We start from the raw sequence: 41,570 nt of genomic DNA on the forward strand, positions 1-41,570 counted from the left end.
GCGGGGCATCGTGAAGACGGAATATTTTTCGAGGACACGGAGACGTGAGCCGCAACAGCGTCGCGTCGCCGCTCCTGCGCGCGTTGTACGCCAGAAAAATGGGGTATTTTCTTAGGCTTTCGTGGCTGATATTTCCCGGAAATCGCGTGGCGAAATTCCATAAGCACGCCGAAACGCACGCGTGAAGTCAGAGGGACTGGCGAAGCCGAGACCGTACGCGATCTCTGTGAGCGTGCGATGCCGGTGATGGGCAATCTCGTCGGCCGCCTGCTTCAGTCTGAGGTGCCGGATATAGGTGCGCAGACCGCCTTCGTGCTGGAACAGCCGATACACGCTCGGCCGCGCGGCCTGTAGCGCTTGCACGACGCTTTCAGGGGAAAGGTCGGCTTCGTGAAGGTTCGCCTGAATGTACCGGCGGGCCTGTCCAAACATTGCCGCACGCGCTGCCGAGCGCGCATTGCCAATCAGGCCGGCCTGCTGGCCAAACGCCGCTACCAGAAGATCGGCGCCCGTGCGTATCGCATCGTTTGCCGCCCCCGCGTCCATGAACGGGATCTCGCGACTCAGCGCCGTTGCATGGTCGACGATCAGCCTGGTGAGGGGCGTTTCGTTGCGCATCATCCGGCCGTGCAGGGCCTCGGGATCGGGAAACACCTGCGCCGCGACGGCGCCAGGCACGAAGAAGCTGAGCACGCGGCAGGTGTTGCGCCGCATCCGCACCGGCTGGCCAAGATCGAGCGCGAGCAATGTCGCCGCACCAGAACTGCCCGACCGCGCGGACGACCGAACCGACACGCAATCGGCGTCGCCCTCAACGAAGACATGGAAATAGAAGCTGCGAGCGTTGTCGGTCGAGATGCGAGCGAGCGAGCGCTCGAGCACCATGGTCTCCGAGCGGCAATCGGTGAAGGAGAGGTCGCCAATGCCATAGCGCTCGATCTCCGCCCGAAACGGTCTTGCAACATCCGCCCGGGACGGCAGCACGTCGATGACGTGACCGACACGCTCCCGCCAGGCCAGAAATTGCCTGTCCGGTGCAAAGGACTTTACGTCGAAATGGCTATATGCCACTTCGCTTGTCGGCGATGGTTCAGCGCTGGCCCGGTTTGCGTGAGGGGGCATTCTGTTGTCTGCGTGTGCGCGTGCGTGTGCGTGTGCGTGTGCGCGTGCGTGTGCGTGTGCGTGTGCGTGTGCGTGTGTGCGGCGGCGGCAATTGTACCGGATAGCCGATCAGGCAAAGCTTTCACTATGTAATGGGTATCCGTGCTTGTCTCCTTGTGCCAGCGAGTTTTTTTCACGGCGTCGATGTGGCTCGAATCACACAAAAACTGAGACGCATGGTTAAGACATTTCCTTGATGGCACGGCAGACTTTGCCTCGCCGAAAAGTCCATCGCTCGGGCAGAAGCAGCGGCCGCGCCACGGCAAGTTCGGTAGCGCGACGCAGCACATGACGATGGACTGGGCCTAATGCAACATCGGTTGCTCTGCAGAACATAACGACCGCGGCGGACGAAGATCGCGGGCGTAGTCGCACGCAGTGGCTGCGACTACGCCATTGAACTGTTGTTCAGCGCCTGGCAGACCATTTCCGGCCGTCAACTCCACCTCCCGCCTGTGTCGTCGTGCGGGGATGACGTGCTGGTGCCTGCAGCGTTTGAGCAAAAATGATTCGGGGAAGAAACCTGATAACTACTGTGCTGCTGGCCACTTTTCAGAATAACGATGGCCGCTCAGGCGAGACGCAATCCTGTCTCCCACCGACCGGGCTCGCCCATCAACCCACTAACGTGCATCGCGCGTTCTGACCATGTTCAAATTCGTCCGCCGGGCCGTGCGCCCCTTTGCCGTCACGGCCCTTTGCATTTTCCTCGCTGCCTGCGGCGGCAAGAGTCCAGTGACGGACCCGTCTTCGCCAGGCTATACCATCGGGGGCATCGTTACCGGGCTGGCCACGGGCCAGCAGGTCAAGCTGGAGAACAACGGTGGGGATACGCTCACGCTAACGGCCAACGGCGGCTTTACCTTCGCCACCCCGATCGCGTTCGACGGCGCCTATGCGGTAACGGTGGGCACGCAGCCAGCTGGAGAAGTCTGTACCGTGACCGGCGGCACGGGTACCGGCGTCACGGCCAACGTGACCGGCGTCAAGGTCCGTTGCTCGACGAGCACCTACAGCGTTGGTGGCACGGTGAGCGGGCTGGCAGCGGGCCAGCAGGTGACGCTGGAGAACAACGGTGGGGACATGGTCACGGTAACGGCCAATGGCGGCTTTACCTTCGCCACCCCGATTGCCTTCGACGGCGGCTATGCGGTAACTGTGGGCACGCAGCCCGCCGGAGAAGTCTGTACCGTGACCAGCGGAACGGGCATGGGCGTCACGGCAAACGTGGCAGGCGTCAAGGTCAGTTGCTCGACGACAACCTACAGCGTTGGTGGCATGGTGAGCGGGCTGGCCACTGGCCAGCAGGTGACGCTGGAGAACAACGGTGGGGATGCGCTCACGGTAACGGCCAACGGTGGCTTTGCCTTCGCCACCCCGGTCGCTTTCGACAGCGGCTATGCGGTAACGGTGGGCACGCAGCCCGCCGGACAGGTCTGCACCGTGACCGGCGGCACGGGCACTGGCGTCACGGCAAACGTGACCGGTGTCAATGTCAATTGCTCGACGACAACCTACAGCGTTGGCGGGACGGTGAGCGGGCTGGCCACGGGCCAGCAGGTGACGCTGAAGAACAACGGTGGAGACGCGCTCACGGTAACGGCCAATGGTGGCTTTACCTTCGCCACCCCGATCGCCTTCGACGGCGGCTATGCGGTGACGGTGGGTTCGCAGCCCACGGGGCAGATCTGTATCGTGACCGGCGGTACGGGCACCGGTATCACCGCCAACGTGACAGGCGTGATCGTAGCGTGCCGCGCGCTCGCGGCTTATGTCGCGAACCACAGCGGCAACACCGTATCGGAGTACAGCATCGGCACGGGCGGCACGCTCACGTCACTGGCGACGATCTCCACGGGCGCCACTCCCAACTCGGTCACCGGCGACCCGACGGGCCGGTATGTCTACGTGGCGAACAGTGGCGGCAACACTGTATCGGAGTACAGCATCGGCACGGGCGGCGCGCTCACGTCATTGGGGACGATCTCCACCGGCAATTCGCCCATCTCGGTCACCGTCGACCCGACGGGCCGGTATGTCTACGTGGCGAACGCTGACGGCAACACCGTGTCGGAGTACAGCATCGGCACGGGCGGCGCGCTCACGTCATTGGGGACGATCTCCACCGGCAATACGCCCGTCTCGGTCACCGTCGACCCGACGGGCCGGTATGTCTATGTGGCAAACGAGAACGACGGCACCGTATCGGAGTACAGCATCGGCACGGGCGGCGCGCTCACGTCACTGGCGACGATCCCCGCGGGCGCTGCGCCCATCTCGGTCACCGTCGACCCGACGGGCCGGTACGTCTATGTGGCAAACTCGGGCGACAGCACCGTATCGGAGTACAGCATCGGCACGGGCGGCATGCTCACGTCACTGACGACGATCACCACGGGCAATGAGCCCCTCTCGGTCGCCGTCGACCCGACGGGCCGGTATGTCTATGTGGCAAACGAGAACGACGGCACCGTATCGGAGTACGGCATCGGCACGGGCGGCGCGCTCACGTCACTGACGACGATCACCACGGGCAGTGTGCCCTACTCAGTCACCGTCGACCCGACGGGCCGGTATGTCTATGTGGCAAACCTGGCCAGCAGCACCGTATCCGAGTACAGCATCGGTACGGGCGGCGCGCTCACGTCACTGGCGACGATCAACGCGGGCAATATGCCCGTCTCAGTCACCGTGCATTGACGGGGATGAACGACTGGCCCCGACCCCGTGCCCGGGGCCAGCAAGAATTCATGGATCCCAGCTGCCCCTATGGCCCGGGCCTGTTCGGGCAATGAGAATGCCTCTCTGCGGCCCGTCATGTTCGGCGCGATCGCGAGCGGGATCTACGCGCTCGCGCAATGGCCGAAGGATTTTGCGTCCGTCACACCGGGCACTGCGCGCTGAAGGCCGCCGCACCGGCTGCAACCTCGTCTGACGAAGTATTGATGTCTCGCCAGCGCGAAGGCCGCCGGGAGGCTGGTGGACAGATCGACAACCGGTTCGTCCAACGCGGATGACCTGTGATCCTTCGTGAGCGTGAGCCGGAGCGAACGGGAATCGATGGCATCCGGAGACGCCCGACCGGGCAGCGCGGCAGGACCGGCCGCTCTGAAGCGCGTCTCGGACATCCGCACAAACTTGCCGAGGGGCGGAAACGGGTCGGCATCCGCCGGATGACCCGCTGTTGCCAAAAACGCCCGATTTCCGCAACGCAGCGTGTATGGCGAACGTCTACCGCTGAATCCGAGTACCCCGTAAAACCTGCCGCTGCCCCTACCGCAGCCTTCTGTTTCTTTGGGCCGCCGCGCCCGCGCCAGGCTATACGGACTGGACAGATCCCTTCACGGGGGTGACGCGGGCCGCATGTCCGCTCCCACCCGTCATCCGTATCGTGGTAAACGCGCGTTGGCGCCAAATCGTCAAAGATTGGCATGAAAGCCCAAAAGCATCGCGCCGGTTTGGCGTATCGTCTGCGCACTACTCCCCCTTGCTTCACTGCCAGAAGGACACGCCATGAACTTTCTCGACGGCCACCTCTACACCGAGAACCAGCAACCCCTGATCATCACGGCCGCGCCCTATGCGCCGTCGTGGGTACCCTCCGACTTTCCGGAAGACATCCCCGTTACGATGGAACAGCAGATCCAGAAGGCGGTGGACTGCTACAACGCCGGCGCGACCGTGCTGCATCTGCATGTGCGCGAACTCGACGGCAAGGGCAGCAAGCGTCTTTCCAAGTTCAACGAACTGATCGCCGGCGTGCGCAACGCAGTGCCGGAAATGATCATCCAGGTGGGCGGCTCGATCAGCTTCGCACCCGAGACCGAAGGCGCCGCGGCTAAATGGCTGAGCGACGACACGCGTCACATGCTGGCCGAACTCGATCCGAAGCCGGACCAGGTGACGGTCACGATCAACACCTCGCAGATGAATGTTGTCGAGCACTGGGAGGACGCGGACGTCAAGGGCACGTCCATGGAAGACCCCGCGGTCTACCACGCCTACAAGGAGATGACGGTGCCGGCGCAGCCCGGCTGGGCCGAGGAACACATTCGCCGCCTGTCCGCCGCGGGGATCCAGAGCGCGTTCCAGTGCTACAACATCAACAGCTTCGAGTCGGTGGAGCGCCTCATCCGTCGCGGCATCTACAAGGGCCCGCTCGTCATGAACTGGGTGGCCATCGGCGGCGGCATGGATGCCCCGAACATCTACAACCTGTCGAACTTTTTGCGCGCCACGCCCGACGGCGCGGTCCTCACGGTCGAGAGCTCGATGCGCAACGTGCTCCCAGTCAACATGATGGGCATCGCGATGGGCCTGCATGTGCGCTGCGGCATTGAGGACAACCTCTGGAACCAGTCGCGCACGAAGCGCATGAGCACGGTCGAGCAGATCGAGCAGCTGGTGCGCATGTCGCGCGAATTCGGCCGCGCGGTGGCGACCGCCCAGGAGGCCCGCGAGATCAGCAAGATCGGCGTGTTCTACGACACCGTGGAAGAAACGCTGGCGGCCAACGGCTTCGCGCCGAACCGCAATGGCGCCACCCAGGGCTTCCTGCGCAAGGCAGTCTGACCCGGCACCACGCTGAACATGCTGTCGACGCCGACCGAATCTTCGCCCACAGGGCAATTTTTGGTCGGCATCCGCTGACGACAGAACGTGGTGTCATGGCGCTTGACGACGCGACGGTTTGCTTCGCCGTCGATCACGTCTTCAAACGATTCAACCGTCAGGTTAATTGATGCGCAAACCAAGCAGAGACGGACGACACGCGTTGCTGCGGCGTTTGCTTTCCTGATTTCGAAGATAACTAGCCCCGAAAGATTCGAGATATCCCATACATCCCGAAGACGCCGACACCAATGGCCACAGCCATGCTGATCACGATCAGGACAGGGTCTTTCGTGGTAAACAACCAGAAAGCAGGAAACGCCCAAAGGCAGGTGAACAGCGCAACGAGCCGATACATCAGCCGTCGGCCGAAGCGGTCGGACAGCCAGCCCATCATCGGAATGGTGAATACCGCGAGCGCCGCAGCGATCGTGAGACCGATCGTGCCGATCGACTTGTCGACCAGCAACGTGCCACGTGCCTCCGATATCAGATCGCGCACTGACCGCTTGCTCGCGTGCCCCGTCCTTTTGATCTCTTCGAACACCGGACTCTCCTTCACGCGCATCCGGATCACGATGCCGGCAACAATGACGAACAAAAGCCACGTCGAGCAGGGTCCAGTCCGGGAAAGAACAGAACCGAAAAGAGGAGTGCTGAAGCGGTCCCATAGATGCTGAAGTCATACCACTCCATTGCGCTACCGGCGATGCTCGCCGCGATCCCTGTGCTGTCATGCTTCGTCTCCGATCGGGGCGCGCGATGCGCGAACCGGTTTTCAGTTATCGATCCCCGCAGCAAGACTCCTACTCGTACTCGTCATGCGTCCGATGGGGCCCGATGTCGATACCATTGGCGTCGACAACAGCTACGGATTTGCGCTGGCTACCGAGCATCTGATCGCGCAGGGAAATACGCGCATTGCTTTCGCTGGCAACCGGAAGGGCTATGCAGTCGCCAATCAACGCAGACAGGGCTATCTGTCGGCAATGGCGAAGCACTCACTGCCTGTCGACGACGACTGGATCATCGATGTCCCTCTGACGCCCGAGGGTGGGCGCAACGCCGTGCGCGCGATCTTCGACATGAAGCCGCGGCCGACAGCGGTGGTTTGCTACAACGATCAGGTCGCAATCGGCGTGCTGCACGAACTCGACAGAATGGGCAAGCGCGCGGGCAAGCTTTGGCGGTCGTGGGTTGTGACAACGTCGTTGCGGCTGAGCATACCAATCCGCCCTTGACAACGCTGTTCGCGGGGGCGGGCAAACTCGGCACCATTGCGAGCGAGACACTGCTTGCCCGGCTGAGCGAAACCGCGGAAGACGAGAAACCGCCCGTGCAATACTTTGCAGTACCTGAACTCGTGGTTAGGGAATCGAGCGTCGGCGCGGGGCACCTCGCGCCGACACGGGTATAAAAGCTCCGCGAAACCATGTGGCCGTTGTTCCGCCAGGGCACGCAATGCGGCCGTGCGATGACAACCATCGTTAAGAGCCAGATGTTCGACCGGGCTGATCCCATCGAACCACCGAATCCCCGAACCCATCTCGCAGGCGTCGGTTGCAAATCAGGTGCGGACGACCTGCTCGTTCCTTCACCCTTTCTCGCACGAACTCCACGAAGGCGCTCGTGAAGCGCGAAGGCGGCATCCTGGCGGAACCCTTCTGTCAACCAATCGAGGGACACCCGATCAGTGATCAACACACCGGCACACGAGCGCTTCGGCTATGGCGAAGTGCTCTCCGTCCGCGACTCTGCGCCCGCGATCCCTTTTGAGCATGGTGTCGTTACAAACGATGAGATTGACCCGGCTCGACGCGGCGGAGAATTGTATCGTCAAGGATGACTGTGGCTATCTTCGCGTTGCGCGATGCATGCACACGCGGCCGGACGTATGGCACTGCTACTCCGTCGCCTTCGCGTCTGCCTTCACGTACATCGATTTGCGCGGCTGACTGAAAACACGCCGCACCATCGGTTCGAAAAACGACAGCGGCAGCGTGTCGTAGTCCGGGTTAAAGGCGGGAGCGTCGTACTTCGCGCAAAATTCGGCGGTTCGCTCGAATAGTTCGGGCTGGTCGCGGAACTGTTCACGCATGTCCGGATCGAGGCCGAGATTGTGGAAAAAATAGTAACCCTGGAAGATGCCGTGATGCTGCACCATCCACAGGTTTTCCACGCTCACGAAAGGCTTCAGCACGGCGGCGGCAATATCCGCATGGTTGTACGTCCCGAGTGTATCGCCGATATCGTGGAGCAGCGCGCACACCACGTATTCTTCATCGCGTCCGTCGCGGTGCGCGAGCGTCGCGGTCTGCAGGCAGTGCGTCAGGCGATCGACCGGGAAGCCTCCGCAGTCCGCCTCGAGCATGCGAAGATGGTCAAGCAAGCGCTCGGGCAGCGCCGCCGCATACGGCCTGAATTCCGCCGTGATGGCGGCCCAGTCTTCGGGCGTGCCTTCGCCAATATGAACGAATGTAGCTTGCCGGGTCATTGTCTACGCTCCTTTTTGAATGGTGGTTGTGGGGGGGGCAGTCACTGCCTGTGGCAACTGCCTCAGGTTGCCGTAACGGTCTCGCCCATCAGTGCATGCTTCGATCGCGCAGGATAGAGCCAGCGCAGGCCCACGAACGAAGCCGTAACCAGAAGCACCGCGCCACACACGAAGCCTGCTTCGTAGCCCTGGACGTCCGTGCTGCCGTAAGCCTGCACGAGACGACCCATGATCGCTGGTGCGATGGCGCCGGCTACATTGCCCACTGCCGTAAAAATCGAAACTACGGCGCGATATTGATTCGCAGGCACCATTTCCCCCAGCATCACTGGACTCATCGTCGTGGCAACGGGCGACAGCGCGCTCGCGAGAGCGAACAGAATGATCTTTTGCCCAGCCGGAAGACCAGTCAAAGCAAGTACCATGAACAACATGCCGCTAAGCATGACGCTCAGGCAGATCAGTTGTGCCCGCGCCTGACGCGTCGTCGCACCGTGCGCTAGCATGCGTTGCGACAGCCAGCTGATGCCGATCGTGACAGGCATGACAGAGACCACGACGACGCCGAACCAGCGCCCTGCATTGACGCTGCTGAAGCCCAGTCCTTTTTCGAGATACGCGGGCAGCCAGGTCAGTGCCACACCGATCATCCAGTACGCCGCAAACCCCAATAGAAGAAGCGCCAGCACCGACGGGTCGCGCAATATTTTTCGGTACGGCAGCCGCACGGGCGCGCGGGCCGGGGCGACCCCGACGGAACTGCGCTGCAAGCTTCGCTCGTCGAGCCTGCCCTCACGGCCAAAACATGCCCACATCACACTCCAGAGCGCGCCGGCGGCACCAAGGATGATGAAATTCATGCGCCAGCCCCAGCGCTGACTGACAAGCGGAATCAACAGGCCCGCCATCAATAGCCCAAGGCAGGCGCCCTGACCGATCACCCCGATCGGCAGGCTGCGCTTTTCATCAGGAAACCACTTGTACAGTGCGTGGACTGAAACCGGAAATGCCGGCCCCTCCGCTGCACCGAGCAACATGCGGCAAAGCAGGATCGTGAACGCCCCGCCGGCCAGCGCGATGGGCAACTGCAGGACCGCCCAACTGATGCCCATCGCCAACAGCAGCCAGCGCGCGGCAATGCGATCAAACACAAAGCCCACAACGACTGCAGAGATAGAAAATAACCAGTAGAAGCCGCCTGCGATAAGACCGAATTCAGCGGGCGACATATGAAGCTCAGCCATCATTGGAACGGCCACCATGCCCAGCACAACCTTATCGAGGAAGTTGACCAGCATGAGTAGGAGCAACATCGCCGTCATGGCCCAGGCGGCGCGCGGTCGATAGCAGAAGAGATCGTTCACCGGTGCATCCATCATGTCGACCTCGCGGGGGCGCGTAAGTCAGGCATCGCCGTTCTTCGCATCAATACGCGGCATGAAGTTCGTGACAGGCAAGGCCGCAATCTTGCCCACTTGCCCTCCGCGGCCAATACGGCCCGGCAGGTAATTTCTGCACTGTCTGTCATCTTGTCTCCAAAGAACTTTTTGCCGCGCTCGAGGCACGATCTTTCGGCATCCCGCCATCGCTCTCTGCACGCCATAACCGCAGAGGCAAGGACTACCGTCACTTAGACCCGGACCATGATTCGGGTCTGGCCGGGAACGCCACATGGGCTTTTACAGCAGCGGCTATGCTTAATCCGCATAGCCTGGGTTCATGCGACCAAGACGGCGAAGCAGCCCTGGCCATGCCATCTGGCCGCCGCCCACACCTCTGGTGACCGTTCTCGTTTGCCCCCTGATCCCATCCCGGATGAGTCGCGGAACATGGATCAGATTGCCGCCGCCAGCCTGCGCGCGAAGCTGGATCATGCATGCTGCCTCGAACAGATACATGGCCACAAACGCATCCGCGCACGTGGCGCCCACCGTAAGCAGGCCATGGTTGCGTAGCATCAGGAACGTGTTGGCCCCAAGGTCGCGAACCAGTCGGGGCTTCTCTTCCTCATTGAGCACCACGCCTTCATAATCGTGGTACCCAAGAGCAGCTAGCACCGCGAGCGACTGCTGGGAAATCGGCAGCAGACCTTTTTCCTGTGCCGATACGGCAACACCGTTGACCGAATGCGTATGCATCACGCAATGCGAATCCTCGCGAGCCGCGTGAATCGCGCTATGAATCGTGAAGCCTGCCGGGTTAATGTCGTAAGGCGACTCAGAAAGCTTGCGACCGTCGAGGTCTACTTTCACCAGCGACGATGCGGTGATCTCATCAAACATCAACCCGAAAGGGTTAATGAGAAAGTGACGATCGGGACCAGGTATGCGCGCTGAAATATGCGTGAAAACCAGATCGTCCCAGCCAAACATAGCGGTGAGCCGGTAGGCGGCTGCAAGATTCACGCGGGCCTCCCACTCAGCAGGCGATACACGGCTTTTCACGTCATCATCGATTGCTGTCACACTTGTACTCCTCATTTGGCCCGATCCTCGTTTAGCCCACTACGGTCTTGTACTCAAGGAACTCCGCCAGACCATACTCTCCGAATTCGCGGCCGTTGCCCGACGTCTTGTATCCGCCGAATGGAGCGGAAAAATCCATGCGCGCCCCGTTGATCTGCACCGTACCGGCACGCAAGCTCCCCGCCACCCGCTGAGCACGCGCCCGATCGGCTGACCAGACGTAGGCGGCCAAGCCGTATGGGGTGTCGTTTGCCAGTTCGATCGCCTCGGCCTCGCTGTCATACGGGATCATGACCAGCACCGGCCCGAAGACTTCCTCCCGCGCGATGGTCATGCCGTTGTGCACGTCGGCAAATATGGTGGGGCGTGCATAGAAGCCGCACGTCAGCCCATCGGGGCGTCCCGGACCGCCTGCGGCGACACGCGCACCTTCGGCAATGCCGGTTTCGATCATCGACTGCACCCGCTCGTATTGGGCGCGATTCGAAATCGGACCCAGCTTGGTGTCCGCCTGCAGCGGGTCGCCCACTTTCAATGCATCGGCCGTGGCAGCCGCGATCTGGACGGCCTGTTCGTAAAGGTGCCGCGGGACCAGCATGCGGGTAGGCGCGTTGCAGCTTTGCCCCGAATTCACCATGCATTGCATCACGCCGGCCGGGATGGCTTTCTTCAGGTCAGCGTCATCGAGAATCAGGTTGGGCGATTTGCCGCCCAGTTCCTGCATCACCCGCTTGACGGTAGGCGCGGCATTGATCGCGACGTCAACGCCCGCTCGGGTCGAGCCGGTGATCGAGACCATGTCCACGTCTGCGTGACGAGACAAGGCTCCGCCCACGATCTTGCCATCGCCATAGATCATGTTGAAAACACCGGCGGGTACGCCTGCCTCATGCACGATCTCCGCGAAGATACGCGCATCGAGCGGCGACACTTCCGACGGCTTGAGCACCATCGTGCAGCCCGCCGCCAACGCGGGCGCCACCTTGGCGGCGATCTGATTGAGCGGCCAGTTCCATGGCGTGATCAGCGCCACCACACCGATCGGTTCCCTGACCACTTGGGCAGCGCCACGCGTAGTGGAAAAAGGAAACGCCTCCAGCGCGGCGATCGTCGCCTGAATCTGCCCAAGGCCAGCCGTCGCCTGCAGTTCGCGACTAAGCCACGACGGCGCACCAATCTCCTCGGTGACAGCAGCGGCAATATCAACGATGCGCGCCTTGTACAGCTCCGCGATCCGGTTCAGACGAATCAGGCGATCGGTGCGACTGGTTTGCGACCAGGCGGGGAATGCGGCGCGGGCTGCGTCGACGGCGCGATCGACATCGTTCGTTCCGCCCATCGCCAGCTTGCCGGTGACCGCCTCGGATGCCGGATTGACGATATCGACAAAACTAGCCCCAGCGGCTGGCTCGACCCATTGGCCGTTGATGTAGAAGGTGTTGATCTGGTGCATTGAAAGTCTCATGAAAATGGCAGGAGCCGGCCTGCCGCCAGTCACCGCGCACAGGTGCCCAGAGGCGTCGCCGGGCTCGAGGCCCCGGCGTACCGGGCCAGGAGTCGGCTAGAAGGGCTTGTCACCAATAATGGTTGCCCGCATCATGCGGCGCACCGCCGGGAAGTAGTCCTGAATGGCATAGTGCTGCGTAGAGCGGTTGTCCCAGAACGCAATCGTGTTCGGCTCCCACTTCAAACGCACCTGAAATTCTGGCGCAGCGGCCTGGAGGAACAGATACTGCAACACGTTCATCCCTTCGACTAGAAAGTCGAAGCCGAATCGCACCTTATGAGTCGCGCCGAAATTAGCGATATGAGTCGTAAACGCTGAGTTCACGTAGAGAATCTTCTCTCCGCTTTCCGGATGAGTTCGCACGACCGGGTGGCTCACCGGCGGAAACCGATTGCGGTTTTCGTCACGCTCCTGTTGCGTCATTCGACCGCCGAACCCCGGCATGATGTCGTGGACTCCATACAACCCTTCCAGCAGGGCCTTCATATGATCGGGAAGGCTGGCATAGGCTGCCGCCATGTTGACCCAGATAGTGTCACCGCCTACCGGCGGGCATTCAACACAGCGCAGTATCGAGCCCATCGACGGTATTGCGCGCCACGAAACGTCTGTGTGGAAGACGTTTTCAGTCGCCTTGGTATCTTTCGTTCGTTCGAGCATCACCAGTTCGGGGTGATTGGGATGCTGCGGAAACACAGGATGAACCTCCAGCTCTCCGAAGCGACGTGCCAGCTGCACGTGCTGCGCGGGGGTAATGTCCTGATCGCGGAAAAACAGAACCTTGTGCTGCACCAACGCACGACGCAGCGCCAGGTAGGTCGGCTCGTCGAGCGGTTCGCGCAGATCCAGATCACCAATCTCCGCGCCGATACTAGGCGTGAGTTGCCTGACTGAAAACGGAACCTCGTATTCAGAATGCAGCCGGTCGCCCTCTGCGACGTGGACTGCAGCAACTTCGCTATGGGTTGTCATCACATCTCCTTGGTATCAATAGTTGTGGCTTTTCGACTGCGGCTTCCTGTGTGGATGCTTGCCGCCCCGTTGACGAACCGGGACTCACGACTAACAGCCGACTCTGCAAACGCCTTTTCACGATCGACGCTGCGGCCCACCTGCACGGATCACACAGCTCGCTCAGGAGTCGACAACGGGGCAATGCTAAGCTTGAAAAGCAGCGAACGTTATGTCATATTCGGACGATTAGTTAACATTTTCGGACAGCCTGTTGTATGCCTTCCCGCACCACCCCCAAGGCTGCAATCCCGCGACGCAATACGCCGGGCGTGCAATTGCTTCTTCAGTTCGGGATGGACCACGGCGTGTCTGGGGACCGCTGCCTGGATGGCACGGGCCTGAGCTGGCAGCAGCTCGCCGACTCCAGCACCGTGGTGGAAGCCGAGCAGGAGCTACGCCTGATCCGGAACCTTGTCGGGGCACTTGGCCACATCCCTGGGATTGGCCTGCGTGCGGGTTTGCGCTACCGGCTCGCCACGTTCGGCATCTGGGGGTTCGCCATGCTGAACAGCGCGACACTGCGCAGCGCCGGGCGGATTGCCGTGCACTATCTCGACCTGTGCTATCCCATCCTGGGCATCGTATCTACGGTGCAAGACGAAAAACTGGTGACCATCCTCGATGATCATCGTCTTCCCAGCGACGTGCGCGGGTTCATGGTCGACCGTGCTTGCGCCAGCATCGTGAGCATCGAACGCGACCTCATACACACAGCGCTTCCCGTGTTGAGCGCGAGCTTCAGACGGCCGAAGCCCGTGGACGTGCGCCCGTATGAAGAATTGTTTGGCATCACGCCAGTCTTCGACGCGGCGGAGAATCGCATCGTCAAGGACGCCAGCGGCTATCTCGACCTCCCGCTGCCTGGAGGCAACCCAGAGGTCGCCAGGCAATGCGAGGAGCAATGCCAGGCACTCCTATCGATGCGGCGGCTCCGCACAGGGTTCACCGGGCAACTGCGCGACCGAATGGTGACGGTATCGGGGAGTTCGCCCAACATTGAGGTATTGGCGCGGGAGCTTCATATGACTTCACGCACCTTGCGCCGTCGTCTGGAGGCTGAAGGCACCAGTTTCCGGCAATTGCAGGAAGAGGTTCGGGAAACGTTGGCGGAGGAACTACTCGCCACCCGCCTCACTCTGGAACAGATGGCCGAGCGCCTCGGCTATGGCGACGTGTCCAGCTTCATTCGCGCCTTCAAGCGCTGGAAGCGTGTGACGCCGCACCAGTACCGTAGCGGACTCCGTCAGTAAAAGCGCGCACTGGCCTACCCTTATCGTTGACGCGACTTCGAGCGCAAGGCCAACGGCGCACGCCCCGAACAACGTGGGTGATCCCGCGCGCACAGGGATGGTTGCCGTACGTCTCCATTCTTGATATCCACAGCAAGCGTTTTCCGGTCACGGCTCGTAAGCGACCGCCGAGGGTCGTCGCAGCGACGCATGGGTATCCATCGCCGCGTCCATCACGGGACTGCATGGCGCAGGCGGGAAAACGCACCACGAACCATCGTCGTGGCGGAAGAACACGATAGCCGGCTTGCCCCGTTCCCGAGTGGCTTCTACGACACGTAACGCCATCGCTTCCTGCGCGTATGGCTAAAACGCGTCACGCGAATATGCCCGGCGAACCATGGCAGAAAAAAGTCGGCGAGCGAGTTATGACTCGCTCGCCGCACGCATCTCCACGCCGAAGTCCTGCAGGACCCGGCGGCCCGCTATCAGAACCGGTGCGTCATGCCGACGACAGCCAGCGTTTGCGACGTGCCGCGAGACGCAACCGAGACTCCTGGCCAACTCACGGCAGCGTCGCCATGGTTCTTCATGTAGCCGGCGCGCAGATACAGGCTCGTGCGCTTCGACAACGAATGGTCATAACCGGCCTGGAGGCCCCAAGTGCTGTCGTCAGCGCCACGTACATTGCGATCGATGCCCGCAATCTCAATCACATCGGCAGACGTCGCCTGGATCGTCGCGCCTACTTCGACGAGGCTTAACGCATGCGTCGTGCCGAGCACCGCTGCCAGCGAATGCGCGGGCACGTCCTTCGGGCGGTTATACGAGTAGTTCGCCTGCAGGTTGACAATGCCGATACGGTACGCAAGCGCTGCCGCGAAGTGCTCTGTATTGGCGAGCGTCAGCGGCGCGGGGAGGCCTGGCACGGTCTCCAAACCGGAATGCTGATATTGATACGCCAGGCCAGCGTAGAGCCCATAGCCGCTATAGGACGCAGAGAGATCGAGAATGTTGCCGAGCGTCGCAACTGCAGGCTGCGTAATGCTCGTCGCGAACGCATACATCGCGTTTACCTGAAAGCCCGCGAGTACTGGCGACTGATACAGGATCGAATTGCTCGCCCGCCCCGCTTCGTATTGTGTCGACAGCGTGTTGCGGTCGACTGCCAGCACGCCCGCCGAGAGCGGCGACAAGATTTCATTGGCCCGGAATGGATCGGTCGGGTAAATCATCCGGAAACTCGGCTCGTATTGGCGGCCGAACGTCAGCGAACCATAGGTGCTGTGCGAGAGACCCACCCATGCCTGCCGGTAAAACATCGCCGTGGTATCGACGAAGCTCGAACCGTTATTGATGTTGTAGCCGTTCTCCAGAACGAACTGGGTCTGAAGACCGCCGCCCAGGTCTTCGTTGCCACGCAAACCGAACATGGACCCGGAATTGCCACCGCTGCGCAACGCCACCGAACTATTCCCTCCGTTGTTCAGATACTGAATGAAGGTATCGGCCACCCCATAGAGTGTCACGCTCGACGAGTCGGCCATCGCCGTTCCTGCAGCAAGGGCCATTGCCATTCCTCCAATCCCACGGCTCATCGGGCTCAAACGCATGCATGTCTCCTTTCTCTTTTGTCTCCGCTCGACGGCGGATCTGGTTGTGCTACGGGTACTGCAGTTGAAGCATTTGAAGCCTGATCTGCGACGCCCGCTCAACACCATCATGCAAGGGCACGCGTCTATCCGTTGATGCACGTCGGACGCAACCACGCGAAGCCCGCGGCGCCTGCGGCGACGAGCAGCGCGCCGGTCACACAGACGCCGGTCTCGAAGGCGCGCGCGCCGGTGGCCGCGTTGACGAAGTTCCCGAGGAGGACCGGTAAGACGATGCCGGCGCGCGTGGCGAACGCACGCACCCACGAGAGCGTCGCCGCGCGGTGCGTGCCGGGGACAACCTCGGCAACCAGTTGCGGACCGAAGGTGAAGAATCGCGTCAGCAGCACCTTGGCGAGCGGCGCGATCACGGCGAGTAGCAGGCGGCCGCCCGCCACGCTGCAACCGTTCACCGGCATGCCGCGGGCAAGACGCGATGCGCAAATGCCTGATACACCTTGAGCTCGCCTAATCGGCGCGCAAGCGCGACGCGCTGCGCCGGAGTGATGTCCTGATCGCGGAAGAACGGAACCTTGTGCTTCACGAGCGCGGCGCGCAGCGTGGACGGCGTGAGCGAAGAGGACGCGGACAATACCACCGGCTCCATCACCGGGACGGGGCCTTCTGAAGCTTCCTTCATGGGTTGTCTCCTGTGCCCGGTGGCCTCGTTGGGTCAGCCAGATTCGTTTCTTTCAATCTGCTCGCGCAACTGACGACGCGCGAGAATATGAGGCTAGCGTCGGCGTACAAGCGGTCGATGTTGTGACGTGGTGCAGTGGTAAGTTACGCAAGTGAACGATGCGCGTCGTGGTTCGAACGTAGGAACTTGGCGCCGGCCGTGGCGTGCTTCTTATGAACCAGGGGTTTTCCCGTCGCGGCGTGCGGTTCATTTCGCGGCGAAGGGCGGCCAGCTGAAACGCGCTGGCTCTTTACGGATGAAGCGCGCCGCCGACTCCATCACGTACGCAGACGTGAACGCGACGGCCTGAGCCCCCGCCTCCGCATCGAGCAACGAGGTGAGGCTGCGCTCGAAGCTGTGCGCGAGCAGCCGCTTGGTGAGCGCAAAGCCTACCGCCGATTGCGAGGCGAGCGCACGCGCCAGTTCGAGTGCCCGCGCCCGCAGCTCGGCGGGGGGACACACGTCGAGCACCAGACCGAGCGCCTGTGCCTCGGCGGCCGGCAGCTCGCGCGCCGAATAGATGAGTTCGCGCGCGCGTTGAATGCCGATCATGCGCGGCAGCATGTGCACCATGCCGAGATCAGGAACGAGTCCGATCCGGGCGAACGCAAGACTGAAGCGCGCGCGTTCCGAGGCGAGCACGAAATCCGCCATCAGCGCGAGACTGAATCCGGCGCCGTAGGCAACACCGTCCACTGCCGCGATCACGGGCCGCTCGAAACTCGCGAACGCGTGACATGGACGCTGGTTTTCGAGCATGCGCGCGTGCACATCGGCCGCGTCGGTCGCGGTCTGCATCGACGATACGTCGGCGCCGGCGCAGAAGTCGTCACCTTCGCCGGTCAGCAAGAGCGCCTTTACGCTGGTGTCGCGACGCAGCGCGTCAACAATATCGCCGAGTTCTGCGAACATCGCTGCGTTGAGCGCGTTCTTGCGCTCAGGGCGGGCAAGTACGACGGTCGCGATGCCGTCTTCGATAGTAGTCTTGATCATGGTACTAATTGGGTTCCTGAATCAGGCCGCGTCCTGCGGCGTCCATAAGCGTGCAGCGGGCCGCGCTACGTTCGCCGCAAGCACCGCGCCGGGCGACAGCACAGTCGCGGCCACCGGACGGCAGCCGAAGTGCTGAAAAAAAGCGGCTTCGAAGCGCGCAAGCGTTCCGAAGCCGGTCCAACTCGCCAACTGGGCAAGATCAGCATGAATCTCCTGATGAACGCACAACGACAGTAGCGCTCGCATGAGGCGCTGCTCGCGCACGATCGCCGTGAACGCGCTGCCTTCGCGAAAGAGCAACGCGCGCAGCCGCGTCGCAGGCATCGCCATGCGATGTGCCGCCGTCGCGAGCGACCAATCGCGCCACGGTTCGGCAAACACCGCGTGCGCGAGCCGCAGCGTGAGCGCCGCGCCTGGCCCGCGCGCGGGCTGCGTTTCCAGGTCGTCGCACAACTCGATGTGCAGGGCATCGTGCGTGCCGACGTTCGCCGTGCTAGCCACCACGCCGTCGTGATAAAAGCGCTGCCACGGATCGACCCGCACGCTGGCGCCCTCGTACAGCACGCCCGCGCGACGCTGGCTGCGTATCGCATGAGCGCCGCTCACCGCCCGCAGGCGCACGCCATAGGGCAGTCGCAGATTGGCGACGGGCCCGTTGGCGCGCGGCGCGCACCACGGTCGCGTGGGTGCCCGCTCCCGCCACATTGCTCGGTCCGCCAGTCCGCACAACAGGAAGTCGATGGGCGGCTGCATCATGAGCGAACGGCGTGCTGCGGCGGCGCGGCGCTTACGCGGCCGCGTCGTGCATCGCCGCGCAATAACGTTCCATCTGATAGTCGCTGTCGCCGAACAGCGTATCGAGTGACGCGAGACGCTTGAAATAGTCGCCCACTTCGAGCTCGTCGGTCATGCCCATGCCGCCGTGCAGTTGCACCGCCTGCTGACCGATGAAACGCCCCGCCTTCGCAACCACGATCTTCGCCGCGCACAGCATGCGCGTGCGCTGCGCCGCGTCGGGCTCGTCGAGCGCCTGGGCGGCGACATAGGCCATCGAGAGCGCCAGCTCCTTCTGAACGAGCATGTCGGCCACGCGGTGCTGCAGCGCCTGGAACGACGCGAGCGCGACGCCGAATTGATGACGCGTGCGCAGATATTCGCTCGTTATTTCGATGAGCCGCTCCATCGCACCCGCCGCCTCGGCACAGAGCGCCGCGACGCCATGATCGAACGCGTGATCGAGGACCGCGAGTCCGTTACCGTCCCCGCCCAATCGCGCCTCGGCGGCGAGCCGAACATTCCAGAGCTTGAGGTCTGCGCCGCGCAGGCCGTCGATGGTCGGATAGCCCGTGACCTCGAGACCCGCCGCCGCGCGCTCGACGATAAAGAGCGCAAGCTCATTCGACGCTTCAAGGCGCGCACTCACGATGAACGCATCGGCAACCTCGCCATGCCACACGAGCGACTTGTCGCCATCGAGCACATAGCCGCCGTCCACACGCCTCGCCACCGTGTGCACCGCTTCCGGCCGATAGCGGCCCTTCTTCTCCTGCCACGCGAACGTGACGATCTTGCTGCCGCTCGCCAGCGCCATGAGCCACGTGTCCTTCTGTGCTGGCGTGCCGTACTTCTCCAGTGCGGCGCTCGCGCAGACCGCGCTCGGAATCACGGGTTCGAGCACCAGCGCGCGGCCGAGTTCGCGCTGCACCACGAGTCGGCTCGCCGCGCCTTCTCCGAAGCCGCCATACTCCGCCGGTACCGTCAGGCCGAGCACGCCCAGCTCGGCGAGCGCGTTCCAGATGCCACGATCGAACGCACCTTGCGTGCGCGAGCGTGTGCGCCGTTGCGCAAACGCATATTCGCTGTCGACGAAACGGCGCAGGCTGTCGGCGAGCATGCGCTGCTCTTCGCTATAGGTAAAGTCCATGTTCTACCCCTGCAAGCCAATGATCATCTTCGCGATGATGTTCTTCTGCACTTCGGTCGCACCACCGTAAATCGACGTCTTGCGCATATCGAAGTAAGTCGACGACGCTGCCGGCGCCCACGCCGGACCATCGACCGGAACTTCGACACCCGGCTCGAGCCATTGCGGCGCGTAGGGCCAGCCATGCGGGCCCGCCACTTCGTGCTGCAGCATCGCGATGTCCTGCTGCAATTCCGAGCCGCGAATCTTGACGATCGATGCCTCGGGCCCCGGCCCCTTGCCGCCGTCACCGGACGCCACACGCAGGAGCAGCATCTCCAGCGCCATCAGGTCCATTTCCAGACGTGCGATCTTGTCGCGCATGCGGACATCGTCGATCATCTTGCCGCCGCGGCCGTCGTCGGCGAGCTGTGCGTAGTGCTTGAGCTGGCGCATCTCGCGATAACAGTGGCCGAGGCCGGCAATACCGGTGCGTTCATGTCCGAGCAGATACTTCGCGTAAGTCCAGCCGCGATTCTCTTCGCCAACGAGGTTCTCGAGCGGAACCTCGACGTCCTCGAACCAGGTCTCGTTGACATCGTGTCCGCCATCTAGCGTAACGATCGGCCGAACGGTCACGCCCGGCGACTTCATGTCGATAAGCAACATCGAAATGCCTTCCTGCGGCTTCGCATCCGGGTCGGTGCGCACGAGGCAGAAGATCCAGTCCGCGAACTGCGCCATGGTGGTCCAGGTCTTCTGCCCGTTGACGATGTACTTGTCGCCCTTTTTCACGGCGCGCGTCTTGAGCGACGCGAGATCCGATCCCGAACCGGGCTCAGAGTAGCCCTGACACCAGAAGTCGTCGACGTTAGGAATGCGCGGCAAGAAACGCGCCTTCATTTCGGGACTCGCATACTTCATCAGCACCGGGCCGATCATCGTGAGGCCGAAAGGCAGCAGACGCGGCGCGCCTGCCAGCCCGGTCTCGATGTCAAAGATGAGTTGCTGCAGCGTGGTCCAGCCGGTGCCGCCGTATTCCTTCGGCCACTTGGGCGCGCCCCAGCCCTTCGCGTTCAGGATGCGATGCCAGCGGACATAGTCGTCCTTTTCCACGCGCTGATGCGAAAGCACCTTGGCGCGAATGTCTTCGGGAAGGTGCTCACGTACGAATGCCCGCACTTCGTCGCGAAACGCCAGTTCCTCGGCGGTAAAGCGCAAATCCATCTGTCTTTCCCTCTCTGATGGTCCCGACGCGCGGTTATAGCGTGCGCGCGATCAGTTCCTTCATGATTTCATTGGAGCCGCCGTAGATCTTGCCCGCGCGCGCGTTCACGTAAAGCCGGGCAATCGGATACTCCATCATGTAGCCGTAGCCGCCATGCAACTGCAGGCATTCGTCGATGATTTCGCAATTTCGTTGCGTACTCCACCACTTTGCCATGGCCGCCGTTTCGGGATCGAGCTCACCCCGCAGCACCTTTGCCATGCAGTTGTCGATGAATGCGCGCGCAACCGTCGCGTTCGTCTTGCACTCCGCCAGCTTGAAGCGCGTGTTTTGCAGATCCAGCAACGGCGCGCCGAATACCTTGCGCTCACGCACATATTGCGTCGTCTCTTCAAGCGCCCTTTCCATCGCGCCCAGCGCGCCCAGCGCGATGATCATGCGCTCCTGCGGCAACTGCTGCATCAGCTGATAGAAGCCCTTGCCCTCTTCGGGACCGAGCAAGTTGGCGCATGGCACGCGCACATCATCGAAGAAGAGTTCTGCCGTGTCCTGCCCTTTCTGGCCGATCTTTTCGAGCACGCGGCCACGGCGAAAGCCCGCGAGACCCGCGCCGTGAGCATCCTTCGTCTCAACGACGACGATGGAGACACCCTTCGTACCCTTTGCGGGATCGGTCTTCACGACGACGCAGACGAGGTCCGCGTGCACACCGTTCGAGATGAAGGTCTTCGAACCGTTGATGACGTAGTGATCGCCTTCACGCACCGCCCGCGTCTTGATGCTCTTCAAGTCCGAGCCCGCACCGGGTTCCGACATCGCGATGGCGGCGACGTACTCGCCGCTCGCCATCTTCGGCAGCCACTTGTGCTTTTGCTCTTCGGAACCGTAACGCAGGAGGTAATGCGCGACGATGCCGCTATGCACGTTCGTGCCGAGGCTCGTCACCATGGCGCGCGACTGCTCGAGCGCGATGATCGCCTCGTGCGCGAAATTGCCGCCGCCGCCGCCGTATTCTTCGGGAATGCTTGCGCACAGCATGCCCACCTCACCCGCCTTGCGCCATATCTCGCGATCGACTTGCTGCTGTTTGCACCAACGCTCCTCGTGCGGCACCAGCTCGCGTTCGATGAACTTGCGGATCGAATCCTGGAACAACACCAGGTCGTCGGTGATCCATGGACGGCTTTGCACGGACATTGTGTGTTTCTCCTTCAATACGGCGTCTGCGGCGCAGAACGATCAGGGACGGCCGCCGCCGACCACGAGCACCTGGCCGGAGACATAGTTCGATTCCGGAATGCACATCAGATAAACCGAGCCCGCGGCTTCGGCCGGCGTACCGGCGCGCCCGACCGGAATCATCGCTTCGATGTTCTTCATCAATTGCGGATTCACGCCGACCTTGATCTCATTGCCGCCGATGTCGATAGTCGCCGAGTTGCCCTCGCCCGCCGTGGCTTCGGTGAGGCGCGTCTTGATGAGGCCGAACGCGACGCTGTTGACGTTCACCTTGTAGCGGCCCCATTCCTTCGCGAGCGCCTTCGTCAAGCCGTTGATCGCGGCCTTCGCGGCCGAGTAGTTCGCCTGGCCCGCGTTGCCCATCACGCCCGAAACCGACGAGATATTCACCACCTTGCGGAACACCTCCTGGCCCGCGTCGGCTTCCTGCTTCGCGGCCTCGCGGAAATAATCCGCCGCCGCGCGCAGGATGCGGAACGGAGCGTTCACGTGCACGTCCATAATCGCGTCCCACTGCTCGTCCGACATCTTCTGGATCACGTTGTCCCAGGTGTAGCCCGCGTTATTGACGATGATGTCGAGACGGCCGAACTCCTTGAGCGCCGTGCCCACGAAGCGCGTGCCGAAGTCCGCGTCGGTCACGCTGCCCGCGCATGCCACGGCGCGGCCACCCGCCGCGACGATTTCCGCGACTACGGCCTCGGCCGGCGCCGCGTCCAGATCGTTGACGACGATGGCTGCGCCATCGCCTGCGAGCTTCAATGCGATCTCACGACCGATACCGCGGCCCGAACCCGAAACGATCGCGACCTTGCCTACCAGTTTGCTCATGTTCTGTTGCTCCTCTGTTCTCTTGATTCAGGCGTCCAGCGCGATGACCGCTTCGCCGGACAGTTTGATTTCACCGTTCTCGTCCCGCGTCGTCAGGACCACGCGCACCGTGCGCGCCGCCTCGTCCTTCTCCTTCACGACACCTTCACAGCGGATCGCATTGCCCACCTGCGTGATCGCCGCGAAGCGCACCGAGAATTCGCGGATCGACTGCTGCGGCACCCAGTTGGTGAGCAAGCGGCCCAGATACGCCATCGACAGCATGCCGTGCGCGAAGACGTCGGGCATGCCGGCCGCGCGCGCGAAGTCGAGGTCGACGTGAATCGGGTTGTGATCGCCCGACGCACCGGCGTAAAGCGCGAGCGTGAGCCGGCTCAAAGGCGAGGTGACGAACGCCGGAAGCGGGCTTCCAACAGTTAGTTGTTCGAATTGAATGGATTGCATGACTACTCCCAGACTTTACGCATTGCCGTTAGCCGTTTCTCACGACGATGACGCCGCGCAGTTCGGCGACCGGTTTGCCCGTCACGTCGGTCACGCTCGTCTCACGAACAACGAATTCGAGCGCGCCGCCCTTCTTCTCGTAGATATCGGCGATACGCGTCTCGAACGTCAGCGTTTCGCCGGCAAAGGCCATACGGTGATAGCGAAACGATTGTTCGCCGTGCAGCACCTTGCCGATATCGATGTTCAGACGCTCTACCGTGGCGCGCGGATTGGGCGACTCCATCTCGAGGCAGAAGAAGAATGTCGGCGGTACCGGCAGCGCCGGATAGCCGGCATCGCGCGCGGCGGCCTCGTCGATGTAGCGGCTGTCCGTCTGCCCGGTCGCCTTCGCGAAGAGGCGCAGCCGCCCCGGTTCGGCCACGGCCTGGTGTCGCGAAACCAAAGCGCCGATATGGCTCCTGTCGATCATGACTATCGTTCCCTTTGTGGTTGCGCTTACTGGCGCTCGTAGAGCGTGACCACGCAAGCGCCGCCGAGCCCGAGGTTGTGCTGCAACGCGTGTCGCGCGCCTTCCACCTGACGCTCCTGCGCTTCGCCGCGCAGTTGCCAGACGAGTTCCGTGCACTGGGCGAGGCCCGTCGCGCCAAGCGGATGGCCCTTCGAGAGCAGACCGCCGGAGGGATTGGTGACGACACGTCCGCCGTAGGTGTTGTCACCGTCGAGGATGAACTTCTCCGCCGTGCCCGCGGGCGTGAGGCCGAGGCCCTCATAGGTGATCAGCTCGTTCGCGGTGAAGCAGTCGTGCAGTTCGACGACCTGGATGTCCTCAGGGCCGACGCCGGCCGCTTCATAGACCTGCTGTGCCGCGGCGCGGGTCATGTCGAAGCCCACGACCTTGCGCATGTCGCCTTCGTCGAACGTGCTGTTGCGATCGGTCGTCATCGACTGCGCCTTGATGATCACGCGCGTGTCGAGGCCATGCTTCTTCGCGAATGCTTCCGAGCAGACAATCGCGGCGGCCGCACCACACGTGGGCGGGCAGCATTGCAGACGCGTGAGCGGATCGAACACGGCGGGCGACGCCATCACTTCTTCGAGCGTAACCGTATTGCGGAACACGGCGAACGGATTGCGCGCGGCGTGCTGACGCGCCTTCACGGAAATGCGGCCGAAGGTCTCCGGCTTGATGTCGTATTCCTTCATGTAGTCGCGGCCCGCGCCGCCGAAGAACTGCGCCGCGCGCGGCGCGCCTTCTTCGTAGCCCTGCACCGCAGTCATGGTTCGCGCGAAGCGTTCCATCGGCGACGGCCGGTCGGTGTAGGCGCCTTTGAGCGCGCCAGGCACCATCTGCTCGAAGCCGAGTGCGATCGCGCATTCGACCGCGCCGCTTTCGACCGCCTGGCGCGCGAGAAAGAGCGCCGTCGAACCGGTCGAGCAGTTGTTGTTCACGTTGACGACCGGAATGCCCGTGAGGCCAACGCCATAGATCGCCGCCTGGCCCGAGGTCGAATCGCCATACACGTAGCCGACGTAGGCCTGCTGCACGAGTGCATAGTCGATGCGCGCATCGGCGAGCGCCGCCTTCGCGGCATTCGCGCCCATCGTCGCGTAGTCGTCACTTTGACCGGGCTTCGTGAACGGGATCATGCCCACGCCGGCTACCACCACCTTGTTGCTCATATGTCGATCCTGAAGAGTTGAATGGATAAAGGTTGACTCAGCCCACCTGCCGGCTATGGTTTTGCCAGTACGGCGCACGCAGTTCGCGCTTGAGAATTTTTCCGGCCGCCGAAAGCGGCATGGCATCGCGGAATTCGATCGATTTCGGGCACTTGTAACTGGCGATGAACTGCTTGCAGAATTCGCGCAACGTACTCTCGCTCAGGCTGCTACCGGGCCGCGCCACAACCACGGCATGCACGGCTTCGCCCCAGCGCGCATCGGGTATGCCGATCACCACGCATTGCGCGACGTCCGGGTGGCGCGAGAGCACATTCTCGACTTCGGCGGAGTACACGTTCTCGCCGCCGCTCACGATCATGTCCTTGAGACGATCGACGATGAAGAGGTAACCGTCGTCGTCCATATAGGCGCCGTCGCCCGTGTGCAGCCAACCGTCGCGCAGCGCCTCGGCCGTTTCGGCGGGCTTGTTCCAGTAGCCCTGCATCACGTTCGCTCCGCGCACGACGATCTCGCCCACGGTATTGCGCGGCAACTCGGCCCCGTCCGGTCCCACGATGCGTACCGTCACGCCAAGGCCGGGTCGCCCTGCCGATCGGTACAACCCGTTCGCACGGCCTTCGGGACCGTGGTTGACAGGCGGATTCACCGAGACGACGGGCGAGGCTTCCGTGAGTCCATACGCGTGATAGAACTCGATGCCGGGCAGCGCCGCGAGTGCGCGGTCGAGCACGGCGGCGCTGATCGGCGACGCGCCGTAATAGATGCGCTTGAGACTGCTCAGCGTGCGCCGCGCGAAGTCAGGGTGTTCGAGCACAGCCTGCAGCATCGTCGGCACGAGCAGCACTTCTTCGACCTGGTGACGCTCGATGGCCTCGAGCGTTGCACGCGCATCGAAGGTCGGCAGCACGACATGCGTGTCGCCTGCAATGAAGTGACCGACCGCGCGCGCCATCGCCGCCGTGTGAAAGAGCGGCGCGGCATGCAGCGAGACTGTCGTGCCGTAGTCGCGGAATTCAGCCATGCGCGACACCGCGGAAGCCCACAGGTTCAGATGCGACTGCATCACACCCTTGGGCTTGCCGGTCGTCCCGCCCGTGTACATGATCGAAGCGAGATCGTTGCCGCCGCGAAACACGTCGGGAACGGGCGTCGCGTCGGCGATCAGTTGCTCGTACGAGTGCATGCCCGCCGGCGTCTCGTGTTCGCCGGCATAAATGAGGACCGGACGGCGCTGCGCGGCTTCGGCGATCGCAGGGGTCATCGGCAGGAAGTGATCGTCGACGATCAGGATGCCGGCGTCGCAATCGTCGAGCGAGTAGACGATCTCCGGCACGCTCCAGCGGATGTTGACCGGATTGAGCACGCCACCGCCCCACCACACGCCGAGCAGATATTCGAGGTAGCGGTCCGAATTGAGGGCCAGCATGCTCACGCGCGCACCGGTATCCATACCGAGCTTTTGCAGCGCGCCGGCCAGTCGCGCGACACGCTCGTGCAGTTCGCGATACGTTCGCGAACGTTCTGCGTCGATGATGGCGATCCGTTCGGGCGACTGCTGCATGCAGCGATGCAAGCCTTGGGTCAGGTACATGATGTCTCCAGATTCTTTTCCGGGCCTTTCAGAATGGACAGCGGGCCGTCGTTTGAAGGCTACTTTAGGCAACTGCGCGCACGCTGTCCTGCATCGAAAGGAGGAATTCGCACGTGCGGGGGAATGGTTCGAAGGAACTACGACGGCACTCGGACGATGTGAAAGAATGACAATAAGATTGCGCCCGGTCGCTTCGTCATAAGTAGGGCGATAGCGGCCGGGCAGCGTGCCACAGAAGGAGGAGATAAGTTCGTGAACACAGTGGGCGCCGTCGGTGCGCGCGGCAAGGACAATATTGTGCCAGGTATCATTGCGTCGAAGCTTCTGCCGCCGGCAGACAACCCGACGCAACTGGCGCGCTCGCAGCTCGTCGACTCGATCGCCCGTGCGCATACGGCGCGGCTCGTCCTCATACGGGCGGCAGCCGGCTTTGGCAAGACCACAGTCATGGCGCAATATGCTGCACACTGCCGCACGCAGCGGCGCGATGCGGTATGGCTGCGTCTGGACAGCACCGATAACGATCTGCGCCGCTTCCTGCTGCATCTCGACGCGGGACTGCAGACGTTACCGGGCGCACGGCTCGACGGCCTCGCCGCCGTCCATAGCGGCAGCGAAGAACGCATCAGCACCGCGCTGATCGAGCGTGTCGCCGCACATGGCCGCCCGCTCTCGATCCTGCTCGACGACTTCGAGACGATCCAGAGTCCGCCAGTCCTCACGTTCACGCAACGGCTGATCGACGCGCTCGCCCCCGGGAGCCATCTCATCGTGGCCTCGCGCGTGACGCCGGAACTGGGTTTGGGTCGCATACGCGCGCGGGGCGAGTTACTCGATATCACGCCTGGCGCGCTGCGTTTCTCGCTCGCGGAAACCACGCGCTTCATTCGCGACCGCTGCGGCATTGCGCTGCGCGATCGGGAGATCGCCACGCTGCACCGCTGCACGGAAGGCTGGGTCACGGCCATCTACCTCGCCACACTCTCGCTGCGCACACGCACCGATCACGTGGCCTTCGTCGCCTCGTTTTCGGGCACCAATATCGAACTGGCCGAGTTTCTCGCTGAAGACATCCTCGCGCGACAAAGCGAGGCATGTCGCACGTTCCTGCTCGAAACGAGTGCGCTCTCGCAGTTCTCCGCCGAATTGTGCAACGACGTCATTGGGCGTACGGACAGCCGCGAAATGCTCGACTATCTCGAGCGCTCGAATCTGTTCATCGTTCCGCTAGATGGCGAGCGAAGCTGGTATCGCTATCACCGGCTTTTCGCGAGCTTTCTGCGTCACCGGTTGCACGCCGACCAACCGCAGCGCGAAGCACAGATACACGTTGCGGCCGCAAACTGGTTCATCCGCGCAGAGCGCCCCATTCCGGGCATCGAACATCTGCTCGACGCTGGCGAGCACGAGGTGGCGCTTGTGCAAATCGCGCGCAATTCGCGGCGCTTGCTGGGCGGCGGCCGCATCCGTCTGCTGATGCGCTGGCTCGATCGCATCCGGCCCGAGTTGCTGACATCGGCTCCGCGTGTGCGTCTAACCTACGCATGGGTCCTGCTGTTCAATCGACGTTACAGCGACGCGATGCACACCGCCCAGCAGATCGTGTCCGGGCACGCTCGCGACGACACCACCGACCCACTCGCCCTCGAAGCCGAGGCGTTGCGCGGTGTGCTGTTCGCCCTGACCGACCAGATCGAGGCCTGCCGCGACACCGGGCTTGCCACGCTCGAGCGGCTGCCGGACGACGCCAACTTTCCGTACTTCAGCCTCACCAATTCGCTCGCATTCAGCCTCGTTTCGACCTATCGATACGACGAAGCGCGCAGCGTGCTCTCTCGCGCGCTGCAGCGCCGCCAGGATCATCCTTTCGTCGTGATGCGCTCAATGGCCGAAGCGATCGAAGGCGTCATCGATCTCGTACAGGGGCGCCTCGGCACGGCCCTTGCTCGAATGGCCACTGCATCGATCCACGATTGGCGCGACCAACATGACGAGGCGGCGGTCGGTCGCACCAGCATCTACGGCCCGCGCTCGCTGGCGCTCTATGAGGCTGACGATCTCGACGAAGTCTCGCGCTTGCTGGGTGAAGCGCTGCCGCTCGCCAAGAGCGTCAGTCCGCCCGACTCGCTGATTACTGCCCATGTGCTCCTCGCCCGCATCGCGCTGATTCGCGGGGACAAGGAGCAATGGCTGCGCCTGCTCGCCGAACTCGAGCAGATCGGCCGCCTGATGAAATCCGAGCGGGCTGTCTGCTCCGCGTGGATTGAGCGCGCCCGCATTGCAACGCTCGAAGGACGGCTCGATGCCGCCGAACAGGCACTGCGCGCCGCATATCTGCACGCCAGTTGGGAGACGCCGGAGGTCTCCTTTCACGCCAACGATATCGACTTGCCCTCGCTGACGCGCCTGCGGCTCGACATCGCCTCCGGTCGATTCAGCACGGCAGAAGCCGGCCTGGCCGATGCGCTCGACCAGGCAAACGGCACGCAGCGGTACTGGCGCGCGCTCAAGATCCGGCTATTGCGCTCGCTTGCGCTCGACGGTCTAGGCCGGCGCGACGCGGCATTTGCCGACATCACCGAAGCACTGCGCGTGGCGAGTCACGAAGGCTTCGTGCGCACCTTCGTCGACGAAGGACAGCCCATGATGGCGCTCATTCGCGACTGGGCCCAAGAGCATCGGCAAGACATGGCTTCGCTCGGCGTTGTGGCAGCCTTTGTCGAACGGCTGCTCACCTACGCCGATGGAACACGCGAGAACCTCGAAACCGCCGGCCATGGGGCGCAACGCAAAGCGGGCTCGCCTCACGAAGAATTGACTTCGCGAGAGCTGGATGTTTTGCGCATGCTGTCCGCCGGGCATCGCAACAAGGGCATCGCCGAAAGGCTCTTCGTTTCTGAGCTGACGATCAAGTCTCACCTGCGCAAAATCAACGCCAAGCTTGGCGCGCAGAACCGTACACAGGCCGTCGCCATCGGGCGTGACAAAGGCCTGATTCCTTAAGGAAGTCGGTCGCACGTACACGCCGCATTAATACATCATATTATTCGGACTGCAGATTACTAAACTCCATGACGACATCTAACGATAACGCGCCGCGTGGCCCACTTAGTGAACTCAAAGTTCTGGACTTTTCGACGCTGCTCCCCGGGCCGTTTGCGACACAGATGCTTGCCGATCTCGGCGCCGACGTGATCCGCATCGAGTCCCCGACGCGCCCCGATCCGATCCGGCGCATGCCGCCTTCCGTGCACGGGCAGTCCGGCGTCCATGCCTGGCTCAATCGCAACAAGCGGTCGCTTGCAATGGATCTCAAGCACCCGGACAGCGTCGACGTCGTGCACCGGCTGGTTGGCGCCTATGACGTCGTGGTCGAGCAGTTCCGTCCTGGCGTCATGGCGCGCCTCGGCCTCGGCTATGAGCAGCTTCGCGAAATCAACCCCGCGCTCATCTATTGCTCGATAACGGGATTTGGCCAATCGGGGCCCTGGCGCGATCGTGCGGGCCATGACATCAACTATATGGCGCTTTCAGGCGTGGCTAGCTATGTCAGCGAGCATCAACCCACGCCGCTCGGCGTGCAGGTGGCGGACATTGGCGGGGGCAGCCTGCATGCCGTCGTGGCCATTCTCGCGGCACTCGCTCACCGCGGCCGAACCGGCGAGGGCCAGTATCTCGACGTAAGCATGACCGACGCCGCGTTCAGCCTGAACGCCATGGCAGGCGCCGCTTATCTCTGCGGCTGCGCGCCACCGTCATGCGGCACCGGGCGGCTCAACGGCGGATCGTTCTACGGCTACTATCGCACCGCCGATGGCCGCTTCTTTTCGGTCGGCAGCCTCGAACCACAGTTTTTTGGCGCGTTCAGCACGGCCATGGGGCATCCGGAATGGATCGACCTTCTGGGTCAGGGCACAATGCAAGCCACGGAGCAACTCAAGTCAAGCATTGCCGCTGCGTTCGCCTGCCAGTCATTCGATCATTGGTGCGCCGTCTTCGCGAACGTGGATTGCTGCGTGGAACCCGTGCTCACAATCGAAGAAGCCGCACACCATCCGCAGCTTGAGGCTCGTGCAATGCTGGTCGACGTCCCCACGGAAGCGGGCCCTGCTTACCGACAGGCTGCACATCCCGTGCAATTCTCGACCACTAAGCCCGTCTATCGGCACGCGGGCGTCACATTGGGCGCCGACAGCGAAGCAGTCCTCGCGCAAAGCGGCTACACGGATGGGGAAATTGCCGCGCTGTTCGCTGAGGGCGCCGTATCCGGCACACGCACGCCTGCTGCCACGGCAGTCGCCCAACGCTAATTAACGCTGGGCTCGGCACCGCACAGGGAGATATCGAGGATGAGCACAGGGCGTCACACTACCCTTCAGGAAGCGCCGCTGGAATACGCCGACGGAACCGCGCCAGGCGTGCCGATCGGCTTCCATCCGCTCGCGCCGATGAGAGGCTTCATGGCTCAGTTCGGCCCGCTATACCAGCACGACGCGACGCACGCGATCGGGCTTCGCGTCGAAGCTCATCATCTCAATCATCTCGGCATCGCGCATGGCGGCATGCTCGCGACCCTTGTGGATTCAGCCATTGGCATCGTGATGCTCCAACGGGTTGGCCGCAACCAACCCGGCGTGACCGCGCATCTCAGCCTGGATTACCTGAACCCGGCACGAGCCGGAGACTGGATCGAAGCGCATGTCGAACTCGACAAGATGGGTAGACGATTGCGCTTTGGAGGATGCCGTGTGGTGACGCGCGGCGTATGCCTGATGAAGGCCAGCGCGACGTTCGCCGTCCTGTCTGTGCCAGCGGAGCCGGTGCCCGAATCACACCGAAGGCCGCGTTGACGGAGAAAGTCTCTCGCGCACCTTGCGGCGTCACCACTCGCGTGACGCGGTCAACTGCCGTAGCGTTCGGACCGGTTCCACCTGGGAAGCCGCGCTATAGCGCGGGAGGCACCGCCGCCTGGAAGCGTTCACACCGATCTGCGCGGCGCCCGAGCGTTAGCCCAGCGCACCCGTCTGTCCGCTGATGGCCCATGCTCGTGCGCTTGCCGACGTTGCCCTGCCGGGTGGAAGTCGTAAGCGGCCGTAGCGGCAAAGTCATGAGGTGTCTACCTGAACTTTCCAAAGCTGTTCTGATACTGCTGTCGTCGATGAGCCGTGTGAACACTGAACGCTAACCCGGAAAAGGAATCCTTTGCGCGATGCGCTTGCGAATTAGCGCGGCCACGTCTCCGGAGCAGTTGTGAACACTTGCTAAGTAGTTTGCCCCCCTGAACAACCGCTGTAACGGCTAGAGTCCGAGCATGTTGCCGTTTCTTTCGCTTCGCGCACTCGCGGCTCGATGCGGCGATGGTCTGCCTCCTGAACTTAAAGCCTTGTTTGAACGCCAAGTGCGGCTAGCGACCGGTCTCGCCGCTACCATCGAGCCTGTCGAAACGGTGTCGCGTTCCTACGTGGCAGACGCGGTCGCCAACGTTCCTGTGAAGGAGTGCGGGGCTGATGGGTCGTCGGTGACTGTCTCGTGCTACCGCGTCGCCCCGAATATCTAGCCGCACCCGTGAGAACCGTTAAAACAAGTGCTTGATACCCACGCGCGAGAGGAATTGTTTGTCTGTCGACGAGGTGCCGGCCAGAGCGATCGATGCCTTGGTGCCGTCGCCGAATGCCCGCTGCGCATGCACGTCGAGGTAGACATCCGTGCGCTTCGAGAGCAGATAGTCCACGCCACATGACAGTGTTAGCCAATGCGAGGCATCGAGCTTGTCGTACGAGATCTTGGTGGCGAGCACGAGGTCGGGCCGCGGCCGATAATCTCCGCCAACGTGAATCACCTGATCCTGAGCGCTGGCGCTACCAAGTTCCAGATGGGTATTGGTATAGACCGCTGACACCCGCCACGCACCTGGTGCATAGGTTGCGCCAAACCCGAAGATGCGCTGCTTGTCGACGAGCAAGGCGGTAGCGGGCGTGATCGGATGTCCGAAGATTTCCGGCGCGCCAGTCATGCCAGCGTAGACGGGCGCGCCATTGATGTCGGTGTAATAGGCGCCTGCGGCAAACGCGCTGTTGGTGTATTGCACCGTTGCACTCACCGCGCGTCCGGCGTTCGTCGTCGTGCTACCGGAACTTGCGCCGAAGCTGTACTGCGCACCGGCAGAAAAGCCCGCGAAAGTGCGCGACATGAATTGCACGGTGTTGTTCAACCGCTCGCCGGAGACCCGATCCAGGTCGCCGTTTTCGACACTGTAGATGCCACAGGACAAGCAGGGAAGATAGCGAATCATGGAGTACGCGAAGTCGTATTGACGCCCGAGCGTCAAATCTCCAATCGACGCATCGCCCAGGCCGACGTAGGCCTGTTTGCCGAACAGCAACCCGCCCTGCCCCAGCGCACCCGTATCCACCGAATAGCCGTTTTCCAGCTTGAATAGCGCATGCTTGCCGCCGCCCAGGTCTTCGACACCACTGAAACCCAGCGAGTTGTTCTTGTTGATGCCGTCTGCCATGGCGAACGACGAACTGCCGTGAACGTTGTTCACGTACGTCAGCCCGGTATCGAGGCTACCGAAGATCGTCACGCTCGACTGTCCGTTCGCAGCACCGTTCATACTGGCCAGCACGAGGCCGGCGATCATGGTCTTTTTCATGTCTCGCTCTTTTGTCTTTATGGTGAAAATGCAGGCGCGCGAGCGCCCCTGCCGGGCTCACGCCCGGCATGATGGGAAGGTGCTGCATGTAGCCGGCCCGGAGCGGGCGCTGCCGCGCAGGGCCCGGTGGGCTATCTGGACACGTCCACGTTGCGTGTTTCGGGGAGCATTGCCATGGCGGCAAGGCTCAGCACGCTGGTCGCCGCCATGTACCAGGCGGGCGCCATCGGGCTGCCGGTCCAGGCAATCAGGGCCGTGACGGCAAACTGCGTGGTGCCGCCGAACAGCGTCGTGCCGATCGCGTAGACGAGCGACACACCCGTGCTACGGAAAGCCGCGGGCAACAGCTCGGGCATGACCACCATCGCCGCCGTCGCGCTCATGGCCGTCAGCAAAGCGAGAATCACCGTCACCAGCAGGAAGCTCATTGCGCCCGGCGCGGCCTGGAGCCACAGGAACATCGGCACGCTCAACAGCATCAGGAGCACGCGCGGTGCAATCAGCACGATCTTGCGGCCGCGCATGTCGCACAGCCATCCGCCGAGCAACCCGCCCGCGAAAGTCAACAGGCCGCCGACCAGTGCGCTGGTCTGCGCGATCGTTGGCGGCAGCTTCAGCGTCTGGATCGCGTAGGTCGTCATGTAGTTGCCGATCTGCGAGGAGACCGCGCCCGACAACGTCATCAACACGCCCAGCACCAGATAGCGCCGATGCGTGCGAACGACGCCGCCCAATACTTCGGATGCCGTACGACCGTCGTTGTCTTCGAGCGTTTCGGGCAGGCTCCGGCGAATATAGACAGCCACAGGAACGAGTAGCAGGCTCACGATGAACGGAATACGCCAGCCCCACGCCGCCAGCTGGTCCGCGCGCAACGTCATCGATACCAGAACGCCGAACATGCCCCCCACGGCAACCGCGATGCCCTGGCTTGCGAGCTGCCAGCTTGCATAGAGCGCACGCCGCCCGGGCGGTGCGGCTTCGATGAGGAGCGCCGTCGCCGGACCGACCTCGCCGCCTAGCGCAAAGCCTTGCACGAGCCGGCACAGCACCACGATGAGCGGCGCCGCCATGCCGATGCTCGCGTACGACGGCGTGGCGGCCATGCCCAGGGTGCCAACCGTAATCAGCGCGACCGTGAGAATGAGTGCGGGCTTGCGGCCCGCGCGATCGGCAAAAGCGCCGATCAACACCGCACCTAGCGGGCGCGTGAAGAAACCCACGCCGAACGTCGCCGCCGCAAGCAGCAGGCTCCCGTACTGGCCACCGACCGGAAAGAAAGCGCGCCCGATATAGACGGCAAAGTACGCGTAAATCACGAAATCGTAGAATTCGAGCGCATTGCCGGTAACAGCCGCCGCAACGGCCTTGCGGCTGATGACCGGTCGCACGCCGCTTACGGCTCCGGCCGGCTCTGTGTTTGGGGCGCCCGGGCAATTGCCGGGCGCGTCGACAAGGGTAGAACGCATGATGTCTCCGTTATCCTGGGCTGATCGTTCGCGTACGCTTCAACCGGCCTCGGTCGTGTTCGCTGCCTCCTGCAAGCCGCGCACGGTCTGCAGAAATACGTCGCGTCCCTGTTGCCAGATCGCGGCTTGCCAGTCGTCGGCCTGCGGATAGAACGCGTCCCTGAGCGCCTGGCGAATCGACGCGGCCTGCGCCACGTCGGCGCCGCCACTTCGATGCAGCCAGTGCTCCGCACGCAATGCGGGCAGCACAAGCGACGGCGGATGCGTACCGAACTCCAGGCAGACATTGGTGTGCTCGGCCTGCGGGCACGCTTCGAACTGACCGTACTGAATCGGGCCGGTCATCGGAATGCTGGTCGACGTGCCCTGATTCACCGAGGTCACATCGTCGCCCCACCACCGGCGGGCGCGCGCCAAAGCGCCGCCTTCATCGAGACAGGCGAAAATCCGCTCGCCGTGGCCATAGGGACCGAGGCCCGTATGAATGTCGATCGAGCCGATGCGAAGGCAACGCTGGGCGTACTCGCGAAGAATCCGGCGGAACGTGCGATTGCTCCATGCCGGTTCGGCGCCGCCGTAGTGAAGCCCGTCCGCGAAGACGTACTGGCCCAGTCCGACTGCGCGCTGAAAGCCGCGCGCGCCCCATTGCCTGCGCAACTGGTCGAGCGTCGATTCGTTGTCGTCCGCGGGCGGCCACGTGGCCGGCAACAGCAGGTCGTGGATTTGTGCGTACCGCTCGTTCACTGGCTGCGAGGCGCTGAAATCGACGAAGTTGCGGTTGAGATCGACGTTCTCCTGTGTCGCGCGACGAGAATGCGAAAAGCCATAAGGGTTGACGGCATGGATATGCAGCACGGCAGTGTCGGCGCCGGAGACAGGCCCGAGACCCAGCACGCCGGTCTGGATGGCGGAGCCGCAATAGCCTTCCACGCCGTGCACGCCGCTGATGAGAATCACGAGTTTCGCAGCATCACGCGGCCCATCCAGCACGACATCGGTCGCGAGCGTTTCTCCGTCTTTGCCTTCGAGCGGCAGGACATGCGAGTCGACGGCGAGGCCCCGTGCGGCGGCAGCATTGAGGAATTTGTCGCGCGCTTCAGCGTAGGTGCGACTGAACAGTGCGCGGAATTGAGTGTTCGACATGATTCGATCGGTTGTTTTATGTATCTCGCTGGAGCGCGTCAATCGCGCGCAATGGGTACGCGCTGGTCCCGGCGCGAACGGCAAGCGGCGCCAAAGGCTTCAAAAATGGCGAGAGATAGCGGGCTGTCGTCGATGCGCATTTCGGGGTGCCACTGAACAGCCAGCGTGAATTGCGGCGCGGAGCCAATCGAGAACGCCTCAATAAGTCCGTCAGTAGCGACGGCCTCCGGGCGCAACCCATCGCCCAGGCGGTCGATTCCCTGGTGATGCAGCGAATTCACCTGCGCCACAGGGTTCGTGGCGAGCTTGTCGAGCACACCGCCGGGCATGATCCGAACGGCGTGGCTGTCGTCGTACCAGCGCTCGATGGGACGGTCGTGATCGCCCTCGCGATGATCGAGCCGGCCAGGCTGTGCGTGAACCGCGGCTTCGAGCGTGCCGCCATACATCACATTGAGTTCCTGCAAGCCACGGCAAATGCCGAGCGTCGGGATACCGGCTGCGATCAGGCCCGGCAACACGTCGAGCACGGCCGAATCGCGCCAAGGATCCTGTCTTGTCGTTGCTGACAGCGGCGAAGCACCATAGCGCTCGGCGGCGACATTGGAAGGGCTGCCGGTCAGCACGATGCCGTCGAGGGTCGCGGCCAGCGTCTCGCCGTCCAGGGCTTCGGTGCAGGCCGGCAACAGCACGGGCAACGCTCGCGCGATCGTGGCGACGGCACGCACGTAGCCGTGCAGGACGGAATGCCCGCGATGCCCGTAGTGCTCGATGCTATCGGCGATGATGCCGACAACCGGGCGGCGCTGGGGTGGGGTCGTATCGAGAGGCATGGGCGTGAAGAGTGAGTCAATGCCCGCGCAGTCTAAGCAGCCATGCGACTTGTGTACATTGCGTATTTCTGGGGGATACAATGCAGTTTCTGCAAGTGAGTCCACCCAATGAATACCCGCCAGATCCGGCACTTTCTCGCCTTGCTCGATCACGGCTCGCTTGCGGCGGCGGCTGAAGCTGTTCATTTGAGCCAGCCCGCACTTTCCCGCAGCATCCGCTCGATGGAAGAACTGTTGGGCGTACCGCTCTTTGACCGAACCGAGCGCCGGCTGCGGCCGACGCCCTACGCACAAGCCTACGAGCCTCGCGCGCGGCGGATCATTCTCGACGAAAAGGAAGGCGCACGGCTGCTGGCGCTGATGCAATCGGGCGAATCGGGATCGCTGGCGTTCGGAATGGGTTCGTCGCTCGCGCCCATTCTCCTCGAGCCCATCATGCTCGGTTTGATGAGCAAGTCGCCCGGGGTGAGACTGCATAGCGTGATCGAAACATCCGAACGGCTAGTGGCCGCGCTGCTGGCCGAACGCCTCGATTTTTTTGTCGGCGATATTCGCGTCGCGCGAGAGCATGCCGATTTGCGCGTCATTGCGTTGTACCCCTGCACCTTCGGCTGGTTCGCGCGGCGTGGGCATCCGCTCGCGGGCAAGCGGAAGGTGACGTTCGACGATATGCGAGCGTATCCGCTCATTGCCGCCGGCTACGTCGAACCCTCGCTGGCCCGGCGCCTGGGCGACCTTTATGGTCTGAGTGCGCCCGTCATCGATTATTTCTCCGTGACCACCGATGACGTCGGCACGGTTCACAGCGTTCTGCAAAAGAGCGACGCAATCGTCGCCCTGACCGAACTCGCGATCATCTCGAAACTGGAATCTGGCGATGCGGCGGCGCTCGCCGTCGACCCGCCACTCGTGATGGACCTGACGCTGGGCATCGTGCATCACGCCGAGCGCACGCTCGTGCCCGCTGCGCAGCAGGCATTCGAGATTGTTGCCGACTGTTTTTCCAGGGTCGGCGCGCGGATTGCCGCTGGTAAGGCCAGTAGGCCGTGAGCCGATTGTTTTAAAAAAATCGCCGGATTTTGCGCTCCTCGTTTCTATCCTGACGTTCGCATAGCAGCGACCATGAGTGACCGTCTCACCGAAGCTGAATACGCACTTACGAACCGTTACGGTCCGTCGAGCCAACTCGACCTTTAGGGCGGCTTCGGAGTGGAGTAGCCGATAGAGCCCTGGCGTGGCCCAAGGTTGCTTCAAAAGCAGTGCGAAGCGAGCGGTTGCTGGAATTACCTCGACGCGTCGGACTCGCTATCGGGAAACTCCCTCAACAAGTCGATAAACGCCCGCAACCCCGCAGGAATATGCCGGTTACCGGGAAAATAGAGGAAAAGGCCGGGAATGAACGGACACCAGTCACTCAGCACCGCGACGAGCCGCTTGCGTACCAGCGCGTCACGCGCATAAGGCTCCGGCACGTATGCAATGCCGAGTCCGTCCAGCGCTGCTTCGAGCATCAGCGTATTGCTGTCGAGGGTGAGCACGCCGGGCGGATCGATCGTGAACTCCTGCCCGTGACGCGTGAACTCCCAGCGATAGCGTTTGCCGCTCGGTAGACGTTGCCGGATGCAGCGATGCGTCTGCAACTCCTCCGGCACAGCGGGCCACCCATGCTTGCGCAGGTAACGCGGCGACGCCACGGCAAGAAAGCGCAAATCTTCACTGACGCGCACCGCAATCATGTCCTTGTGTACAGCCTCGCCGAGCCTCACACCCGCATCGAAGCCTTCGGCGACGATATCGACGAACCGCCCTTCCGAGACGAGGTCCAGTTCCATCTGCGGATACCTCGCCAGAAAGCGCGGAACGACGGTCTGCAGCAATTGCCGGATCGCTCCGTCGCTGCCATTGATCCGAAGCGTGCCGCGAAGCGCCTTGTCGTCGCGCGCGACGTCGTCGAGCGCATGATCGAGATCGCTTAGCACAGGGCGCAGACGCGCGAGCAGTCGCTCGCCCGCCTCCGTCAGCGACACGCTGCGGGTGGTCCGGTTCAGCAGGCGCGCATCCAGATCGCTTTCGAGCCCGCGCATCGCATGGCTCAGCGCCGAGCGCGACACACCCAGTTCGCCCGCGGCCTGCACGAAGCTACGCCGCGCGGCGACGATCATGAAGGCACGCAGATCGGCGAGAGTCGCTTTGCTCATTGGTGAATTTCCTTCAACACATGATGCGGATTAGCGGTACTTCTCCAACGAATCCTACCGTTCTAGCATGAACTCTCAATCCTTCCAACGGAGAGTGAGCATGACGAAGAACTGGCTGATAACGGGCGCCTCAAGCGGCCTGGGTCGCGGACTAACGGAACAACTGCTTGCCCGCGGTGACGGCATCGTCGCGACGCTGCGCAAGCCTCGTGCACTGGACGATCTGCTGGCTCAATACGGCGACCGTCTGCATGTCGTCGAATGCGACCTGACGAGCGTCGATGCCATTAGCGCCGCCGTCGCGCAGGCATTTGCGGCGCTCTCGCGCATCGACATCGTTGTCAGCAACGCGGGCTATGGCCTCTTTGGTGCGGCCGAAGAACTGAGCGACGCTCAGATCGCACGGCAAATCGCGACGAACCTGACGGGGTCAATCCAGTTGATCCGCGCGGTCATTCCACGTCTGCGAGAACAAGGCGGTGGGCGCATCGTGCAGGTGTCGTCGGAAGGCGGACGAATAGGCTATCCCGCCTTTAGCGTCTATCAAGCGAGCAAGTGGGGTATCGAGGGCTTCGTCGAGGCGACCGCAAAGGAAGTCGGTCCGTTCGGCATTGACTTCGTGATCATGGAACCCGGTCCGACGCGCACGAACTTCGGCACTGGCCTCGATCGCGCGGTGCCGATGAGCGCGTACGACGCCACGCCCGTCGGTGAAATCCGGCGCGCGCTCGACGCCGGCTACTTCGAATTTGCGGATGCAGCAAAGACAGTCGACGCGATGATCACCACGATCGACAGTCCGTCCCCACCGTTTCGGCTTGCGCTGGGTAAGTCCGCGTACGAATCGATACGCGCGTCGCTGACGAGGCAGCTTGAGATCCTGGAGGCGCAGAAGGAGATCGCGTTGTCGGTGATGGAAGATGCGTAGTCGAATGGTTGACCTGATGTTAATGGTCAACCTTGTTGTCGATTGCGTGCTGTGCGGCGGTAAAACTCGCGGTGAAGGCTTCGTCTTCCGTTTCGAAAACCCGGTTCCCTTCGGCGACGAGCCGAATGGGGACGCCGATCGGCCTCTTCGGTTCCGCTGTACAGACACTCACGACGGCAACGTACCCCGACGACCGTCCGAGCGCGAACTCCTTCGAAACAGCCCGCACGGACTCAAGCCTTACGGTGACCTCAAAGCCCTTGTACCAGTCGATTCTTTGCATTGGCCCCACCGGTTCGAAAAAGATTACCGAGAAATCCCTGCCAAACAACTGCGCGAAAAATCATGCCGCGGCAAGGCTCGCCACTGATCCGTGGCCCTACGCTTACCATCCTTCTGCGACTCGTGTGGCCATCGTATTTCTCCCGTGGTGGCGAACGCTGACGCTTCGCATGAGCGAATGCACGCATGCATTCGGTCACAAGCAACGTGTCGGAGGCCCCCACTCTCAACGCAGCGCGCGCTCGAGCGCTCCCCGCGGCGAGCGCCTCATCCGACCGTATGACATAGCCGAGTTCGATGCAAGTTTTTCGACGGATCGCGGCGAAAAGCTGTTGTTGGGTCGCCCGCCGGTAAGCTCGTAACGTTCAGATGTTTGTATGCGTTCAATGAGCGGCGTCGCAGGCCTGTAATAAGGGATCGGACGGTATCTTTCTAGTGAAACGGAAAGCGAAAAGCACAGGGCCGACCGGCGTGCGTAGTCCCGGTATCGCGCCCACGAGTCGCTCTTGCCGCGATCCGCTTATGGCGGGTGCATCGATCGGCGTCTCCGCGACACTCACAGATGTCGTGTTAATCCCTGAGACCCTCGACGCCACCGAAGCAGTTGATGTGGGTGGAGACAGAAAAAATGAACGAATCCACGGACGCAGAACAAGCGGGAAGTAGAAGCTTCGCTGATCGCATCACGTTTTTAGGCGACTCTTTAAGGAAAAATATCGCCACATTTCGTCAGCGTCGACTTGGCGGCCATCGTTCAACTCTCTCGACAACAGACATTCCTGATCGGCGCTTCCTCGGCGACCTCGAATCTGAAGCGCAACACCGTTTTCGTCCGCCCTGAGTCCCCCGATGTGCGGGCACTCATCGAGGGAATCAAAGCTGGGCGAGCAAAAGTACCGAAAGCGCGGCGACCACCCACATCGCCGGTTTGACTTCCTCTACTCGTCCTACGAACAGCTTCAGCACGACGAAGCTCAGAAAGCCCCACGCGATTCCGTCACTGATCGAATAGGTTAGCGGAATCAGAATCATTGCAATGAACGCCGGGATCGCTTCGTCGAATTGATGCCATTCAATCTTCGTGATCGATTCCATCATGAAAACGCCGACGAGAATTAGTGCTGGCGCAGTCGCGATCGCCGGCACGAGCGAGAGCAGCGGCGAGAGGAACAGGAACGGGAGAAAGCATAGCCCCGCGACTACGGCCACGAAGCCCGTGCGTCCGTGAGCTTCCCTTGAAATTTCGCCTTCCAGCAGGTCGCGTATAAACTCGACCCAAAGGAAGGAAAGCAGAGATGTTCAAGGTACCGCACCAGGTGTACACGGCAGAGTTCA

At 62.5% G+C, this 41,570-nt stretch carries 36 protein-coding genes and 2 pseudogenes; 12 read left to right on the top strand and 26 right to left on the bottom strand.

Annotation, left to right across the window (positions count from 1 at the left end):
• Nucleotides 1–111: 111 nt before the first annotated feature.
• Nucleotides 112–1,122 carry a helix-turn-helix domain-containing protein gene (locus JMY28_RS37405; RefSeq protein ID WP_201700914.1) on the bottom strand — a complete coding sequence of 337 codons (1,011 nt, stop codon included), beginning with the start codon at nucleotides 1,120–1,122 and terminating at the stop codon, nucleotides 112–114.
• 687 nt (nucleotides 1,123–1,809) lie between these two features.
• Here JMY28_RS37405 and JMY28_RS37410 point away from each other — a divergent pair.
• Together JMY28_RS37410 and JMY28_RS37415 are read left to right on the top strand one after the other, a co-directional pair.
• Nucleotides 1,810–3,861, top strand: coding sequence for a beta-propeller fold lactonase family protein (locus JMY28_RS37410; protein ID WP_201700915.1), 2,052 nt, complete (start codon nucleotides 1,810–1,812; stop codon nucleotides 3,859–3,861).
• A gap of 813 nt (nucleotides 3,862–4,674) precedes the next feature.
• A complete protein-coding gene (locus tag JMY28_RS37415; RefSeq protein ID WP_201700916.1) occupies nucleotides 4,675–5,733 on the top strand; it encodes a BKACE family enzyme in 1,059 nt (352 codons plus the stop codon).
• A 238-nt stretch (nucleotides 5,734–5,971) separates the two neighbouring features.
• Here JMY28_RS37415 and JMY28_RS37420 read toward each other — a convergent pair whose 3' ends face one another.
• Complete coding sequence (locus JMY28_RS37420) at nucleotides 5,972–6,373, bottom strand: MFS transporter (protein WP_201700917.1); 402 nt, start codon at nucleotides 6,371–6,373, stop codon at nucleotides 5,972–5,974.
• A 220-nt stretch (nucleotides 6,374–6,593) separates the two neighbouring features.
• Between JMY28_RS37420 and JMY28_RS39405 the strand changes: the two genes are divergently transcribed.
• On the top strand, nucleotides 6,594–7,013 hold the full coding sequence (locus JMY28_RS39405; RefSeq protein ID WP_268960702.1) for a substrate-binding domain-containing protein: 420 nt from the start codon (nucleotides 6,594–6,596) through the stop codon (nucleotides 7,011–7,013).
• A complete protein-coding gene (locus JMY28_RS39410; protein ID WP_268960703.1) occupies nucleotides 6,965–7,189 on the top strand; it encodes a substrate-binding domain-containing protein in 225 nt (74 codons plus the stop codon). The genes JMY28_RS39405 and JMY28_RS39410 overlap by 49 nt, the downstream gene beginning before the upstream one ends.
• A gap of 486 nt (nucleotides 7,190–7,675) precedes the next feature.
• Here the strand turns inward: JMY28_RS39410 and JMY28_RS37430 are convergent, their stop codons facing one another.
• The 5 genes from JMY28_RS37430 to JMY28_RS37450 all read right to left on the bottom strand — a co-directional run bounded on the left by JMY28_RS37430 (nucleotide 7,676) and on the right by JMY28_RS37450 (nucleotide 13,210).
• Nucleotides 7,676–8,266 carry an HD domain-containing protein gene (locus tag JMY28_RS37430; RefSeq protein ID WP_201700918.1) on the bottom strand — a complete coding sequence of 197 codons (591 nt, stop codon included), beginning with the start codon at nucleotides 8,264–8,266 and terminating at the stop codon, nucleotides 7,676–7,678.
• A gap of 62 nt (nucleotides 8,267–8,328) precedes the next feature.
• Nucleotides 8,329–9,645, bottom strand: coding sequence for an MFS transporter (locus JMY28_RS37435; protein ID WP_236597219.1), 1,317 nt, complete (start codon nucleotides 9,643–9,645; stop codon nucleotides 8,329–8,331).
• Nucleotides 9,646–9,963: 318 nt separating this feature from the next.
• Nucleotides 9,964–10,746 carry a class II aldolase/adducin family protein gene (locus tag JMY28_RS37440; RefSeq protein ID WP_201700919.1) on the bottom strand — a complete coding sequence of 261 codons (783 nt, stop codon included), beginning with the start codon at nucleotides 10,744–10,746 and terminating at the stop codon, nucleotides 9,964–9,966.
• 16 nt (nucleotides 10,747–10,762) lie between these two features.
• Complete coding sequence (locus tag JMY28_RS37445) at nucleotides 10,763–12,184, bottom strand: aldehyde dehydrogenase family protein (protein WP_201700920.1); 1,422 nt, start codon at nucleotides 12,182–12,184, stop codon at nucleotides 10,763–10,765.
• A 108-nt stretch (nucleotides 12,185–12,292) separates the two neighbouring features.
• Nucleotides 12,293–13,210 carry a TauD/TfdA dioxygenase family protein gene (locus JMY28_RS37450; RefSeq protein WP_201700921.1) on the bottom strand — a complete coding sequence of 306 codons (918 nt, stop codon included), beginning with the start codon at nucleotides 13,208–13,210 and terminating at the stop codon, nucleotides 12,293–12,295.
• A gap of 257 nt (nucleotides 13,211–13,467) precedes the next feature.
• Between JMY28_RS37450 and JMY28_RS37455 the strand changes: the two genes are divergently transcribed.
• A complete protein-coding gene (locus tag JMY28_RS37455) occupies nucleotides 13,468–14,502 on the top strand; it encodes an AraC family transcriptional regulator (RefSeq protein ID WP_201700922.1) in 1,035 nt (344 codons plus the stop codon).
• A 467-nt stretch (nucleotides 14,503–14,969) separates the two neighbouring features.
• On the opposite strand, the gene JMY28_RS37460 is transcribed toward JMY28_RS37455, so the two are convergent.
• From JMY28_RS37460 to JMY28_RS37520, 13 genes and pseudogenes are all read right to left on the bottom strand, one after another.
• Nucleotides 14,970–16,088 (bottom strand): porin, encoded by a 1,119-nt coding sequence (locus JMY28_RS37460; RefSeq protein WP_407945583.1) that lies wholly within the window; start codon nucleotides 16,086–16,088, stop codon nucleotides 14,970–14,972.
• Between the two features lie 131 nt (nucleotides 16,089–16,219).
• On the bottom strand, nucleotides 16,220–16,546 hold the full coding sequence (locus JMY28_RS37465) for a hypothetical protein (protein WP_201700924.1): 327 nt from the start codon (nucleotides 16,544–16,546) through the stop codon (nucleotides 16,220–16,222).
• Between the two features lie 23 nt (nucleotides 16,547–16,569).
• Nucleotides 16,570–16,704 (bottom strand): annotated as a pseudogene (locus JMY28_RS39645) (taurine dioxygenase); the annotation flags it as partial.
• A 315-nt stretch (nucleotides 16,705–17,019) separates the two neighbouring features.
• Nucleotides 17,020–17,805: an enoyl-CoA hydratase/isomerase family protein gene (locus tag JMY28_RS37475; protein WP_201700925.1), complete on the bottom strand. Its 786-nt coding sequence runs from the start codon at nucleotides 17,803–17,805 to the stop codon at nucleotides 17,020–17,022.
• Between the two features lie 21 nt (nucleotides 17,806–17,826).
• Complete coding sequence (locus tag JMY28_RS37480) at nucleotides 17,827–18,561, bottom strand: helix-turn-helix transcriptional regulator (RefSeq protein WP_201700926.1); 735 nt, start codon at nucleotides 18,559–18,561, stop codon at nucleotides 17,827–17,829.
• A 31-nt stretch (nucleotides 18,562–18,592) separates the two neighbouring features.
• Nucleotides 18,593–19,729 carry an acyl-CoA dehydrogenase family protein gene (locus JMY28_RS37485; protein ID WP_201700927.1) on the bottom strand — a complete coding sequence of 379 codons (1,137 nt, stop codon included), beginning with the start codon at nucleotides 19,727–19,729 and terminating at the stop codon, nucleotides 18,593–18,595.
• A gap of 3 nt (nucleotides 19,730–19,732) precedes the next feature.
• A complete protein-coding gene (locus tag JMY28_RS37490) occupies nucleotides 19,733–20,935 on the bottom strand; it encodes an acyl-CoA dehydrogenase family protein (protein WP_201700928.1) in 1,203 nt (400 codons plus the stop codon).
• A 34-nt stretch (nucleotides 20,936–20,969) separates the two neighbouring features.
• A complete protein-coding gene (locus tag JMY28_RS37495; protein ID WP_201700929.1) occupies nucleotides 20,970–22,133 on the bottom strand; it encodes an acyl-CoA dehydrogenase family protein in 1,164 nt (387 codons plus the stop codon).
• Between the two features lie 42 nt (nucleotides 22,134–22,175).
• Complete coding sequence (locus JMY28_RS37500; protein WP_201700930.1) at nucleotides 22,176–23,006, bottom strand: SDR family NAD(P)-dependent oxidoreductase; 831 nt, start codon at nucleotides 23,004–23,006, stop codon at nucleotides 22,176–22,178.
• A 27-nt stretch (nucleotides 23,007–23,033) separates the two neighbouring features.
• Nucleotides 23,034–23,450, bottom strand: a complete 417-nt coding sequence (locus JMY28_RS37505) for a MaoC family dehydratase (protein ID WP_201700931.1) — start codon at nucleotides 23,448–23,450, stop codon at nucleotides 23,034–23,036.
• Nucleotides 23,451–23,478: 28 nt separating this feature from the next.
• Nucleotides 23,479–23,922, bottom strand: coding sequence for a MaoC family dehydratase N-terminal domain-containing protein (locus JMY28_RS37510; RefSeq protein ID WP_201700932.1), 444 nt, complete (start codon nucleotides 23,920–23,922; stop codon nucleotides 23,479–23,481).
• A 26-nt stretch (nucleotides 23,923–23,948) separates the two neighbouring features.
• Nucleotides 23,949–25,133 (bottom strand): lipid-transfer protein, encoded by a 1,185-nt coding sequence (locus JMY28_RS37515; RefSeq protein WP_201700933.1) that lies wholly within the window; start codon nucleotides 25,131–25,133, stop codon nucleotides 23,949–23,951.
• Between the two features lie 37 nt (nucleotides 25,134–25,170).
• Nucleotides 25,171–26,727, bottom strand: coding sequence for an acyl-CoA synthetase (locus tag JMY28_RS37520; RefSeq protein ID WP_201700934.1), 1,557 nt, complete (start codon nucleotides 26,725–26,727; stop codon nucleotides 25,171–25,173).
• Between the two features lie 252 nt (nucleotides 26,728–26,979).
• On the opposite strand from JMY28_RS37520, the gene JMY28_RS37525 reads away from it, so the two are divergent.
• The 3 genes from JMY28_RS37525 to JMY28_RS37535 all read left to right on the top strand — a co-directional run bounded on the left by JMY28_RS37525 (nucleotide 26,980) and on the right by JMY28_RS37535 (nucleotide 31,577).
• Complete coding sequence (locus tag JMY28_RS37525; protein WP_201700935.1) at nucleotides 26,980–29,730, top strand: LuxR C-terminal-related transcriptional regulator; 2,751 nt, start codon at nucleotides 26,980–26,982, stop codon at nucleotides 29,728–29,730.
• Between the two features lie 68 nt (nucleotides 29,731–29,798).
• Nucleotides 29,799–31,037 (top strand): CaiB/BaiF CoA transferase family protein, encoded by a 1,239-nt coding sequence (locus JMY28_RS37530; RefSeq protein ID WP_201700936.1) that lies wholly within the window; start codon nucleotides 29,799–29,801, stop codon nucleotides 31,035–31,037.
• Nucleotides 31,038–31,145: 108 nt separating this feature from the next.
• Nucleotides 31,146–31,577 carry a PaaI family thioesterase gene (locus tag JMY28_RS37535; protein WP_236597222.1) on the top strand — a complete coding sequence of 144 codons (432 nt, stop codon included), beginning with the start codon at nucleotides 31,146–31,148 and terminating at the stop codon, nucleotides 31,575–31,577.
• Nucleotides 31,578–32,302: 725 nt separating this feature from the next.
• Here the strand turns inward: JMY28_RS37535 and JMY28_RS37540 are convergent.
• The 4 genes from JMY28_RS37540 to JMY28_RS37555 form a co-directional block, all read right to left on the bottom strand.
• A complete protein-coding gene (locus tag JMY28_RS37540) occupies nucleotides 32,303–33,382 on the bottom strand; it encodes a porin (RefSeq protein ID WP_201700938.1) in 1,080 nt (359 codons plus the stop codon).
• Between the two features lie 131 nt (nucleotides 33,383–33,513).
• Nucleotides 33,514–34,851: an MFS transporter gene (locus JMY28_RS37545; protein ID WP_201700939.1), complete on the bottom strand. Its 1,338-nt coding sequence runs from the start codon at nucleotides 34,849–34,851 to the stop codon at nucleotides 33,514–33,516.
• A gap of 39 nt (nucleotides 34,852–34,890) precedes the next feature.
• Entirely contained in the window at nucleotides 34,891–35,994 is a 1,104-nt protein-coding gene (locus tag JMY28_RS37550) for a M14 family metallopeptidase (RefSeq protein ID WP_201700940.1), read from the bottom strand.
• A gap of 38 nt (nucleotides 35,995–36,032) precedes the next feature.
• Nucleotides 36,033–36,827 carry a gamma-glutamyl-gamma-aminobutyrate hydrolase family protein gene (locus JMY28_RS37555; protein WP_201700947.1) on the bottom strand — a complete coding sequence of 265 codons (795 nt, stop codon included), beginning with the start codon at nucleotides 36,825–36,827 and terminating at the stop codon, nucleotides 36,033–36,035.
• A 141-nt stretch (nucleotides 36,828–36,968) separates the two neighbouring features.
• On the opposite strand from JMY28_RS37555, the gene JMY28_RS37560 reads away from it, so the two are divergent.
• Nucleotides 36,969–37,877, top strand: coding sequence for a LysR family transcriptional regulator (locus JMY28_RS37560; protein ID WP_236597223.1), 909 nt, complete (start codon nucleotides 36,969–36,971; stop codon nucleotides 37,875–37,877).
• A 233-nt stretch (nucleotides 37,878–38,110) separates the two neighbouring features.
• On the opposite strand, the gene JMY28_RS37565 is transcribed toward JMY28_RS37560, so the two are convergent.
• Nucleotides 38,111–39,025, bottom strand: coding sequence for a LysR family transcriptional regulator (locus JMY28_RS37565; protein ID WP_201700942.1), 915 nt, complete (start codon nucleotides 39,023–39,025; stop codon nucleotides 38,111–38,113).
• A gap of 100 nt (nucleotides 39,026–39,125) precedes the next feature.
• On the opposite strand from JMY28_RS37565, the gene JMY28_RS37570 reads away from it, so the two are divergent.
• The 3 genes from JMY28_RS37570 to JMY28_RS37580 all read left to right on the top strand — a co-directional run bounded on the left by JMY28_RS37570 (nucleotide 39,126) and on the right by JMY28_RS37580 (nucleotide 41,076).
• Nucleotides 39,126–39,953, top strand: coding sequence for an SDR family oxidoreductase (locus JMY28_RS37570; RefSeq protein WP_201700943.1), 828 nt, complete (start codon nucleotides 39,126–39,128; stop codon nucleotides 39,951–39,953).
• A 4-nt stretch (nucleotides 39,954–39,957) separates the two neighbouring features.
• Complete coding sequence (locus tag JMY28_RS37575; RefSeq protein ID WP_201700944.1) at nucleotides 39,958–40,323, top strand: hypothetical protein; 366 nt, start codon at nucleotides 39,958–39,960, stop codon at nucleotides 40,321–40,323.
• Nucleotides 40,324–40,863: 540 nt separating this feature from the next.
• A complete protein-coding gene (locus JMY28_RS37580) occupies nucleotides 40,864–41,076 on the top strand; it encodes a hypothetical protein (RefSeq protein WP_201700945.1) in 213 nt (70 codons plus the stop codon).
• A gap of 32 nt (nucleotides 41,077–41,108) precedes the next feature.
• Here JMY28_RS37580 and JMY28_RS37585 read toward each other — a convergent pair.
• A pseudogene (locus tag JMY28_RS37585) lies at nucleotides 41,109–41,465 on the bottom strand (solute carrier family 23 protein); the annotation flags it as partial.
• Nucleotides 41,466–41,570: the final 105 nt, after the last annotated feature.

It is taken from the genome of Paraburkholderia hiiakae (genome assembly GCF_904848665.1).
GTDB classification, from domain to species: Bacteria; Pseudomonadota; Gammaproteobacteria; order Burkholderiales; family Burkholderiaceae; genus Paraburkholderia; species Paraburkholderia hiiakae.

Bases quoted from the DNA above. Each gene is read 5' to 3' on its own strand.
- JMY28_RS37530 (WP_201700936.1), top strand. From the start codon at position 29,799: ATGACGACATCTAACGATAACGCGCCGCGTGGCCCACTTAGTGAACTC.
- JMY28_RS37565 (WP_201700942.1), bottom strand. From the start codon at position 39,025: ATGAGCAAAGCGACTCTCGCCGATCTGCGTGCCTTCATGATCGTCGCC.
- JMY28_RS37440 (WP_201700919.1), bottom strand. From the start codon at position 10,746: ATGAGGAGTACAAGTGTGACAGCAATCGATGATGACGTGAAAAGCCGT.
- JMY28_RS37450 (WP_201700921.1), bottom strand. From the start codon at position 13,210: ATGACAACCCATAGCGAAGTTGCTGCAGTCCACGTCGCAGAGGGCGAC.
- JMY28_RS37505 (WP_201700931.1), bottom strand. From the start codon at position 23,450: ATGCAATCCATTCAATTCGAACAACTAACTGTTGGAAGCCCGCTTCCG.
- JMY28_RS37510 (WP_201700932.1), bottom strand. From the start codon at position 23,922: ATGATCGACAGGAGCCATATCGGCGCTTTGGTTTCGCGACACCAGGCC.
- JMY28_RS37490 (WP_201700928.1), bottom strand. From the start codon at position 20,935: ATGGATTTGCGCTTTACCGCCGAGGAACTGGCGTTTCGCGACGAAGTG.
- JMY28_RS37455 (WP_201700922.1), top strand. From the start codon at position 13,468: ATGCCTTCCCGCACCACCCCCAAGGCTGCAATCCCGCGACGCAATACG.
- JMY28_RS37485 (WP_201700927.1), bottom strand. From the start codon at position 19,729: ATGGACTTTACCTATAGCGAAGAGCAGCGCATGCTCGCCGACAGCCTG.
- JMY28_RS39405 (WP_268960702.1), top strand. From the start codon at position 6,594: ATGCGTCCGATGGGGCCCGATGTCGATACCATTGGCGTCGACAACAGC.
- JMY28_RS37475 (WP_201700925.1), bottom strand. From the start codon at position 17,805: ATGATCAAGACTACTATCGAAGACGGCATCGCGACCGTCGTACTTGCC.
- JMY28_RS37430 (WP_201700918.1), bottom strand. From the start codon at position 8,266: ATGACCCGGCAAGCTACATTCGTTCATATTGGCGAAGGCACGCCCGAA.
- JMY28_RS37575 (WP_201700944.1), top strand. From the start codon at position 39,958: ATGGTTGACCTGATGTTAATGGTCAACCTTGTTGTCGATTGCGTGCTG.
- JMY28_RS37540 (WP_201700938.1), bottom strand. From the start codon at position 33,382: ATGAAAAAGACCATGATCGCCGGCCTCGTGCTGGCCAGTATGAACGGT.
- JMY28_RS37545 (WP_201700939.1), bottom strand. From the start codon at position 34,851: ATGCGTTCTACCCTTGTCGACGCGCCCGGCAATTGCCCGGGCGCCCCA.
- JMY28_RS37435 (WP_236597219.1), bottom strand. From the start codon at position 9,645: ATGATGGATGCACCGGTGAACGATCTCTTCTGCTATCGACCGCGCGCC.
- JMY28_RS37480 (WP_201700926.1), bottom strand. From the start codon at position 18,561: ATGATGCAGCCGCCCATCGACTTCCTGTTGTGCGGACTGGCGGACCGA.
- JMY28_RS37495 (WP_201700929.1), bottom strand. From the start codon at position 22,133: ATGTCCGTGCAAAGCCGTCCATGGATCACCGACGACCTGGTGTTGTTC.
- JMY28_RS37580 (WP_201700945.1), top strand. From the start codon at position 40,864: ATGAACGAATCCACGGACGCAGAACAAGCGGGAAGTAGAAGCTTCGCT.
- JMY28_RS37500 (WP_201700930.1), bottom strand. From the start codon at position 23,006: ATGAGCAAACTGGTAGGCAAGGTCGCGATCGTTTCGGGTTCGGGCCGC.
- JMY28_RS37515 (WP_201700933.1), bottom strand. From the start codon at position 25,133: ATGAGCAACAAGGTGGTGGTAGCCGGCGTGGGCATGATCCCGTTCACG.
- JMY28_RS37410 (WP_201700915.1), top strand. From the start codon at position 1,810: ATGTTCAAATTCGTCCGCCGGGCCGTGCGCCCCTTTGCCGTCACGGCC.
- JMY28_RS37555 (WP_201700947.1), bottom strand. From the start codon at position 36,827: ATGCCTCTCGATACGACCCCACCCCAGCGCCGCCCGGTTGTCGGCATC.
- JMY28_RS37520 (WP_201700934.1), bottom strand. From the start codon at position 26,727: ATGTACCTGACCCAAGGCTTGCATCGCTGCATGCAGCAGTCGCCCGAA.
- JMY28_RS37445 (WP_201700920.1), bottom strand. From the start codon at position 12,184: ATGCACCAGATCAACACCTTCTACATCAACGGCCAATGGGTCGAGCCA.
- JMY28_RS37415 (WP_201700916.1), top strand. From the start codon at position 4,675: ATGAACTTTCTCGACGGCCACCTCTACACCGAGAACCAGCAACCCCTG.
- JMY28_RS37570 (WP_201700943.1), top strand. From the start codon at position 39,126: ATGACGAAGAACTGGCTGATAACGGGCGCCTCAAGCGGCCTGGGTCGC.
- JMY28_RS37550 (WP_201700940.1), bottom strand. From the start codon at position 35,994: ATGTCGAACACTCAATTCCGCGCACTGTTCAGTCGCACCTACGCTGAA.
- JMY28_RS37405 (WP_201700914.1), bottom strand. From the start codon at position 1,122: ATGCCCCCTCACGCAAACCGGGCCAGCGCTGAACCATCGCCGACAAGC.